The sequence below is a fragment of the Kitasatospora hibisci genome (assembly GCF_043950205.1).
Lineage (GTDB): Bacteria > Actinomycetota > Actinomycetes > Streptomycetales > Streptomycetaceae > Kitasatospora > Kitasatospora hibisci.
In genome coordinates, this window is sequence record NZ_CP171642.1 from 6,206,886 (window position 1) to 6,262,373 (window position 55,488).

The window sequence follows — 55,488 nt, forward strand, 5'->3', positions numbered from 1 at the left end:
CCCTACTGCCTCCCGCCGGGCCGGGATTTGCTTCAACCGTCCGCAGCCAACGCCACTCCGGAGGAGCGCTCCACCATGTCCCGCCCGATCCGCGTGGCGATCGTCGGCGCCGGTCCCGCCGGCATCTACGCCGCAGACGCCCTGCTGAAGTCCGACGCCGCCGAGGCCCCCGGGGTCTCCGTCGACCTCTTCGAGCGGATGCCCGCCCCCTTCGGGCTGATCCGCTACGGAGTGGCTCCCGACCACCCGCGGATCAAGGGCATCGTCACCGCGCTGCACCAGGTTCTGGACAAGCCGCAGATCCGCCTCTTCGGCAACGTCGACTACCCGGGCGACCTCACCCTGGACGACCTGCACCGGTTCTACGACGCCGTCGTCTTCGCCACCGGCGCCACGGCCGACCGGGCGCTGGACCTGCCCGGCACCGGGCTGGCCGGCTCCCACGGCGCCGCGGACTTCGTCGCCTGGTACGACGGGCACCCCGACGTCGCCCGGAGCTGGCCGCTGGACGCGGAGAAGGTGGCGGTGCTGGGCGTGGGCAACGTCGCCCTGGACGTGGCCCGCATCCTGGCCAAGACCGCCGACGAACTGCTGTCCACCGAGATCCCGCCCAACGTCCACGCCGGCCTGGCCCGCAACCGGGCCCGCGAGGTGCACGTCTTCGGCCGCCGCGGCCCCGCCCAGGCCAAGTTCAGCCCGATGGAGCTGCGCGAGCTCGACCACTCCCCGACCATCGAGGTCGTCGTCTCCCCCGAGGACATCGAGTACGACGCGGGCTCGATCGCCGAGCGCCGGGCCGCCAAGCACGTCGACATGGTCGCCGCCACCCTGGAGAACTGGGCGATCCGCGACGTGGGCGACCGTCCCCACCGGATCCACCTGCACTTCTTCGAGTCCCCGGTCGAGGTGCTCGGCGAGGACGGCCGGGTGGTCGGGCTGCGCACCGAGCGCACCGAGCTCGACGGCACCGGGAACGTCCGGGGGACGGGCCGCTTCACCGACTGGGACGTGCAGGCCGTCTACCGGGCCGTGGGCTACTACTCCGACGAGCTGCCCAAGCTGCCCTTCGACCCGGTCTCCGGCACCGTCCCCAACGAGGCCGGCCGCGTCCTCGCCGCCGACGGCTCGCACCAGAGCGCCACCTACGTCACGGGCTGGATCAAGCGCGGCCCGGTCGGCCTGATCGGTCACACCAAGGGCGACGCCAACGAGACCGTGGCCCGCCTGCTCGCCGACCACGCCGACGGCCGTCTGCCGGGCGCCGTCGATCCGGACCCCGGGGCGGTCGTCGCCCACCTGCGCGAGCAGGGCGTCCGCCACACCACCTGGGAGGGCTGGCACCGGCTCGACGAGCACGAGCGGGCGCTCGGCGCGGCGGAGGGCCGTGAACGGGTCAAGGTGGTGGAGCGCGAGGACATGCTCCGGCAGAGCGGGGCCTGAACGGGGCCTGAGCGGTGCCTGAGCCTGCGCAGTGCGGTCCGTTCCGGGCCCCGCCCGTTCCTCGGTCCGCCCGGTCAGCCGCCGAAGTTGAGCGCGTAGAGCGAACGCACCAGGTCCGCGGTGACGAAGTCCATCGGGACGGTGCCCAGCACCGGTCGGGCGGACCGGTCCAGGCGGTCGAGGTAGCCGCGCAGCCTCGGGGTGATCGCGTCGGCGGCCTGGCGCGGCCAGAGCCCCCAGCCGGAGCTGGAGGTGAAGGTGAGGAAGAGCCGCTGCGGATCGGTGGCGGCGCGGGCGGCGTCCAGGTGCGCGGAGACCTCCGGCCACTTGCGGGAGTTGAGCTCGAAGACGGTGCCGATGTCGTAGTCGTCCTCGATGTCGGTGCGGGAGCCGCCCCATCTCAGGCCGGGCAGTCCGGGGTTGTCGGCGAGCAGGACCACCCGCCCGCGGACCCCGCCGAGGCGGGGGACTTCGCCGCCGGTCCAGAACAGGCCCGGCCAGCGCTGCTGGTACCCGGCGAAGAGCGCGCCGAACTCCGCGTCGGAGACGGTGGAGTACTCCTGCCTGACCCGCATCACCAGGGTCTCGCCGGGGTGGTCGGTGAGGAAGGCCAGGCACCGGTTGAGCACGTCGCCGAAGAAAGTCTTCTGGAAGACCGGTCCGTGGTGGATCGCCAGCACCCCGTCGATCGCCCGGCAGCGGATGTCGAGGAAGCGCACTCCCGAGGCCAGTTGGTCGGGGAGGGAGAGGTCCTGGGTCTGTGTCAGAGGGCCGCCGTAGAGCGAGCAGGTGTCGTGGGTGCCGGGGAGGGTGAGCCGGGCGAGGGAGGCCTGCGGGTCGACCGCGGCCAGCCAGTCGCTCCCCGCCGGGACGGCGGCGGCCGCGGCGGGGCGGGCGGTCAGGCCCGTCCCGGCGGCGAGGGCGCCCACCAGCGCGGCGCGGGTGAAGGCGCGGCGGCTCATCGTTGCCGGAGGCGTGGTCAAAGGCACGGCTTGGTACCCCCGTTGGGCTTGGGTGGACGAGAGGGCCGAGTGGCATGCTCATTGTCGGCATGCCGTGCGGGTTTGCCCAGGGGTGCAGCAGGGTGCTTACGACGGTGATTGCCCGGTGCCGGGTCGCCCGGCAGGACCCAGGGCGGTTCAGCGAGGCTTCGGCAAGTAGGCGATCCAGAGCGTGATGGGGGTCTTGAGGCCGACCGACCGCCCCTCCACCGGGTCGGTGCGGGTGGCCAGGCCGGCGGCCGTGCTGGTGCTCGGCTCGGTGGAGACCGTGATGTTGGTGAAGTGGGCATCCCTGAGGGCCTGTTCGGCCTTGTCCTGGGTCTTGCCGGCGACGTCGGGGACCGTTGCCTTGCCGTCCGAGATGTGGAGGAACACCTTGCTGCCGGGAGCCACCTCGGCGCCCGCCCTGGGCTCCGTGCTGATGATCTGGAGCTCCGGGACCCCGTTGCTTGCCGTGTAGTCCCCGTCGACGGCGAGGCCGAGCGCCTGCAGCTTCCGCGCGGCGGCCTCCTGGTCGAGGCCGACCAGGTCGGGAACGGTGACTCTTCTCGCCGGGCTGGTCGTCGGCGACGTGGTCGGGCGCGCGTCGGGGACGGTGCGGGCCGGGTGGAGCCGGTGGAGGGTCGGACCGTGCTGGGCTCCGCGGTGGGAGACGGTGCCGCGGACGTGGTGGGGGCGGGCACACCGTCGTCGCTGTTGCCGTCGCCCCTGCGGCCGACTCCGAGCAGGACGGCGGCCAGAACGGCCAGGGCCAGGAGGACGATCAGCGCGACGGCCAGCGGCCCGCAGCCGCCGGAGGGGCGGGTCGGCTGCTGGGGGTGGGAGTGGTCGGGGTACCGGGGCCGGCCGCCCCCGGTACCCGGGCGGGTGGCCGAACCCGGCCCGCTCGGCCCGCCGGAGCCGTCCGGGCGGTCCTGGCGGTTGCGGTGGTCGCCGTCGGGCGCGTTGTCGAGGTCGAGATCGAGGTCGATGCGGCCCGGGACGTCCACCGCGAAGGCGGCGCAGGCGGCACCCGGGCCGCCCGGGGTGGCGACCACCCGCAGCGCGACCCCGAAGCGCTCGCTCCGGGCCCCCTGCACCCGGCCCGCCAGGTCGGCGCCGGGCACGCCGAAGAGCGAGGCGACGTCGAGCCCCGTGCCGATCCGGTCGAACGGGAGGGTGTAGCGCAGTTCCACCTGCCGGGTCTGCCCGGGCGCCAGCGGGGCCGCGACCGCCGACCGGTCGTAGTCCAGCCGGCCCTCGACGGGCTCGACCGGTTCGACCCGGAAGCCGGTGCTCACGGTGCCGGCGTTGCGGACGATCAGGTGTACCGCGACCGTCCGGCCCGCCTCGCCGAGCCGCCGGGCCGGCTCGCACCACGCCTGCACGGCGGCGCCCAGGCCTGCCCGCAGGTCGGTCCCGCACCGCTCGCCGGGGCAGTAGACACCGAGCCGCTCGACGCCGTCGGTACGGGTGCCGCACAGGCGGCAGAAGAACGGCATGACCTTCCCCCCTCGACCCCGGTCGCCCGCTGGGCCCGGTTCCCTCCCCCGGGTACCCGGGCCGCCGTCCTGCGGAACCGTAGGGGCCGGAACTGCGACCGGCCCGTGACCGATCGACTGCGCTCTTGTCATCAGCGCGGCCAACTGGTCTTGCTGTAGGGCCAGTTGTGCGGCGAGTCGACCGGACTTCCGGCCCGAGGCGCTCGCCCCGGGCTGACCCGTACGACGGCCCCGGCCCGGGCGGTCCGCGGGGACACGGCATCTCTCCAGAAGCCTCACCGCGAGGTGTGGAATCCCCACAGGCGCGCTGCCTAGGCTCCGCATGCGCACGACGGCGTGCGCGGCGCCGGCGGCGAAGGACGACGACCGGCGAGGGCCGGCGAGGGCCCGGCACTCCGGCAGCACGGGAAGATCACATGGACTACTGCGCACCCTGCCGCCGCCACCTCAACGGCGCGCTGGCCTGCCCCGGCTGCGGGGCTCTCGCGACCGGCCCGGAGCAGGCGGTGTCCCCGGCGCCGGAGGGCCCGGCGGCAGGCTCGCGTCCGGCGCCCGCCGAGCCGCGGCCGGTGCCCCCGGCAGCCGAGAGGTCCGGCGGGCGGCCGGCCGCCCGGCGCGGCGGGCGCCGGGCCGGGCGCAGACCGGGGCGGCTGGTGGTCTCCGTGGTGGGCCTGGCCGTGGTGGGGCTCGGGGCGGCGGCCCTGGCCGCGAACGGCTCGGAGGCGGCGCCGTCCGAGCCGGGTGCCGGCCGCCCGGCCGCGGCGGAGCCGCAAAGCGGCCCGGCCCCGGGGCCGACCACGCCCACCGGCGTGGCGAGTCCGGGCGCGACCTCGGCGGCGCCGGCCACCCAGCGCCCCGGCCCCCGCCCGGCCACGGCGTCCCGATCGGCCTCGACCTCGGCCCCGGCGTCCGCCGCCGCCTCGTCCAAGAGCCCAGCACCGGCCGGGCCGGAGACCGCCCGGGCACCGGAGCCGGGCGCCCAGGGCTCGGCACCGCCCTCCCGGCCCGCGCCGAGCACGGCCCCGCCAACCACCCCGCCGCCCTCGACCACCCCGCCCCCCAAGCCCACGCCCACGCCCACCTGCACGCAGTTCCTGTTCTGGTGCTCCTAGCGGCCCCGGCTCGGAAGGGCGGCCGCCACCGGCCGCCTCCCGGCAGTCCTCAAGGGGGCCGAGGCGACCGGCGCGTCGGCCTCGCCGCGGACGATCGGGTCGTAGCCGCGGGCCGCGCCGTCGACGACGTCGGGCGGGGTGCGGAACCCGGCGGCACCGGGCGCGGTCAGCCCGTGTACTGGGCGAAGACCCTGGCGAACTCGTAGGGCTGCTGAGGGATGTTGGTGCACTTGAACAGCGCGCCCGTGCAGGCGTTGGCGTCCCGGGTGGCGTCCCAGAAGGCCAGCTCGCCCAGGTGGTGCTGCTGGGCGAAGGCGACCAGTTGCCGGGCGTCCGCCTGGTCGTAGACCTGGTGGTCGTCGTTCTCGCCGATCATCGGGGTGGCGCCGACCATGGCCCAGAGCTGGGCGTCGGTCTTCGCCGGGTGGAGTGCCCTGAGTTGGCCGTGGAGGGCCTGGGCGGCCTGGACGGCGGCGTCGCCGTAGTCGGCGCCGCTGCGGTAGTAGTCCATCGCCATGGCGTTGACCAGGTCGACGGTCACGCCCGCGTCGCGGGCGGACTTCACGACGGCGACGCCCTCGGCGGTCAGGCCCTCGGGAAGCACCGGAAGTGTGAACGACACCTTCAGGCCCGGGTCGGCCCGCTGCAGCTTGGCGAGGGCGGCCGAGCGGCGTTCGTTGGCGGCGGTGTCGGCGATCGCGGCGCCCTCGATGTCGAAGTCGACGTGGCGCAGGCCGTACGCCTTGACGACGGCGTCGTACTCGGCGAACAGCGCGTCCACGGTGGTGCAGGCGGCGGCGAGTTCGGTGCCACCGGCACCGCCGAAGGAGACCTTGACGTCGCCGCCGCGGGCCCGCAGCGCGTCCACCTGGTCCTTGGCCCAGCCGGTGCGCGGGTCGTAGGCGTTGAACCAACTGGCCTTGCAGCCCACGCCGGTGACGAAGCCCATGGTGAAGGACTTCAGGTTCCCGGCCGCGGCCGCCGCGGGCATGGACGGGGTCGGCCAGGCGCCCATGTCGATGTACGGGGCCACCGGGACGGCGGTGCCCGGGGCCGGGGTGGTGGGGGTGCCGGTGGGGGTCGGGGCCGCGGTCGGCGAGCCGGTCGGGGTCGGCGGCGCGGTGGTCGGGGACGGGCCGCCGCCCGGGCCGGTGAGCACGACGTCGTCCGCGAGGTAGGCGCCCTGCCCGTACCAGCCGTGCAGGTGGACGGTGACGCTGGTGGTGGCCGGGCCGGTGGTGAAGGTGGTGGACAACTGCTGCCAGTCGGCGCCGCCGGGCGTCCAGACGGCCGGGTCGGTGACCCCGCTGCCGGTGGCGCCCAGGTAGACGTACTGGCCCTGGACCCACGCGCTGAGCGAGTACGTGGTGCCGGGCCTCACCGCGACGGTCTGGCCGCACTGCGCGGTGTCGCCGTTCCCGGCGGCCCCCTTGAGGGCGTACGAGCCGCCGTGCGCACCGGAGCCGACGACGGAACCGGTGGCGCCGGAGCAGCTCCACGGCCCGAGGCCGCCGCTCTCGAAGCCGGGGTCGGCGAGCAGGTTCCCGTCGGCGGCGCCGGCGTTCCCGGCGACGGCGGCCAGCCCGCCCGCGGCGAGTGCGGTGGCGGCGGCGAGGCCGAGGAGTTCGACCAGGCCGGCCGGGCGGCGGTGCCGGGCGCGGGGCGCGGGGGTGTCGTGGGGCGCGCGTGGCATGGGGGTGCCTCTCGGGACGGTGCCCCGCCGCCCTGCCGAGGGGAGGCGTGGGCGGGCGGCGGTGGGCTGCGGGGTGGTGTCCGGTGCGGGGAGGTGCGCGGTACTGAGCATCAAACTGGACTAGACCAGGCGTGCACGTCAAGCGTCGACGGGGCATCAGCGGCGGCCGGCGACAGGCTGTGGGCGCCGCTCGGGGTTCCGGCTCCGGGGCGGCCCGCGCGGCGGCTGGGCGGCCGCGCCCGTGGACACCTCGGCGGGGCGGGGGACTCCGACGCTACGGTGACGCGATGATCAGCGATCTGCGTATCTGCTTCGCCGGGGACTCCTTCACCCAGGGAGTGGGCGACCCGGAGTTCCGGGGCTGGGTCGGGCGGGTGCTCCAGGCCACCTGCGCACCGGCGGCGGCCCCGTCCGACCTCACCGGCTTCAACCTGGGGATCCGGCGCAACACCTCGGCCGACGTGCTGGCCCGGATCTGGACCGAGACCTTCTCCCGCTTCCTGCCCGGGGCCGACAACCGGCTGGTGCTCTCGGTCGGCAGCAACGACGCCACGCTGGAGGACGGCCGGCCGCGGGTGGCGTCCGAGCGGAGCCTGGCGAACGTCGCCGCCCTGCTGGACGGCGCCCGCGAACGCGGCGTCGGGGTGCTGCTGGTCGGGCCGCCGCCGGTGGTCGGCTGGGACGCGGGGCACCTCGACCGGCTGCTGGAGCTGGCGAGGGGGCAGGCCGAGCTCTGTGCCGCCCGCGGCGTGCCGTTCGTCGACGTGACCCGGGCGCTGGCCGAGGACGCCGAGTGGTCGGCCGAGGCCATGGCCGACGACGGCGCGCACCCGGGTGCGGGCGGGTACCGGCGGCTGGCCGGGCTGGTGCTGGACGGCGGCTGGCGGGAGTGGCTCGAAAGGGCTCCGTCGGCACGGACTTGACCTTGAGTGCACTCGAAGGTGGAGGGTGGATCCCGTTGATCGACAGCGCGGACCGGCGCACCGGTCGCACCTTTCCCGCGCCTTCCGCGCGTTCCGCGCGTTCCGCCACACGAACGGAGAACCGTCATGCGCACCACCACGTTCGGCAGCCAGGGCCCCGAGGTCGGCGCCGTCGGTCTCGGCTGCATGGGGATGACCTGGGCCTACGACCTCCGCAACCGTGACGACGAGGCCTCGGTGCGGGTGATCCGGCAGGCGCTGGACCTCGGCGTCACCCTGATCGACACCGCCGACATCTACGGCCCGTACGACAACGAGGAGGTCGTCGGCGCGGCGCTGGCCGGCCCGTACCGGGAGCGGGCGTTCCTGGCCACCAAGGTCGGCCTGGTTCCGGGCACCGAGGGCAAGCGGGTGGCCAACGACGGCCGGCCGGAGCACGTCCGGCGTGCGATCGACGAGAGCCTGCGCCGCCTCGGTACCGACCACGTGGACCTCTACCAGCTGCACCGGGTGGACCCGGAGGTGCCGATCGAGGAGACCTGGGGCGCGCTGGCCGAGGCCGTCCGGGCCGGCAAGGCGCGCCGGATCGGGCTCTCCGAGGTGACGGTCGAGCAGATCGAGCGGGCGCAGGAGGTGCACCCGGTGGCCTCGGTCCAGAACGAGCTGTCGCTCTGGACCCGGGACTCGCTGGCCGAGGTGCTGCCGTACACCGAGGCGCGGGGGATCGCCTTCCTGCCGTTCTCGCCGCTCGGCCGGGGCTTCCTGACCGGTGGCATCTCCTCCTTCGACGAGCTGCCCGAGGACGACTTCCGGCGCTCGCTGCCGCGCTTCCAGCAGGACGCGCTGAAGGCCAACCTGGCGCTGGTGGCCAAGGTGAAGGAGGTCGCCGCCCGGGCCGGGGCGACGCCCGCGCAGGTGGCGCTGGCCTGGGTGCTGGCGCAGGGCCGGTACGTCCTGCCGATCCCCGGCACCAGGACGCCGCGCTACCTCGTCGACAACGCGGCCGCGGTGGACGTGGTGCTGTCGGCGGCCGACCTGGCCGAGCTGGACGCGCTGCCGGCTCCGACCGGCGAACGGTACTGAGCCGCGGGCCGGCACCGGCGAACTGCCGGTGCCGGCCCGCGCCGCCCCCTCAGCGCTCCTTGACCCAGATCTGCTGGCGCCCGGTCTCGCCCGGCGCCCGCACGGCCGCGTCGGCGGTCCGGTCGAGCCGGAAGCCGAGCTTGCGCGGCACCGCCGCGCTGGCGCCGTTGGCCTGGTCGCAGTGGATCTCCACCCGTTCGATGCCCGGCAGGGCGAGGGCGGCCGCGGTCAGCGCCTCGGCTGCGGTGGTCGCGATGCCGCGGCCGACGTGTTCGGCGCTCACCCAGTAACCGATCTCCAGCGCGCCAGGGCCGATCCGCCCGTGCAGGCCGAACGAGCCGATCACGCTGCCGGGCCGGGCGTCCAGGCCGACCAGGTAGATGAAGTCGGTGCCGGCGTCCCAGGCGGCCGAGCCGGCTCGCGCCAGCTCCTCGGTCTGGGCCGGGCTGGGCGCCGCGGCGGCCCACTCCAGCCAGGGGCGCAGGTGCTCCAGGTTGGCCCGGACGGCGGCGTTGAGCGCGGCCGCGTGTGCGACCGAGCGCCGTTGCAGGGAGACGCCCCCGGCCAGCTGCAGCAGCTCCGGCGGACGGCCGGGGGAGGCCTCGCCCGGTCTGCGCGTCCGCGCCGGGAAACCGCCGGCGCCGGTCCGGGCGGTGCGGCCGGGGACGTTCTCGCAGGACCGTGGCGTGGGTCGGCTCATGGCGGCGATTATCGTCGTGGTCCGGTCAAGCGACCACCTGCGAACCGCCGGAGCGCGGGCGCCGCCCCGGGGCGCGTCAGAGGTGAACCAGGACGTCGCCGAGCTCCTTGCGCCGTAGATCGGGGACGCGCGCGCCGTCCGCCGGGTAGCCGACCGGGATGACGTAGGCGGCCCGCTCCTCGGCGGGCCGGTCGCACACCTCGTTGAGGAACCTCATCGGGCTCGGCGTGTGGGTGAGTGTCGCCAGCCCGGCCTGGTGCAGCGACGCGAGCAGCAGGCCGACCGCGATGCCGACCGACTCCTTGGTGTAGTACGGGCGCGGCGAGTTCGGGCCCTTGTGCACCTCGAAGACGACGATCACCGCGGGCGCGTCCTCCAGGAAGGGCTTCTGCCAGTCGGTGCCGATCGGCGCCAGCGCCGCCAGCCACTCCTCGGACGCCCGGTGCGCGTAGAACTCGCGTTCCTCCGCCTCGGCGGCTTCGCGCAGCCGTCGCTTGCGCTCCGGGTCGGTGATCACCACGAACCGCCAGGGCTGGACGTGCGCGCCGCTGGGCGCGGTGGCGGCGGTGCGGACCGCCCACTCCAGCACGCCGTCCGGGATCGGCGCGGTCGAGTAGTCGCGGACGGTCCGGCGCCGCGCCATCACGTCGTGGAAGGACCTGCTGCGGGCCTCCGCCTCGTGGGAGGGCACCGTCATCGGGCGGTGCGGGACGCTCGGGTACGAGGTGCCGGCCGCCGCTGTGCTGTCAACCATGGCCGACAGCACAGCACATGACGGGCGGTCCGGGAAGAGGTTGAGACCAATTTCCGGACCGCTCGGCGGTCGGGGCCGGCGGCCGGACGGCGTCCGCCGCGGCGGTTCAGTTCTCGTGGACGCGCCCGTCCCGGACCTCGATCCGCCGGTTCACGGCCACCGTGTCCAGCATCCGCCGGTCGTGCGTGACCAGCAGCAGCGTGCCGGTGTACGAGGAGAGCGCGGACTCCAACTGCTCGATGGCGGGCAGGTCCAGGTGGTTGGTGGGCTCGTCCAGCACCAGCAGGTTCACCCCGCGGGCCTGGAGCAGCGCCAGCGCCGCCCGGGTGCGCTCGCCGGGCGAGAGGGTGTCGGCCGGGCGCAGCACGTGCGCCGCCTTCAGTCCGAACTTGGCCAGCAGGGTGCGCACCTCCTCCGGCGTGAGCTCCGGGACCGCGGCGGCGAAGGCCTCCACCAGCGGCTCGCCACCCAGGAAGAGGCCCCGCGCCTGGTCGACCTCGCCGACCACCACGCCGGAGCCCAGCACGGCGCTGCCGGCGTCGAGTCCGAGCCGCCCGAGCAGCGCGGCCAACAGGGTGGACTTGCCCGCGCCGTTGCCGCCGGTGATCGCGACCCGGTCGGCCCAGTCGATCTGCAGGTCCACCGGGCCGAAGGCGAAGTCCCCGCGCCTGGCGGTGGCCCCGCGCAGGGTCGCGACCACGGCGCCGGAGCGCGGCGCGGTGGCGATCTCCATCCGCAGCTCCCACTCCTTGCGGGGCTCCTCGACCACCTCCAGCCGCTCGATCATCCGCTGGGTCTGCCGGGCCTTGGACGCCTGCTTCTCGGTGGACTCGGCGCGCATCGCGCGCCCGATCTTGTCGTTGTCACCGGACTTGCGGCGGGCGTTGCGCACGCCGTGCTCCATCCAGCCGCGCTGCATCCGGGCCCGGGCCTCCAGCGAGGCCTTGGTGTCGGCGTACTCCTCGTACTCCTCGCGGGCGTGCCGGCGGGACACCGCGCGCTCCTCCAGGTACGCCTCGTAGCCGCCGCCGTACAGGTTGACCTGCTGCTGGGCGAGGTCCAGCTCCAGCACCCGGGTGACGGTGCGGGCCAGGAACTCGCGGTCGTGGCTGATCAGCACCGTGCCGGCGCGCAGGCCCTTGACGAAGGCCTCCAGCCGCTCCAGGCCGTCCAGGTCGAGGTCGTTGGTCGGCTCGTCGAGCAGGAAGACGTCGTAGCGGGAGAGCAGCAGCGAGGCGAGGCCGGCCCGGGCGGCCTGGCCGCCGGAGAGCGCAGTCATCGGAAGGTCCAGCGAGACCTTCAGCCCGAGCGAGTCGGCGACCTCCTCGGCGCGCTCCTCCAGGTCGGCGCCGCCCAGGTCCAGCCAGCGGTCCAGGCTCGCCGCGTAGGCGTCGTCGGCGCCGGGCCGGCCCTCGACCAGGCCCTCGGTGGCCTCGTCCAGCGCCGCCTGTGCGGCGGCCACACCGGTCCGGCGGGCCAGGAACTGCCGGACCGACTCGCCCGCGCGGCGTTCCGGCTCCTGCGGCAGGTGACCGATGTTGGCGCTCGCCGGGCTGAGCCGCAGCGAGCCGCCCTCGGGGGTGTCCAGCCCGGCCAGCAGCCGCAGCAGGGTCGACTTGCCGGCGCCGTTCACCCCGACCAGCCCGATCACGTCGCCGGGCGCGACGACCAGGTCCAGGCCGGAGAAGAGGGTGCGGTCGCCGTGGCCGGCGCTGAGGTCCTTGACTACGAGTGTGGCGCTCATGATGCCCCGATTCTAGGAGAGCGGGGCGCGTCGCCGGGAGCGCGGGGACGGGGGCGGGAGCACGGGGGAACGGCGCGGGGGCCGCAGCCGGTCGGCTGCGGCCCCCGCGTCCTCAGGACGTGCCCGGGATCACTTGGCCTTCTTGGAGATGTACTCCAGCGCGTGCTGGGCGACGTCGTCCAGGTACGGGCCGGCCTCCCAGGTGTTGTCGTCGCCCCCGATGGAGGTGTCCGAGACCAGCACCTGCTTGCCGTCCTTCATCGCGAACCAGCCGCCGCCGCTGTCGCCGCCGGTGCCGTTGCAGCCGATGGTGAGCATCGCCGGACGGCTCGGGTCGATGGTGTGGCGGACCGGCTTGCCGGCCTCGCAGCGGTCCAGCTCCATGCCGTCGAAGGGCTTGCCGGCCGGGTAGCCGTAGCTGCTCACGGCGGTGATCTGGTCGCGCGGGGCGTTGAACCAGACCGGCACCGAGCCGCCGACGACCTCCTCCAGCGACTTGTTGCTGCCGTCCGGGTTGGCCACCTTGATGATGCCGAAGTCGTACTGGCTCCAGGCGCCGCCGTACTCCGCGTCGGCCTCGCCCGCCCAGGTCGGGGAGATGATGCCGGCCACCGCGCCCCACTCGCCGTACGGCTCGGCCTGCGCCAGCGAGGCCTGCTTGCCGCCGCTCAGCGCACCGCTGCTGTTGAACGCCGGGGCGAAGACGATGTTGGTGTGGGACTTGCCGCCCTTGCCGCCGTGCAGGCAGTGGCTGGCGGTCCAGACCAGGTTGCTCCTGCCGGGGTTGGCCGGGTCGGAGACCACGGTGCCGGAGCAGACGTACTCCTGGTTGCCGTCCTGGAAGAACAGCTTGCCGTTCACGTGGAGGTTCCTGGCGAACGGGTGCGGCAGCGGCTTCATCTCGACCAGCTTCGGCAGCGGGTCGTTGCCGTTGTCCGCCGGCGGCTGGGCGGTGGGCTGCGCGGGCGCCGAACCGGTCGGCTGGGCGGTGGGCTGGGCCGGGGGCCGGTTGCCGGGGCCGGGCTTGGACGGCTTGGCCTTCAGGATCTTCTGGAGGTCCCAGTAGCCCTTCACGGCCGGAGTGATCACGTTCTGCTGGGCGAACTTCTCCCAGTCCTCGAACTTCCACTTCTTCAGCTCGTCGAGGCTGGGCAGCTTGATCGGGGCGGCGCCCGGCTTGTCGGTGCTGGTGACGGCGGCGGTGGGAGCCGCGGTCTGGGCCCCGGCCGGGTCGTTGTCCGGCCCGCACGCCGTCGCGACCACCATCGTCAGTGCGACGACCGAGGCGCCCAGCGCGGCACGCGTCGTCCGGGATATCGGTGACATGAGTTCAATTCCCCCTGTGGATGAACGCCGTACGGGCCGGGACCGCCCGGGCCCGCAGGTACGGCAGGAGGAGTCTGCCATGCGGATAAAGGCGTCCTTACCCCCGGACCGGACCGGAACGCGGCCGTCACCGGATCGGCACGTGATCGGCACGCGAAGCGCGCCGGAATAACCCGTTGCGGAGACCGGCCGGCCTTCGTAGCGTGATCCCTGCCACCCGCCGGAACAGGAGAAGGCCGTTGCTCTACTGAGGTCCCGAGACACCGCCCCCGCCGCGATGCAGCCCTGCTGACGCAGGCCTGCCGAGGCCGCGGTGCTGCGACAGCGCTGCCCGTGCAGCCCTGCTGTCCCGATGCAGCCCGTCGTCCTGACGCAGCCCCGCTGCGCGCGGTGTGCGTGTGTGCGAGTGCGCGACCTCAGTGGTGAGCCCGCCCGGCACCCGTCCCCGTGGCGGCCCCGGCCGTCCCCCCCCAGGCTCCCCGCACTCCCGCGGTGTCTCCCGTGTTGCTCCCCAGACCGCAGGCAACCACCCGGGAGGCCACTCATGGCACAACCCAGCACCTCCGTCCTCTGCACCGACCTCGCCTTCGACTGGCCCGACGGAAGGACCGTCCTGGACGGCTTCCACCTCGCCGTCGGCCCCGGCCGCACCGGCCTGATCGGGCTCAACGGCGCCGGCAAGTCCACCCTGCTGCGGCTGATCGCGGGCGAGCTCACCCCCACCGCCGGCACCGTCAAGGTCGGCGGCGAGCTCGGCCATCTGCCGCAGGGCCTCACCCTCGACACCCGGCTGCGGGTCGACGAGGCACTCGGCATCCGGGCCGCCCGCGAGGCCCTGCACGCCATCGAGTCCGGCGACACCCGCCAGGAGCACCTCGACGCCGTCGGCGACGACTGGGACGTCGAGGAGCGCGCCCGTGCCACCCTCGACCGGCTCGGGCTCCAGCGGCTCGGCCTCGACCGGACCACCGCCGAGCTCTCCGGAGGCGAGGCCGTCCTGCTGCGCCTGGCCGCCCTGCTGATGCGCCGCCCCGACGTGCTGCTGCTCGACGAGCCCACCAACAACCTCGACCGGGCCGCCCGCGAGCGGCTCTACGAGACGGTGGCGGGCTGGCACGGCGTGATGCTGATCGTCAGCCACGACCGCGAGCTGCTCCAGTACGTCGACCAGATCGCCGACCTGAGGGACGGCCAGGTCACCTGGTACGGGGGGAACTTCGCCGAGTACGAGCGCACCCTCGCCGCCCAGCAGGAGACGGCCGAGCGGCTGCTGCGCAACGCCGAGGCCGACGTCCAGCGCCAGAAGCGGGACCTGGCCGAGGCCCGGATCCGGCTGGAGCGCAGCGCCAGCTACGGCAGGAAGCGCTCGGTCACCCGCAACGACCCGCACATCTTCGCCGGCAAGCTCAAACGCCAGGGCCAGGAGACGGCCGGCCGTCTCCAGGGCATGCACACCGAGCGGCTGGACGAGGCCAGGCAGCGGCTCACCGAGGCCGAGGAGGCCGTCCGCGACGACGCCGAGATCCGGATCGACCTGCCCCGTACGGCCGTTCCGGCCGGCCGCACGGTGCTCACCCTGCAGAAGGTCCGGCTGCCCTACGGCACCACCGCCGACCTCGACCTGTGCGGCCCCGAGCGGATCGCCCTGGTCGGCCGCAACGGGGCCGGCAAGACCACCCTGCTGCGCACCATCGCCGGCGAACTCGCCCCGTTGGAGGGCGAGGTGACCACCCCGGTGCCGCTGCGCCACCTGCCGCAGCGGCTCGACCTGCTGGACGACCGGCTGACCGTGGCGGGGAACGTCAAGCTGTTCGCGCCGAACGCCGGGGACAACGCGATCCGGGCCCGGCTGGCCCGCTTCCTGTTCCGAGGCGGCCGGGCGGACCAGAGCGCCGCCACGCTCTCCGGCGGCGAGCGGTTCCGTGCCACCCTGGCCGCGCTGCTGCTGGCCGACCCGCCGCCGCAGCTGCTGCTGCTCGACGAGCCGACCAACAACCTCGACCTGGCCAGCGTCCGTCAGCTCACCCAGGCACTGGCGGCCTACCGGGGCACGCTGATCGTCGCCAGCCACGACCTGCCGTTCCTGCGCGGCCTGGGGATCACCCGCTGGCTGGAGCTGGACGGCGAACTGCGGGCGGTGGATCCGATGTAGGACGTGCGGTCGCCGGGGGGAGCCGGCGGGCCGGTCCGGTCCGGTTCGGTCCGGGGCCCGGGGCCGCAGGCGCGCGTCTGCGGCCCCGGAGGGATCGCCGCTCCCGCCCGGGGCGCACAACCCGCCCGGGGCGCCGGTCGGTTGGCGTCGTTCCGGTTCCCCGGGCGGTACCGTTCCAGTACCATCGGCGCCATGCCTGCACTCAACATCGAGTACACGGAGCACGAACTCGCCGCGATCCGTGCGGCGGCCGCCGCCGACGGGAAGAGTGTCAAGGCGTACGTCCACGACCTGAGCGTGCGGGAGCAGCAGCGGCGGGACTTCGTCGCGCACGCCGTGGCGTTCTGGACGGCGCACCGGGCGGAGTTCGACGCGGCGTTCCCGGAGGACGCGCCGGCGGCGTGAGCCGGGCGGGCGCAAGGATGTGCGGCGGCGGAGGGGTGCCGGAGTGACGCTGCTCCACGTCGACCTGCGCTGGCTGCTCGACGTGCAGGAGCAGGCCTCGCCGGAGGACCTGAGCGTCCGGGACTACTCGGCGCTGCAGGCGGCGGTGGCGCGGCACCGGGTCAACACCGCGCAGCTCGGCCACGACGCCGATCCGGCCTGGTGCGCGGCCACGCTGATGCACACGATCGTGCTGCTGCGGCCGCTGCCGGTGCGCAACAACCTCTACGCCTGCATGACCACCGCGGCGTACATGCACGCCGCGAAGGAGGGCATCGACCCGCCGTACGGAGCCCTGGTGGAGCTGGCCCGGGACATCGCGGAGGGGCGGGCGGACGTGTACGGGGCGGCCGACCGCATCCGCTGCTGGCGGATCTGAGGCGGCCGCCGCGCGGCGGACCCTCGGACGGCACGGGAGCGACGGAGGGTCAGGCCGTCGGCTCCGTGCCGGGCTTCGCGGCGGCCGGGCGGAGCCGGCCGGAGACCAGGGTGCCCAGCCGGTCCAGACCCACCACGGCGGCGGCGAGCACGATGAACTCCACGGTCAGCAGCGCGATCTGGCCCCAGACGTAGCCGTAGCCCCTGGCGGTCGGGTCGAAGAAGAAGTACGGGTAGGGCAGCGGGTAGTTCGAGAACAGTGCGTTGCGGGTCAGCACGATCGCCGCGTACCCGAGCGGGAAGGCCAGCCAGAGCGGGACGTCCCGCCAGGCCGAGGCGTTGCGCGGCTTCAGCGCCAGCCAGTCGGCGATCACCAGCACTGGTGTGACGTAGTGCAGGAAGAACGACGACCAGTGCTGCAGCTTGTCCGGCCCGTCGAACAGCCCCGGCAGCGGGTTGGCGCCGTGCTCCAGCAGGATGTGCGAGACCAGGCCGGTTATCAGGATGTACAGCGTGGCGGCCCCGCGCAGCCGGGGCGCGGGCGCGTCGACCGTGCCGCGCTCGATCATCCAGTACACCGCGCCGATGAAGTAACCGAGCACGATCACGTTGCTCTGGACGGTGAAGTAGACCAGGCTCGACGTGCCGAGGGTCAGGCCGAGGCCCGCCGAGAGAACGATGCCCATGCGCCACCAGAGCGCGGGACTGGTCCGGACTGACATGCGGCCACCGGTTCGTTTCGGGCCGATACGGGAGCTATCGGGCGGTAGACGGGGGAAGGCCCGCACTCTACTCGCTGGTAGGTCCGGGAAGGAAGAAACGTTCCGGCAGACCGGGGCCCGCGACCGCCCCCTGCGACCGCGGGCCCCGGTCTGCCGGAACCCCCGCCACCCGCTACCCCGGCAGCACGAAGCCCGACTCGTACGCGGCGATCACCGCCTGGGTGCGGTCCCGGGCGCCCAGCTTGGCCAGCACACTGGCGACATGGGTCTTCACCGTCTCCTGGCTGACCACCAGTCGCCCGGCGATCTCGCCGTTGTTCAGCCCGGAGGCCATCAGCCGCAGCACCTGGCCCTCCCGCTCGGTGAGCCGGCCGATCGGGCCCTTCTCCGGGGCGGCGGCGCGCCGCCCGGCCGGGACCTGCCGCAGTGCGAGCTCGCGCACCGCGGCCGGGAAGAGCAGCGAGTCCCCGTGCGCGACCAGCCGCACCGCCTGGACCATCTCCTCCACGCTGGACCGCTTGAGCAGGAACCCCGTGGCACCCGCGCGCAGCGCGTCGTACACGTGGTCGTCGTGCTCGAAGGTGGTCACCACCAGGATCTTCGGCGGGGACTCCATTGCGCCGACCAACTGCTCGGTGGCGCGGATGCCGTCGATGCCGGGCATCCTGACGTCCATCAGCACCACGTCCGGCTGCAGCGAGCGCACCAGCGGCACGACCTCGGCGCCGTCCGCGGCCTCGCCGACCACGGTCAGATCGGGCTCGGCGTCGATCACCACCCGCAGACCCATCCGCACGAGCCGCTCGTCGTCCGCGATCACCACCCGCACGGACCCGGCCGCCTCCCCCGCGCCACCCAGTGCGGCCGCTTCCGCCTCCACCACTCCTGCCTCCACCACTCTCGGCTCCATCGCTTCCGCCTCCACCGGTCCGGCCCCCACTGCTCCCGCCTGTACTGCTCCCGCCCGCACTGCTTCCGCTCCGCCCGTGCCGCCTGCAGCGGCCCCGTCGTGCGCCGCCGCCTCCCCGCTCAACCCGCTCCTCCCACCGGCAGCCGGACGGCCAGCCGCCAGCCCGCCCCGTCCTCGGTCGGCCCGGCCGCGCACGCGCCGCGCAGCACGGCCGCGCGCTCGCCGATCCCGCGCAGCCCGCGTCCGCCGCCGGGCCGGCTGGGCCGTGCGGTGCCGAGCGGGTTGGTCAGCTCGATCTCCAGCAGGCCCGCGGTCAGCCCCACCCGGAGCCCGGCGGGCGCCGTCGGCCCGGCGTGCCGCAGCACGTTGGTCAGGCCCTCCTGCACGATCCGGTACGCCTCGCGGGAGAAGGCGGCGGGCAGCCGGTCGAGGCCGGGCGCGAGGTCGGCGTCGATTCGCAGGCCGGTCCCGGAGAGCTGGCGCAGCAGGTCGTCGAGCCCGGCCAGCGTGGGCCCGGCGGTCTCGGTGTCGGCCCGGTCCTCCTCGCGCAGCAGGCCGAGTACGGCGTCGAGCTCGGCGACGGCGGCCCGCGCCGTCTCGCCGATCGCCCGTAGCGCCTCCTCGGCGAAGTCGGGGTCGGCGCGCAGCACCCGCGCGGCCGCCGAGGCCTGGATGCCGACGGCGCTGAGCGCGTGGCCGACCGAGTCGTGCAGCTCGCGCGCCAGCCGGTTGCGCTGGGCGAGCACCGCGGCCCGCCGCTCGGCGGCGGCCAGCCGCTCCTCCGGGGTCGGACCGAGCAGCACCGGCGCCCAGCGCGCCAGCAGTGCCCCGAGCCCCGCGCTAATGGCGGTGATCAGCAGCAGCAGGGCCAGACCGAACGCGGGGCCGGGCAGGACGAACGGGACGCCGCGGTCCTGCCAGTACCGCAGCGCCTCGTCGACCGGTGTGCCGCCCAGCGGCGAGTAGGTCAGCACCACGGCGAACGGCACGCCGGCCAGCGTCATCCCGCTGACCACTCCGCCGAACAGCAGGTGGAGCACGTACCAGGCGGAGGTGCGGCGCCGGGCCGCCCAGGACCGGGCCGGGCCGGTGGAGACCTCCTCGGCCCGCTCCGGGGCGCCGAGCGCCCGGGCGGCCGCGCCCTCCAGCGCCCGGACGATGGGCACCAGCGCGGTGAGGGCGGCCATCGGCAGGGAGAGGGCGAGCGAGGCGAGTTGGAGGAGGACCTGGTGCAGCGGGCCGTTCTCCGGATCGAGCGCCCCGAGCAGGACGACGGAGAGCATCCAGTACGGCATCAGCAGCGCGCCGCCGAGCACCAGGTGCACCCAGCGCAGCCGGGCCCGCCGACCGAGCAGCGCACTCGCCGGCCGCCGCAGCCGCCGGAGGAGCCCGTGCCACCGCAGGCCCGGTCCGGGCCCCGGGCCGGTTCCGGCGCCCGTCGCCGCCGCTCCCGTTCCCGCTGCGTCCGCCCCCGTGCTCACCCGGCCGACTCTACGTCAGCGACGGCCGCGGGGGCGGCCGGTGCCACCGCCGAGCCCGCCCCGGGCGGCGCCACCGCCGCCCGCGCGGCGGCCCGCTCGACCAGGGCGATCGCGCCCGCCGCCAACACCAGCAGCCCGGTGATCACCTGCGCCGCCTCCACCAGGGGGAGCAGCCCGGGCACCGCCTTCTGCGGATCGGACACGTCGGTGACGGTCCCGAACACCACCAACTGCCAGGCGCCCCAGCCGAACAGTGACCCGGCCGCGGTCCACGTCACGGCGAGCGGCACCCGCAGCCGCCGCTCCGGCCGGATCCGGAACACCAGCACCAGCAGCGCCGCGGTGCCGGCCACCGCCATGAGGGCGGTCACCAGGTCCATCACCGCCAGGCTCCGGCTGTGCTCCGCCACCCAGGCCGCGGGCAGCCCGGCGGTCCCGCCGGCGGACCAGTAGAGCCGGGCCGCGGCGACCCCGAAGGCGAGCAGCCCGGCCACGCCGGCGAAGGTCCGCTGCACGGTGAGCGTGGGCGAGTCGGGCAGGTCGCCGATCCGCTCGCGCAGCAGGCCGCCCCAGCGCTCCCGGGTGTGGAGCAGGAAGCCGACGATCAGCGCGACGCCCTGGACGGCGAACCCGCCGTACACCACCGTGAAGACCCAGTCGCCGAGGCCGTCCGGGCCGTCGTCGGCGGCGGACGCGTCGGGGCCGAGCACCAGCGTGCTCAGCAGGATCAGGGGCAGCGCCACCAGGATGGTCCCGAGCAGGCCGGTCGCGACCCACATCGGGAAGGCCAGCAGTCCGGCCGGGGCCCGCCGGCCCCAGGGCCGGACGAAGGCGAGGGCGAGCAGCACGGCGACGGCGTCCATGCCGAAGGTCAGCAGGTTGATCAGCCAGAGGTCGTCCATCGCGGCGCCGTCGCCGACCCCCACCGGGTGGCCGGTCAGCCAGAGCAGCTTGAGCGTCAGATACGGCACCGTCGCGGCGACGCCCGTACCGGCCGCCACCGCGCGTACCCGGGCGAGGGGACTGTGCGTGGTCATGGGCCCACCCTCCCGTGCGGGGCCCGGCCCGGCCTCCCCCTGACTCCCGATCCGCGTCCCCCTGCCGGGGGATCCGCCGGCCCGGGCCTCCTCCCCGAGGCCCGGGCCGGCGCCGCCGCCTGCTCGACGACCGGCCTGGTACCGGGTGTGCTCGACCGGACGCGGCTCGCCGCCCCGGCTACGGGACGATCGGCTCGCAGCCGACGGCCTTGCCGCCGGCGGTGAGGAACTGGCGCCAGAGCTCGGTCCCGTCCGTGAAGACCCCGCTGTCGCCGACGCCGGCGCCGCCCCGCCATTCCAGGTGGAAGTACGTCGGCTTGCCCTGGCAGTCGGCGACCACGTTCTGGCCGGACGCCCCGATCCACTGCGCGCGCCCGTAGGCCGCGGTGCGCGCGTCCTTCGGGTCGAGGCCGGTGGCCCGCGGGTCGGTGGCGATCGCGAAGGAGACGAGCGGGCTGCCCGCGGTCGCGTAGCCGATCTCGCAGGACCACACCGGCGCGAACGCGGTGGTGGCCTGCTGCCGGTACCCGCCGCCGTCGGCGCCGGCGCCGCGGGTCGGGGCCAGCCCCGGCAGGCCGCAGACCTTGCCGAAGTCGACCGGTTGCGGTGCGGCCGCCGCGGAGAGCCCGGTCGGCGCCGGCAGCGTCCCGGCGCCGCACCCCTTCGCCCCGGCGGCGGTGCCGGCGTAGGCCACCGCCAGCTCGGCCAGGCCCTGGCCGCGGTCGTCGTCCGCGGTGTCCCCGCCGAGGCCGATCTCGGCGCGCATCCCCCGGGGGCAGCCCTCCGGGAGCAGGGCCCACGCCCGGGACGGCAGGACGGCCCCGGCCGAGCCCCCGGCGAACAGCCGGGCCTCCGGTGCGGTCGGCGGTGCGATCCCGTCCGGGTTGACCTCCAGGGCGAACGACGCGGTCCGCTCCGACGTCCCGAACAGCCCGGACGAGACCTTCGCCACGCAGCTGGCCCCCCGGTCGTAGGCGCCCGGGGACCAGCCGTCGCTCTTCTCCTCGCTGATCCGTCCCGGCCCCAGCGCCGCGTGCAGCCGGTCCGCGGTCGCGGCGCCGCCGCAGACCGTGTCCGGCCCGAACGCGTTGGTCAGGTTGTACAGCAGCACCCCCGAGACGCCGGCCGCGATCGCCACGATCACGCCCGCCGCCCGCAGCCGCAGCCGCCGGGTGGTGAACCCGCGTCGGGTCAGGGCGTCGTCGGCCCGCTGAAGGGGTCCGCCGTCCGTGTCGGCCTCCCCGTTCGGCTCGTCCACGCGGTTCCGTTCTGCAGTCACGCTGTCGTCATCCCCTGCCGAGTGCGCCGTTGTAGGTGCGGTCGATCGAAGTCGAGTAGTTCTGGGTGACATCCTCCATGAGCTGCTGCGTCACGCCGCCGGTCGCGTCTATGTCCTTCTGGGAGACGCCCGACAGCGCGGCCTTGTACTCGATCATGGCCTTGAGCTGCTCCTCGCCCGCGGAGTAGTTCTTGCTGAGGTCGCCCTGGGCCTTGGTGTCGAGCTCGGCGTTGGCCTTGTTGGCGTAGTCGGCGGTGCCGACGTCGACCAGGCGCTGGGCGATGTCGCCGAGCGGGGCGGGGAGGAAGTAGTTCACCGGCGTGCCGTAGATGTGGTAGTCGATCTTCGACTGCCAGTTGTTCTTGAACTTCTGGTCCTCGCGGTGGTCGATCAGGACGTCGCCGCGCACCCCGTCGAGGGCGCCGAGCGCCTGGCCGGCCTCCTGGGTGAAACCGGCGAACTTCGGGTTCACCCGGCCGGTCGCGTCGGGCTTGAAGTCCTCCGCTCCGTAGGTGTCCATCCGGCGGGCGATCTCCTGGCTCTCCGCGGTGTGGATGACCCGGAAGGCCTCCGGGTCCTCGGCGGCACCGCGGATGGTGCGCAGCAGCTGCTCGCGGCTGAAGGTGAGACCGTCGGGCTCGGAACTGCCGCGCATCTCCTTGCCGAGGATCTCGTGCACGTCCGGGGCGTAGTCGGCGATCATGTTGCCGAGCGGACGGCGCAGGCCGGCGGGCAGGCTGTTCTCGGCGCCGGCCTTGTCGCCGCCCAGGGTGGCGACGGTCTCGTTCATGATCCGGGACATCGCCGCGTCGTGCTGGCGGGGCGGCTGGTTGCCGTGCGGGTCGCGGCCGGTGGCGGCGGCCTCCAGGGCGTCGCCGAAGGCGCCGCGCGAGGTGTTGCGTGCGATGCTGTCGAACTGCTTGTCCTCGTAGCCCTGGTTGGGCCACTTCCGGTCCTTGAGCAGGTAGTCGAGGTTCTTGTTGGCGGCGGGGTCGAGGAATTCCTTGGAGGCCTCCGGGTTGCGGCTCATCGCCCGCATCAGGCCGCCCATCGGGTCGCCCTGCTTGTCCATGACGCCGCTGTAGAGCGGGCCCCAGAGATCCTCGCCCTTGCGATTGCTGTTGCGCTCGTAGTCGACCAGGTCGTTGCCGACCTTCTCCAGGAACCCCTTGTCGTAGGTGCCCTTGGCGCCCATCAGCTCGGTCAGCACCGGGTAGCTGTCGTTGAAGCCGGCGGCCGAACCGCCGGGCTTGCGGGCGGCCTTGAGGAGGTTGTCCTCCCACTCCTTGCCCATCCCGCCGTCCTTGGTGGCGGTGGCGAGGACCTGGGAGAGGTTGCCGTAGATGTCCTGGTAGTCCTTGGCGTTGCGGTCCCCGTGGGACAGGTCGCCGTAGACCTTCGCGTACACCAGCAGCGCGTCCGGGCCGGTCTTGTCGCCCGCCTTGAGGCCGTTGAGCAGCGTGGTGGAGAAGTCCTTGGAGCCGGAGTTGGCGGCCATCAGGTCCTGCAGCCGCTTGCGTTCCTCGTCGGAGAGGCTGCCGCCCTTGGCCAGCAGGTCGGTGGCGCGCTTGGCGTCGGCGACGTCGCCGCCTCCGTACGTGTGGGAGTTGAAGGAGGTGGTGCTGGTGCCGACATCGGTCTGCAGGGCGGAGGAGGCGCGCTGGTCGGCCGCGGCGGCCTTCTCGACGGCCTTGGTCAGCCGGTTGGAGATCGCCTCCGCCTTGCCCTTCATGTCCTGCTGGTACTTGCGCTGGACCTCCTGGTAGTCGGGGTCGTTGTGCCCCTCGGAGGACATCGGCGGCCAGCTGACCGTTCCGTCGGCGGCGACGGTGAGCTTCTGTTCGGCCGCGTCGTGGAGCGCCGTGTCGAGGTCCCGACGGGCTGCGGTGAAGTCCTCGGCTGCGTCCTTGATGATCGCCGCGAGGGCCCGGGCGACCCCGGCGGCCTGGGTGAAGTCGGTGTCGATGGTCTGGAGGGCCCGGCCCGCGTCGTCCGCTGCCCCGCCCTGCCAACCGGCCCGTTGCGGTGTGTTGGTGAGGTCCCGGCCCACCCGGCCGTCGAGCCCGTCGAGGGCCTTGGCCATGTTGGCCCAGGCCTCGGCGGTCTCGGTGACGCCGGAGAAGTCGGCCTCGTGCAGTTCCTGGAAGGACACCATGTCCCTGGATTCCTCTCGCGCTTCGCTAGTCCTCGGTGCTGCTGCGTCCGGCGCTCCCGGCGCCCGCGCGCTCAGTGGCCGAACTGGCCCGCCGTGGAGTGCTCGTTGGCCTGGTAGTTGCGCTGGGTGGCGTCCAGCTTGTCGGCCGTGCCGGTGAGCTTGTCGTGCAGCGACTTGCACTGCTGCAGCCAGCGCTCGGTGCATCCGGTGAGGGCGCCGCCGAACGCGAAGCCGCGGATCTTCGCGGCCGCGCCGCTCGCGTGCTCGGCGAGGTTGTTGCCGCCCTTGCCGTTGGCGCTGTCCAGGTCGGTGGCGATCTGACGGGCGATGCCGGCCGAGGCGCCGAGCTCGTAGGGGCGGTCCAGCCGGGTGGTGGGCGCCGTCGGTGCCGGTCCGGGTGAGGGGTTCGGCGTCGCGCCGGCCGCGAACGGGGAGGTGCCTGGGGCGGAGATCGGAACGACGGTGTCCGGCGCCGGGTTGCGGGGGGCGCCAGGCGGTGACGCCGGTGAGACCGGCCCGGTGGTGAAACCTGGGAAGACCATGTACGTCCGCTCTCCTCATCCTCGACGAGGGGTCAGCACCCCTCGGGCCACGGGACGGCCGGAAGGTCCGCCCGTCGGTGTACTGACGTGCCGCCAGGGCCGGTGGTTCCGGCATTCGCGTCACGTACTTGTCAAGATTCCGGCCGGCGGTCCGGCGGCCGCCCGTCCCTGCCGGGCCGGCCGTGGCGCCCGGCCCCGGGGCCCGGTCGACGCCCCGGCCGGCACCGTTCCGGTACCCGGCCGGAGCCCGGTCCCGGCGGCCGGCGCGGAGGTCTTGTTACCCGCGGGTCGCTTCCCTATCATCGCGAGTGTTACAGCTTTACTGTCAAACCCGAGGGGCGGCGGCCAGTGCGCGACACGAGCAGTCCCGGCCCGCTGGCCGGCGTCCGGGTGGTCGAGCTCGCGGGGATCGGGCCCGGCCCGTTCGCCGCGATGCTGCTGGCAGACCTCGGCGCCGACGTGGTCCGGGTGGACCGGCCCACCCCCTCGCCGCTCGGCATCGATCCCGCCCACGACGTGGCCAACCGCAACAAGCGCTCCGTCCTGGTGGACCTCAAGGCCCCCGACGGGCCCGGCCTGGTCCTGGACCTCGCCGAGCGGGCCCACCTGATGATCGAGGGCTACCGCCCCGGTGTCGCCGAGCGCCTCGGCGTCGGCCCGGAGGACTGTCTGGCCCGCAACCCGGCCCTGGTCTACGGTCGGATGACCGGCTGGGGCCAGCACGGGCCGCGCGCCGACCGGGCCGGCCACGACATCGGGTACGCCGCCGCGGCCGGCGTGCTCGGCATGATCGGCGACCCGGAACGCCCGCCCGCGATCCCGGCCAACCTGCTCGGCGACTACGCCGGCGGCTCGCTCTACCTGGTCGTCGGCCTGCTCGCGGCCCTCCACCACGCCCGCGCGACCGGCACCGGCCAGGTGGTCGACGCCGCGATCGTGGACGGCGCCGCCCACCTCACCGCGGTGCTCTGGGGCCTGCTGGCGGCCGGGCAGTGGCAGGACCGGCGGGGCGCCAACCTGCTCGACGGCGGCGCACCCTGCTACGCCGTCTACCCGGCCAAGGACGGCGGTCACCTCGCCGTCGGCGCGCTGGAGCCGCAGTTCTACGCCGAGTTCGCCCGGCTGCTGGGGCTCGGCGCGGACGCGCCCGGCCAGTGGGACACCGCCCGCTGGCCCGAGCTGCGCGCGCTGATCGCCGCCCGCTTCGCCACCCGCACCCGGGCCGAGTGGGAGGAGGTGTTCGCCGGCTCCGACGCCTGCGTCGAGCCGGTGCTGACCATGCGCGAGGCCGCCGCGTCCGAACACCTGGCGGCCCGCGGCACGTACGTCGAGGCGGACGGCTACACCCAGCCCGCCCCGGCCCCCCGGTTCTCCGCCACCCCCGGGACGCTGCGCCGCCCGCCGTCCCGGCCGGGCGCCGACACCGCCGAGGTCGCCCGGGACTGGGGCCTGCCGGCCCTGGCCCGCCCGCCGGGCCCGCCCGCTGCCGCACCGGCTGCCGCGCCGTCCGCCGCCGAGCCGGTCCGGAACACCCCGCCCGCCCGGCCGTCCCCGGACGCCGCGGCCCGATAAGGAGAGCGCCGTGCAACGCGACATCTACACCGAGGAGCACGAGGACTTCCGGGCGACCGTCCGGGCCTTCCTCGCCAAGGAGGTGCTGCCGCACTACGACCGCTGGGAGCGGGCCGGCATCGCGGACCGCTCGGCCTGGCTCGCGGCCGGCCGCCAGGGACTTCTCGGGATCGCCGTCCCGCAGGAGTACGGCGGCGGTGGCAGCGCCGACTTCCGCTACGCGGCCGTACTGGCCGAGGAGTTCGCCCGGGCCGGTGCCTCCGGTCTGGCGCTCGGCCTGCACAACGACATCATCGGCCCGTACCTCACCTCGCTCGCCACCGAGGAGCAGAAGCGCCGCTGGCTGCCCGGCTTCTGCAGTGGGGAGCTGGTCACCGCCATCGCGATGACCGAGCCCGGCACCGGCTCCGACCTCCAGGGCATCCGCACCCACGCCGTCGACCGGGGCGACCACTACCTGCTGAACGGGGCCAAGACCTTCATCTCCAACGGCATCCTCTCCGACCTGGTGGTCGTCGTCGCCCGCACCACCCCCGAGGGCGGCGCGCGCGGGCTCAGCCTGCTGGTGGTCGAGCGTGGCATGACCGGCTTCGAGCGCGGCCGAAACCTCGACAAGATCGGCCAGAAGGCCCAGGACACCGCCGAGCTCTTCTTCGAGGACGTCCGCGTCCCCAAGGAGAACCTGCTCGGCGAGGAGCACCAGGGCTTCGTGTACCTGATGCAGAACCTCGCCCAGGAGCGGCTCACCATCGCGGCCTCCGCGATCGCCGGCGCCGAGTACCTGGTGGAGATCACCACCGAGTACGTCAAGCAGCGGGAGGCGTTCGGGCGGCCGCTCGCCAAGCTCCAGCACGTCCGCTTCGAGATCGCCGAGCTCGCCACCGAGTGCGCCGTCACCCGTGCCTTCGTGGACCGCTGCATCACCGAGCACAACCGCTACGCACTCACCCCGGCGGACGCCTCGATGGCCAAGTGGTGGGCCACCGAACTGCAGAAGCGCACCGCCGACCGCTGCCTCCAGCTCCACGGCGGCTACGGGTACATGGCCGAGTACCCGGTCGCCCGGGCGTTCACCGACGGCCGCATCCAGACCATCTACGGCGGGACCACCGAGATCATGAAGGAGATCGTCGGCCGTTCCCTCCTCGACTGACCGCTCCCCGACCGGCCCCGCCGGCGCCCCCCACCAGGCCAGGCCCCCGAACCACCGGGCCGGACCCCGAAAGGCTCTCCACCGTGACCACCGAAGCGTACGTCTACGACGCGATCCGCACCCCGCGCGGCCGGGGCAAGGCCACCGGCTCGCTGCACGGCACCAAGCCGATCGACCTGGTCGTCGGCCTGATCCACGAACTGCGCCGCCGCTTCCCGGGCCTCGACCCGGCCGCGGTGGACGACATCGTGCTCGGCGTGGTCAGCCCGATCGGCGACCAGGGTTCCGACATCGCCCGGGTCGCCGCCATCGCGGCCGGCCTGCCCGACACGGTGGCCGGCGTCCAGGAGAACCGGTTCTGCGCCTCCGGCCTGGAGGCCGTCAACCTGGCCGCCGCCAAGGTCCGTTCGGGCTGGGAGGACCTCATCCTGGCCGGCGGCGTCGAGTCGATGTCCCGGGTGAAGATGGGCTCCGACGGCGGCGCCTGGTTCGCCGACCCGATGACCGCCTACGAGACCCACTTCATCCCGCAGGGCGTCGGCGCCGACCTGATCGCCACCGTCGAGGGCTTCAGCCGCACCGACGTGGACGCCTTCGCCGCCGAGTCCCAGGCCCGCGCCGCGAAGGCCCAGGCCGACGGCCTCTTCGACCGCTCGGTCGTGCCGGTCCTCGACCGCAACGGCCTGGTCGTGCTGGACCGCGACGAGTTCATCCGGCCCGGCACGACCGTGGAGAGCCTGGCCGGCCTCAAGCCCTCCTTCGCCGCGATCGGCGACGCCGGCGGCTTCGACGCCGTCGCCCTGCAGAAGTACCACTGGGTCGAGGAGATCGACCACGTCCACCACGCCGGCAACTCCTCCGGGATCGTGGACGGCGCCGCGCTGGTCGCCATCGGCAACCGCGAGACCGGCGAGCGCTACGGCCTGCGCCCGCGCGCCCGGATCGTCTCCGCGGCGGTGTCCGGCTCCGAGCCCACCATCATGCTGACCGGCCCGGCCCCCGCCACCCGCAAGGCGCTCGCCAAGGCCGGGCTGACCGCCGCCGACATCGACCTGGTCGAGATCAACGAGGCCTTCGCCGCCGTCGTCCTCCGCTTCGTCCGCGAGATGGGATTCCGGCCCGACCAGGTCAACGTCAACGGTGGTGCGATCGCCCTCGGCCACCCGCTCGGCGCGACCGGCGCGATGATCCTCGGCACCCTGATCGACGAGCTGGAGCGGCGCGACCTGCGGTACGGCCTGGCCACCCTCTGCGTCGGCGGCGGCATGGGCATCGCCACCATCGTCGAACGCATCTGATCCCGCCCCGGCACCTCCCTCCCCGGCCCCTTCTGGAGACCCGAACCTCATGAGCGACACCACCACCATCCGCTGGGAGCAGGACCAGGACGGCGTGGTCACCCTCGTCCTCGACGACCCCACCCAGTCGGTCAACACCATGAACGAGGCCTTCACGGCCGACTTCGAGGCCGCCGTGGAGCGGCTGGCCGGCCTCGGTGACGAGCTGCGCGGCGTGGTCGTCACCTCGGCGAAGAAGACCTTCTTCGCCGGCGGCGACCTGCGGATGCTCTCGGCCGCCCGGCCCGAGGACGCCGCCGCCGTCTTCGAGAAGTCGATGCGGATCAAGCGCGCCCTGCGCACGCTGGAGACGCTCGGCAAGCCCGTGGTCGCCGCCCTCAACGGCAGCGCGCTCGGCGGAGGCCTGGAGATCGCGCTCGCCTGCCACCACCGGATCGCCCTGGACACCCCGGCCAGCCGGATCGGCCTGCCCGAGGTCACCCTCGGCCTGCTGCCGGGCGGCGGCGGCGTGGTCCGTACCGTCCGGCTCTTCGGCATCACCGACGCCCTGCTGAAGGTGCTCCTCCAGGGCCGCCAGTACCGGCCGGCCCAGGCGTTCGAACACGGCCTGGTGCACGAGCTGGTGGACACCCCCGAGGAGCTGACCGCCCGGGCCCGGGCCTGGATCGGGGCCAACCCGACCGCCGTCCAGCCCTGGGACGTCAAGGGCTACCGGATCCCGGGCGGCACCCCGTCCACCCCGGCGTTCGCGGCCAACCTGCCCGCCTTCCCTGCCAACCTGCGCAAGCAGCTGGCCGGCGCCCCCTACCCGGCACCGCGCAACGTGCTCGCGGCCGCGGTGGAGAGCGCCCAGGTCGACGTCGACACCGCGATGGTGATCGAGGCCCGCTACTTCACCGAGCTGGCCTGCGGGCAGACCAGCAAGAACATGATCCAGGCGCTCTTCTTCGACATGCAGGCCGTCAACTCCGGTGCCGGGCGACCGAAGGGCGTCGAGAGGCGGACGGTCCGCCGGGTCGCCGTGCTCGGCGCCGGCATGATGGGCGCGGGCATCGCCTACACCTGCGCCAGGGCGGGCATCGAGGTGATGCTCAAGGACGTCACCGTCGAGGCCGCCGAGCGCGGCAAGGCCTACTCCGCCGGGCTGCTGGACAAGGCGGTGGCGCGCGGCCGCTGCACCGAGGCGCAGCGCGACGAGCTGCTGGCCCGGATCACCCCCACCGCCGAGGCCGCCGACCTGGCCGGCTGCGACGCGGTGATCGAGGCCGTCTTCGAGAACCCCGAGCTCAAGCAGAAGGTGTTCCAGGAGGTCCAGGGCGTGGTGGCGCCGGACGCGCTGCTCTGCTCCAACACCTCCACCCTGCCGATCGGGCTGCTCGCCGAGGGCGTCGAGCGCACCGGCGACTTCATCGGCCTGCACTTCTTCTCGCCGGTGGACAAGATGCGGCTGGTGGAGATCATCCGCGGCCCGCAGACCGGTGACGAGGCGCTGGCCCGCGCCTTCGACCTGGTCCGCCAGATCGACCGCACCCCGATCGTGGTGAACGACTCCCGGGGCTTCTTCACCTCCCGGGTGATCGGCCAGTTCATCAACGAGGGCGTGGCGATGGTCGGCGAGGGCGTCGATCCGGCCAGCGTCGAGCAGGCCGCCGCCCAGGCCGGCTACCCGGCCAAGGTGCTCTCGCTGCTCGACGAGCTGACGCTCACCCTGCCGCGCAAGATCCGCAACGAGTACCGGCGCGCGGCCGAGTCGGCCGGCGAGACCTGGACCGCCCACCCGGCCGACGCGGTGGTGGACCGGATGGTCACCGAGTTCGGCCGCCCTGGCCGCAGCGGCGGCGCCGGCTTCTACGAGTACGGCGAGGACGGCCGGCGCGGCCGGCTCTGGCCGGGCCTGCGCGAGCACTTCACGCGGTCCGACGCGGCGGTCCCGTTCGAGGACCTCAAGGATCGGATGCTGTTCAGCGAGGCGCTGGACTCGGTCCGCTGCCTGGAGGAGGGTGTGCTGACCTCGGTCGCCGACGGCAACGTCGGCTCCGTCCTCGGCATCGGCTTCCCGGCCTGGACCGGCGGCGTCTTCCAGTACATCGACGGCTACCCGGGCGGCCCGGCCGGCTTCGCGGCCCGCGCCCGCGAGCTCGCCGCCGCCTACGGCGAGCGGTTCGCGCCGCCCGCGATGCTGGAGCGGATCGCCGCCGAGGGGCGGACTTTCAAGGACTGACGGTACGTCAGCCCTCCTGGGGGCTGGGTGGGTCCGTGCCGCGCGCGGCCTCGCCCAGCTCCTCCCGGAGCGAGCGCTGGAACGCCGTCACCAGCGCCTGCGCCACCATCGGCTGGATGTGGCCGGCCAGGTCCTTCATCCGGGCCAGCTCGGCCGGCTCCGGCTCGCTCTCCCGGTAGGGCTTCCACACCGTCTCGCGGAACAGCCGGTGCAGCTCGTGCGCCGTCGCCCGGCTGTGCTCCAGCAGTACGGCCCGCGCCGCCAGCAGTGTCTCCAGCGGGATCGGCACGTCCAGGATCCGCGCCCCGAGCGGCAGCAGGCCCGGGTCCACCCGGAACGCCTCCGGGTCCGCGGTGCGTTCCAGTGCCCCCATCGCGGCCAGCCGGTCCAGTTGCTCCTCGGACAGCGCCCGGCCGACCCGCCGCTCCAGCTGGGCGCGGCCCACCGCCTCCGGTGCCTCCGGCGTCCACGACGCGACCAGTGCCCGGTGGATCGCCAGGTCCATCGGGGTGCTGTCCTGCGGGAGGCGGGCCAGGTAGCGCTCGATGGCCGCCAGGGTGAGCCCCTGGCGCTGCAGCTCCTCGATCAGTCCGAGCCGGTCCAGGTGGGCGGCCCCGTAGAGGCCGACCCGGCGCGGACCCAGCTCCGGCGGCGGCAGCAGCCCCTTCGTTCCGTAGAAGCGCACCGTCCGGACGGTCACCCCGGCCCGGGCGGCCAGCTCGTCCACGGTGAGCCGGACCTCCGCCGCCACTTCCGACATCCGTGCCGCCCTCCGCCTCCGTCGCACTCGTGCTGTGACAGCAGAAGTGTGACAGTGCCCGGGGGTGCCGGTCCACTGGCACGGGCGGCCTGTCCGGGGCCGCGGCGGAGGGTGGGGCGTCGACGGCCCACTCGTATGACCTGCTCACGACAATTCACCCCGCGCCGGGGGTCCGCGCCGGTCCGACCGTCATCTAGGCTGGTGACGTGCTCATCCTTGTTCGCCGCCGCCACGTGGACCTGCTCCGCGTGACGAGCATGTCCTGTCGACGCTCTGGCTGAACCTCGCGCCCTCACCCTCATGCGCGGCCCCACCAGGCCGCGTTCCCCCTCCCGACCCCGGGCACCCGCCGCACCAGGCGCGGCCGCCCCGGAGCCACCGGTCGACCACCGGAAGCGGTCGGGACGAGACCCAGCGGATGTCACCCATGACGCAGCAGCAGTCCACCTCCAGCACCCCCTCCGCCGCGCCGACCGCCTCCCCGGGCACCCTGCCGGTGATCGACCTCTCGCTCGCCGACGGCAGCCCCGGAGACCGGCGCCGCCTGCACGACGACCTGCGGGCCGCGGCCACCGGCGTCGGCTTCTTCCAGCTCGTCGGCCACGGCGTCACCCCGGCCGAGACGGCCGCGCTCATTGGCGCGATGCGGGCCTTCTTCGCCCTCCCGGAGGCCGACCGGCTCGCCGTGAGCAACCTCAACTCCCCGCACTACCGCGGCTACACCCGCACCGGCGACGAGCGCACCGGCGGCAGCCAGGACTGGCGCGACCAGCTCGACATCGGTGCCGAGCTGCCCCCGCACGTCCCGGCCGGGGGCGAGCCGCCGTACTGGTGGCTGGAGGGCCCGAACCAGTGGCCCGCGGCGCTCCCGGAGCTGCGGACCGCCGCGCTCCGCTGGATCGACCGCCTCGGCGGCGTCGCCGCGCGGCTGCTGCACGAGCTCCTGACCGCGATCGGCGCCCGTCCCGACTTCTACGACTACGCCTTCGCCGGCCACCCGCACCTGCGGCTGAAGCTGGTCCGTTACCCGGGCACCGCCCCGGACGGCGCCGGCCAGGGCGTCGGCGCGCACAAGGACTACGGGTTCATCACCCTCCTGCTCCAGGACACCGTCGGCGGCCTCCAGGTGGAGCGCCCGGACGGCGGCTTCCTGGAGGTGCCGCCGATGGAGGGGGCCTTCGTGGTCAACCTCGGCGAACTGCTGGAGGTCGCCACCGACGGCTACCTCAAGGCCACCAGCCACCGCGTGGTCAGCCCGCCCGGTGCCCGCGAGCGCTTCTCCGTCCCGTTCTTCTACAACCCGCGGCTCGACGCCCACATCGAGCCGCTGGACTTCCCCTCCGCCCACCACGCCCCCGGCGCCACCGAGGACCCGGCCAACCCGCTCTTCGCGGAATTCGGTTTGAACGAGTGGAAGGGCTACACCCGGGCCCACCCCGAGGTCACCCGCCGCCACCACCCCGAGCTGGTCGACTCCGGCTCCCGCTGACGCCCGGCCCCCGGCGTCCCGCCGTCCACCGACACCGGCCCGGTGGACGGCGGGGCACCGCTCGGGCGCGCGGCCGCCCGACCGGCAGGGGTGTCCCGGCAGGGGTGTCAGTCCTCCGCGGGCGTCTCGGAGCGGGCCTCCGGCCGGGCCGCGGCGTGCGGGAAGGGGCAGCCGGACGGCTTCGGCGCACCGCCCTCCTCGAAGGTGCCCAGCTCGCCGATCCGGTAGCCGTACGGGTAACCGGGGTAGCTGCGCACCTGCCGGCCGTCCCGCGCCAGGTGCGGCCTGCGGCGCGGCGGCAGCAGGCGGACGAGGCGCCCGCGCAGCCGCATGCCGGCGCGGACGGCCCGCCGGAGCGCGGCCGGTGGCGCCGGGTAGCCGAAGGCCTCGCGCAGCGGGTCGTCGAGCAGGCAGAGGGAGGAGGTGCGCATCGCGGGGCGCGCCGGGGCGGGGTACCAGGAGGACATCAGGCCGAGGGTGGCGTCCGAGACGTCGCGGCCGCCCTCGTCGAAGCCGAAGTGGGCGCGCTCGTAGTCGTCGAGCAGCCGCTCGAACTCCTCGAAGGTCTCCGGGATGCCGCTCAGGCCCATGTGGCGGCCGAGCTCCCGGTAGTAGTTGGTGGCCGCCCGGACCTCGTGCGGCGAGTAGGGGCGCCAGCCGTAGTCGTCCAGCCAGCGCTTGGGGATCACGACGAAGGTGGCCAGCACGTACAGGAAGTCGTCGTTGGAGATGTCGTACCGGCGGTGCATCTGGTTCATCCGCCGGATCGCCTCCCGACCCTGCTCGGAGGCGAAGCCGTGCTCGACCACGGCCTCCAGGATCAGCACCGTGTCGTCGTACCGCTTCTGCGCGCGCAGCGTGAACTCGCCGGTCCGCGCGAGCAGCCGACCGATGCTGGGCACCGCGTAGGTGCGGTAGAGCGCGAAGCCGAGCGACTGGGTGGTGTCCCAGGGGAACTCGTACCAGCTGCTGATCCGGTAGATCTCGGTGAACTCGGTCTCCGGATCCAGGCGCTGAATCCGCTTCAGCCAGTCGTATCGCTGCACAGGCCGACCTTAGGGGCAGGTCAGGGGCCGGTCAACGTGGTCCGGAGGGCACGGCCGGGGGCGGCCGGAGCCGCGTGAGGGCGGTCGGGCCGGGGCGTCGGTGCGCGGGCGCCGCCGGGATCCCGCTAACTTTCTCGAAGATTCCCCGCCGAGGACGTCGAAATCGCGGGGCGTGCTTCTACCTACAGGTGAGAGGCGCCCCACCGGGTGCCCCGACGAGACGAGAAGAGGCGCAGGACCATGAAGTACATGCTGCTGATGCAGTTCAGCGAGGCCGGTACCGACTTCCCCCGGATCGACGAGTGGAAGCCCGAGGAGATCGAGGCGCACATCCGCTTCATGAAGGACACCAACACCGAGCTCGCCGCCGCCGGGGAGCTGGTGGACGCCCAGGGGCTGGCGATGCCGGAGACCGCCCGGATCGTCCGGTCGCACAGCGGCGGCGCGCCGGTGGTCACCGAGGGGCCGTTCCCGGAGACCAAGGAGTGGGTGGCCGGCTGGTGGATCGTGGACTGCGACCGGGACGAGCGCGCGGTCGAGATCGCCGCGGCCGTCTCCGCCGCCCCCGGCCCGGGCGGGGCGCCGCTGAACATGCCGATCGAGGTGCGCCAGGTGATGTCGGCGCCGCCCACCGAGCAGTGACCGCACCCGCCGAGCGGATCGACGACCTGCTGCGCGCCCTCGCGCCGCAGGTCGTCGGCGTGCTCACCCGCCGCTACGGGGACTTCGACACCGCCGAGGACGCCGTCCAGGAGGCGCTGCTGGACGCCGCCCGGCAGTGGCCGGAGGAGGGGCTTCCGCTCAACCCGCGCGGGTGGCTGATCCAGGTCGCGGTGCGCCGGATGACCGAGCAGGTCCGCAGCGAGCAGGCCCGCCGCCGGCGCGAGGACCTCGTGGCCGGGCAGCTGCCGGCCGACCGGCGCACCGCGGCGCCCGCCGACGAGGGCGATCCCGCGGGGCGTGACGACACCCTCGCCCTGCTCTTCCTCTGCTGCCACCCCGCCCTCTCGCCCGCCTCGGCGATCGCGCTCACCCTCCGCTCGGTGGGCGGGCTGACCACCGGGGAGATCGCCAGGGCGTTCATGGTTCCGGAGGCGACCATGGGCCAGCGGATCAGCCGGGCCAAGCAGCGGATCAAGTCCTCCGGCGTGCCGTTCCGCATGCCCGACGCCGCCGAGTGGCCGGCCCGGCTGGACGCGGTGCTGCACGTCCTCTACCTGATCTTCAACGAGGGCTACGCCGGCAGCGCGGGACCGGAGCTGCGGCGCGTCGAGCTCTCCCGGGAGGCGATCCGGCTCACCCGCGCCGTCCGCGCCCAGCTCCCGGACGACAGCGAAGTGGCCGGGCTGCTCGCGCTGATGCTGCTCAACGAGGCCCGCGGACCGGCCCGGACCGGCCCGGACGGCGAGCTCGTCCCGCTCGCCGAGCAGGACCGCAGCCGCTGGGACGCCGCCGCGATCGCCGAGGGCGTCGCGCTGATCACGGCCGCCCTGCCGCGCGGACCGGTCGGGCCGTACCAGGTGCAGGCGGCCATCGCGGCCGTCCACGACGAGGCCCCGGCCGCGGAGGCGACCGACTGGCCGCAGATCCTCGCCCTGTACGGGGTGCTGGCCCGGATCTCCGACAATCCGCTGATCACCCTGAACCGGGCAGTGGCGACCGCCATGGTGGACGGTCCGGCCGCCGGGCTGGCGCTGCTCGCAGACGTCCCGCCGGGCCTGGCCGACCACCACCGGCTGTACGCGGTCCGCGCCCACCTGCACGAGCTGGCGGGGGAGCGGGAGGCCGCCGTCGCCGACTACCGGGCCGCCGCCCGCCGCACCGCCAGCCTGCCCGAGCGCCACCACCTCAGCCTGCGCGCCGCCCGGCTGACGGCCTCCGCCGACAGCGGCCCGCCGCCCGCCTGACGGCGGCGGGGCCACGGCCCCGCCGCCGGAGGCTACCGGCCCCGGTGCCGCTCGCGGGCCTGACGCCGGGACAGTTCCCGCTGCTCGCGAGCGTTTTCGGCGGTACGCCGCTTGGCGGCCGCGCGGTTCAGGTGCCCGGCCTCCTCGTGCGCCCGTGCCAGCGCCTCCTCCGCCGCGCTGCTCAGCGGCCGGGCCGCCTGCTCCTTCGCGGCCTGCCGGGCGAGCCGCTTGGGGTTCACCGCCCGCTGCCGGGCCCGCCGCTCGACGGCCACCTCGGGTGCGGCGAACGCGGCGTCCAGCAGCCTGCCGAAGTCCCGTCGGACGAACTCCAGCAACTCCGCGTTGCCGGGTTCGGCGCCGAAGACATGGCGTGCCGCGCGTACTCCGCCGGGTGCTGAGACCTCCAGCACCCCGACCCAGAACGGGTCGTCGAAGAACACGCTGAACGTGCTCGGCATGGTGCGTCCTCCCATGGTCGTGCCACGCCCCGCGCGCGGTCGCGCGCCGGGAGGAGCACGCCGGACACCCTGGGAGGGAGGTTACTGACCGCCGGCTCGGGGCCGATGGCGCCCGGACTACCGACCGGACCGTGTTTTCGCGCGCTCGCGGCCGATCGTACGGCCCCCCGCCGGCCGGCTCCATGCATTTCCCGCCCGGCTCCCGCCCGGCTCCGCGCCCCGTCGAGGCGCCTCGTCTCGTGACGACCGCCCGGCACGGCACACGGAGCGTGACGGATGGGGTGGACGTGTCGGACTTGAATCTTTGCGAACGGATGTTCGATCCTGGGGGTGTGCCCGTTTTCGAATCTGTTTTCGAATCCACCGCCGAGCGGCAGCCGCTCCGCCCGGTGGTGTCGGCGGCTGCGCTCGGCGGCGGGGAGGGGGCCGGCGGCCGCGGGCTGCTGCCGGTGCTGCCGGCGCTGGGGGAGGTGCTGCCGGAGGGCGGGCTGCGGCGCGGGACGGCGGTGTCCGTCGGGGGAGGGGACCTCGGGCTGCTGCTGGCGCTGGCCGCCGGGGTGCGGGAGTCGGACGGCGGGTGGGCGGCGGCCGTCGGGTTGCCGGAGCTGGGGCTGGCCGCGGCCGCCGGGTACGGGCTGGACCTGCGGCGGCTGCTGGTGGCGGACGACCCCGGGTCGCACTGGGCCGAGGTGGTGTCGGTGCTGGCCGGAGCGGTCGAGCTGATCATGCTGCGCCCGGACGGGCCGGTGGCGCCGAAGCTGGCGGGCCGGCTGGCGGCCGTGCTGCGGCGCAGCGGCTGCGTGCTGCTGGTGGCCGGGCCGTGGCCGGGGGCGGGGCTGCGGCTGGGCGTGCGGTCCGCGCGGTGGTTCGGGTTGGGGGACGGGCACGGGCGGCTCACCGGGCGGCAGGTGGAGGTGGTTGCCGAGGGACGCGGGTCCGCGGTGCGCGGGCACACCGCCCGGCTCTGGCTGCCGGACGAGCACGGCGCGGTACGGGCGGTGGCCGAGCCTGCCGCCGCGGCCGGGACGGCCGGCGTGGTCGGCACGGGGGAGACGGAGGAGGACGTGGCGTCGGAGGCCGCCGGGACGGGCCTCGAACGTATGGCGGTGGTGTGAGATGACCGAGGGCGGAACGGCGCCCGGGGCCGGCGGCGCGGCCGTGACCCCGCGGGTGCTGGTGGTCTGGTGCCCGGACTGGCCGGTGACGGCGGTCGGCGGGGACGCCGGCACCCCGGTGGCGGTGGTCGCCGGGGGCCGGATCCTGGCCTGCTCGGACGCGGCCCGGGCAGCCGGGGTGCGGCAGGGCCAGCGGCTGAAGCTGGCCCAGCGGCTCTGCCCGGCGCTGGAGCTGCGCGACCGGGACCCGGAGGCGGAGACCCGCCGGTTCGAGCCGGTGGTCGCCGCGGTGGAGGCGTTCACCCCCCGGGTGGAGGTGCTGCGCCCGGGGCTGTGCGCGATCCCGGTGAAGGGGCCGGGCCGGTACTTCGGCGGCGAGGCGGCGTTGGCGGCCGGGGTGCAGGCGGCGGTGGCGGCCGCGCTGGCCCGCCCGCCGGCCGAGCGGTCCGGGAGCGGCCCGGCCGGGGGAACCGGGCCGGACGCGGGTCCGCAGACCCACCCCGCCGACGCCGAGGCGGGCGCCGGACACCCGGCCGGGCCGACCCCCACGACGCCCGGCGCCGACCGTGGCACCGACCCGGCCGCCACCACCGGCGCCGCCCGGCGCGTGCGCGGCCCGGCGGCGGTCACCCCGCTGCACCCGGCGGACGCCGACCGGGCCGGGGTCCGCCGCCGGGCGGCGGCCGTGGACGAGCTGTTCGCCGCCGCGCCGGCGGCCCGGGACGGCGCGCGCGGCGGGTTCGCCCGCCCCGCCGGGTACCCGCCGCAGGAGCGTCCCGCCGAGTACCCGCCCCCGGCCGCCGGTCCGGCGGCACCCCCGACCACCCCGACCTCCGCCTCGCACGGCCGGGTCGGCGTCGCGGACGGTCTGTTCGCCGCCGTGCTGGCCGCCCGCGCCGGGGTGCTGGTGCCGGCCGGGCGGACGGCGGAGTTCCTCGCGCCCTACCCGGTGGCCGCGCTCGGTGACGAGGAGCTGGCGGAGCTGCTGGACCGGCTCGGCCTGTCCACCGTCGGGGCGTTCGCCGCGCTGCCCGCCGAGGCGGTCGCGGACCGCTTCGGCCCGACCGGCACGGTCGCCCACCGGCTGGCCCGCGGGCTCCAGCCGCGCCCGCTGGTCCCGCGCGCCGAGGGGCCGGACCTCTCCGTCGAACAGCGCTTCGACCCGCCCGAGCCGCTCGCCGAGCCGCTGGTGTTCGTCGCCCGCGCCCTGGCCGAGCAGCTGCACCGGCGGCTCGCCGGCGCGGGCCTGACCTGCCAGCGGGTCGCCGTCGAGGTGTCCTGCGCCGACGGGCGGACCGTCTCACGGCTCTGGCGCCACGAGGGCCGGCTGTCGGCGACGGCGCTCGCCGAACGCGTCCGCTGGCAGCTCCAGGCCTGGCAGGGCGCGGGCACGTTCGACACCCCGGCCGGGGCGGGGGACGAGCACGGCGCGCGCCCCGCCCCCCACGGCGCGGGCTTCACCGCGCTGCGTCTCGTCCCCGACGACCTCTCCCCGGACCAGGGGCGGCAGCTGGCGCTCTGGGGGCAGGCGGTCGCGGACGACCGGGTGGAGCGCGCGGTGGCCCGGGTCCAGGCGGTGCTCGGTCACGCCGGGCTGCGGCGGATCGAGCCGGCCGGCGGGCGGGGCCCGGCCGAGCAGGCGGTCCGGGTGCCGTGGGGTGAGCCGTACGACCCGGCGGCACCGGCCGACGCGCCCTGGCCGGGCCGCCTGCCGGACGTCTGGCCGGCCGTGGTGCACCGCACCCCGGTGCCGGCCGCCGTACTGGACGCGGAGGGGCGGCCGGTGGTGGTGGACGGCCGGGCGGGGGTGTCGGCCCGGCCCGACCGGGTCGCGCTGTGCGGGCGGGAGCTGGCGGTGGAGGGCTGGACCGGGCCCTGGCCTGCGGTCGAGTACTGGTGGGACCAGGCGCTCGCCCGCCGCCGGGCGCGCTTCCAGGTCACGGTGGCGGACGGCCGGGCGCTGCTGCTCACGGTGGAGGGCGGTGCGTGGTTCGTGGAGGCGGGCTACGACTGATCCGGCCGGATGCGACAGCGGTGGGGGACCATCGGCCCGGGGGGCAACACCGGCCGGAGGCAACGGCGGGGGGAGTCAACAGCAGAGCACGACCGAAGGCACGACCCCCGATGGGCTTCACCAGCCACCCCGCACTCCCCTGGAGCGAACTGCACCGGCGTCTGGCCGGCGTCCGGCCGGACCCGGCCGGCGGCGAGGTCGTCCCGCTCCGCCGCCGCACGGAGGAGCGCGCCCCCCGCCCCGCCGAGCCGAGCGGTGCCCCGGCCTGGGCAGAGCTGCACGTCCACTCCGCCTTCAGCTTCCTCGACGGAGCCAGCGACCCCGAGGAACTCGTCGCGGAGGCCGCCCGGCTGGGCGTCGAGGCGCTCGCCCTCACCGACCACGACGGCCTCTACGGCGCGGTGCGCTTCGCCGAGGCGGCCCGCGAGGCCGGCATCGGCACGGTGTTCGGCGCCGAACTGACCCTCCGCCCAGAGCCGGACCCCGCCCGGTCCCCCGGCCGGGAGACCGAGCACCTGCTCGTCCTGGCCCGCGACCCGGCCGGCTACCGCAGCCTCTCCGCGGCGATCAGCGCCGCCCAGCTGGCCGGCGGGGCCAAGGGCCGCCCGGCATACGACTTCGCGGCACTGGCGGCTGCGCACGGCGGCCACTGGGCGGTGCTCACCGGTTGCCGCCTCGGCCGGGTGCCGGCCGCCCTCGCCGAGGGCGGCCCCGCCGGCCGGCGGACGGCCGAGGACCGGCTGCAGAGCCTCGTCGAGGCGTTCGGCCGGGACAACGTGTACGTCGAGCTGATCGACCGGTGGCTGCCCGGCGACGACCTGCGCAACGACGCCCTCGCCGCCTCCGCCGCCCGGCTCGGCCTGCCCGTCGTCGCTTCCACCAACGCCCATCACGCCGGTCCCGCCCAGGGCCGGCTCGCGCAGAGCCTCGCCGCGCTGCACGAGCGCCGTACGCTCCGGGAGGCGGCGGGCTGGACGCACGCGGCCGGCACCGCGCACCTGCGCTCGGGGCGCGAGATGGCCGGCCGGCTGGCGCGCTTCCCCGGCGTGCGGGAGGCGACCGTCGACCTGGCCCGCGCCTGTGCCTTCGACTTCACCCGGCTGGACCCGGAGCTGCCGGGCTACCCCGTCCCGCCCGGGCACACCGAGATCAGCCACCTGCGCGCCCTGGTCGCCGAGCGCGGCCCGGCCCGCTTCGGGTCCGGCAACGTCCCCGCCCGCCGGCAGCTCGCCCGGGAGCTGGACGTCATCGAGCAGCTCGATCTGGCCGGCTACTTCCTGATCGTCCACGACATCGTCGACTTCTGCCGGCAGGAGGACATCTGGTGCCAGGGCCGCGGCTCGGCGGCCAACTCGGCGGTCTGCTACGCGCTAGGGATCACCGCCGTCGACCCGATCCACTACAAGCTGCTGTTCGAGCGCTTCCTCTCCACCGCCCGCGACGGACCGCCCGACATCGACCTGGACATCGAGAACCGCCGCCGTGAGGAGGTCATCCAGTACGTCTACCGCCGCTACGGGCGCGAGCACGCCGCCCAGGTCGCCAACGTGATCACCTACCGGCCCCGGCTGGCGCTGCGCGACGCGGCCCGGGTGCTCGGCTACCCGCAGGGGCAGGTGGACGCGTTCAGCCGGCAGGCCGACTTCCGCTCCACGCCCGGTGCGGACGCCGTCATCCCCGCCGACGTCCTCGCCCTGGCCGGCCAACTCCACGGCCTGCCGCGTCACTTGGGAATCCACTCGGGCGGCATGGTGCTCACCCGGGAGCCGATCGGCGAGATGTGCCCGACCGAGTGGGCTCGGATGCCGGGCCGGTCCGTGCTGCAGTGGGACAAGGACTCGGTGGCCGGCGCCGGGCTGGTCAAGATCGACCTGCTCGGCCTCGGCATGCTCGCCGCACTGCACGACACCTGCGACCTGATCGCCGAACACCACGGCGTGCGGCACACCCTGGCCACCGTCCCGGACGACGACCCGGGCGTCTACGCGATGCTGCGGCGGGCCGACACGGTCGGCGTGTTCCAGGTCGAGTCGCGCGCCCAGATGGCCACCCTGCCGCGGCTCAAGCCGGACCACTTCTACGACCTGGTGGTGGAGGTCGCGCTGATCCGCCCGGGCCCGATCCAGGGCGGCTCGGTCCACCCGTACCTGCGGCGCCGGGCCGGGGTGGAGCCGGCCGGCTGCCCGCACCCGCTGATGGAGAACGCCCTCGGCAAGACCCTCGGGGTGCCGCTGTTCCAGGAGCAGATGATGCAACTGGCCATCGACTGCGCCGGGTTCACACCCGCCGAGGCCGACCGGCTGCGCCAGGCGATGGGTTCCAAGCGCTCGCACGAGCGGGTCGCCCGGCTGCGCGACCGGCTGCTGGAGGGCATGGCCGAACGCGGCATCCCGGAGGAGGTGGCCGAGGACGTCTACACCAAGATCGAGGCCTTCTCCAGCTACGGCTTCCCGGAGAGCCATGCGATCAGCTTCGCCTACCTGGTGTACGCCAGCGCCTGGCTCAAGTACCACTATCCGGCGGCCTTCACCTGCGCCCTGCTGGCCAACCAGCCGATGGGCTTCTACTCGCCGCTGAGCCTGATCGCGGACGCCCGCCGGCACGGCGTCCGGGTGCGCGGGGTGGACGTCAACGCGAGCGGGCCGCGGCCGACCCTGGAGCCGTACCGGGGGCCGACCCCGAAGCCGCCGCTCACCGCGGGGAAGCCGCAGCCGGCCATCCGGCTCGGTCTGGACACGGTCCGGGGGATCGGCGCCCCGCAGGCCGAGGCGATCGCGGCCGGGCAGCCGTACGCGGACCTGGAGGACTTCGCCCGCCGGACCGGTCTGCCCGCACCGGTGCTGGAAGCCCTCGCCACGGCGGGTGCGTTTGGCTGCTTCGGGCTGGGCCGGCGGCAGGCGCTCTGGGCGGCGGGGGCGTACGCGGGCGTCTCGGCGGCGCTGCTGCCCGGCACCACGCCGGGTACCGAGGCCCCGGAGCTGCCAGAGATGACCCCGGTGGAGGAGACCATCGCCGACCTCTGGGCCACCGGCAGCTCCGCCAGCGGGCACCCCGTCCAGTACCTGCGTCCGCACCTGGAGCGCGGCGGCGCGCTGACCGCCGCCCAGCTGCCGGACGTGGCGCCCGGCACCGCCGTGGTGATCGGCGGACTGGTGACGCACCGCCAGCGGCCGCCGACGGCGGGCGGGGTGCTCTTCCTCAGCCTGGAGGACGAGACCGGCCTGATCAACGTGATCTGCAGCCGCCCGGTCTGGGAGTCCCAGCGACGCACCGCGCTCGACCGGGCCGGCCTGCTGGTCCACGGCCATATCGAGCGCGACCGCGGTGCCACCAACCTGGTCGCCACCCGGCTCAGCCCGCTGCGGCTGGGGATCTGAGGGCGGCGCCGTGGCGGCGCCCGGCGATCCGGCGGCACCGACGGGCGGCCGAGGTGGCCGAGGGGGGCCGGCGCGGTGCAGTCGTGGGGGTGCCTGCGCCGCGCCGGGCCTCTCGGATATTGCATCATGCGCGCCCGCACCCGTACATCGCCGAAAGGGGTGGTTTGACCGGCCGGCGTGCAGATATGACGGATGATCGGTCGATCGGACGAGTGGGTCCGGCCCTGACGGGCGGGGGCCGGTGGGCCCCACTCCGGTCACTGCCCGCCGCCCGCCTTCCTCCCCTGGCCGGGCGCACCCGCGAAGGCCTGCGCGATCGGCAGCCAGGCCGTCGCCGTCGTGCCGGTGGCGGTCAGGGCGAGGTCGTCCCGGTGCCGGCGCTGCGTCACGAGCAGACAGAAGTCCAGCGCCGGGCCGCTCACCCGGTCCGCGGCGTCGGCCGGCCCCCAGGTCCACAGTTCACCGTCCGGAGCGGTCAGTTCCACCCGGATCGGGTCCGTCGGGGCCGGGAGGCCGTGCAGCGAGAAGGCGAACCCCGCCGTCCGCACCCCCAGGTGCGCGACGTGCCGGAGCCGCGCCGTCGGCTCGCGGACCACGCCCAGCGCGTCCGCGACGTCCTGCCCGTGCGCCCACGTCTCCATCAGCCGCGCGGTGGCCATCGACGGGGCCTTCATCGGTGGCCCGAACCAGGGCAGCCGGGCGTCGCCCGGGGCCGCGGCCAGCGCGGCCGCCAGCCGTTCCCGTCCGGCCCGCCACCGGTCCAGCAGCTTCGCCGGCTCCTCGGCCGCGCCGCGCGCCGCCCCGTCCTCCACCGGGTCGGCGCCCGCGGCCACCAGCTCCCCGAAGACGCGGCCGGACTCCGCCGTGAAGGCCTCGGGGTCGCGGGCGGAGAGCTCCGCCCAGTCGTCGGTCCAGGCCAGGTGGGCGATCTGGTGCGCGACCGTCCACCCGCGGGCGGGGGTGTCCGCGGCCCATCCGGCCGGCTCCAACCCCGCCACCAGGCCGTCCAGCACCGCGCTCTCGGCCCGCAGGTCGTCGAGCAGGCCGGTCAGCACGTCCCGGGGTCCCGGGTCCTTCGGATCCGTCGTCAACGACATCCCCTTCACGTCCGTGTCCGTCGTGGTTCGTGCCCGTGGTGGTCCGCGCCGGCGGTGGCCGGTCGGCCGGAACCCGCCGCGGGGTGAGGTGACTCGCGGGTAACCCAAGCCCGCACCCTACGCCCCATCCGGTGCACCCGCCCGGAACTCGGCATAAGACGCCTGTCGCGACCCTCGCCACCGGCCGCACCGCGTGTGAGAATCGCGCGATGACCAGGGCTGCGGACACCCCCACCCGTGCGGCCGGCGGCCGCGACACCGGTGGCCGTGCCGCCGACGGCCCCGACGCCGACGACCTCGCGCGCCGGGCCGCCGATCTGGTCCGGGACGCGGTGCTCGGTGACCTCGCCCGCCGGGTGGTCGCCGACTGCGGCGCCGACGTCGGCCTGGTCGGCGTGCCCGAGCCTGGCCGCCGCACCCGGGGCCCGGAGGGCATGGTGCTGCGGCACTGGGCCGGCACCCGGGCCGACCTGTTGCACGACCTCGCCGTCCCCGCCGGGACCGGGCTGGGCGGCCGCGCGCTGGCCGAGCGCGCCCCCACCTGGGTGCCCGACTACCGGGCCGCCACCACGATCTCGCACCACTACGACGCCGCCGTCACCGCCGAGGACCTGTACGCGATGCTCACCGTTCCGCTGCTGCACGGCGGCACGGTGCACGGCGTGGTGTACGCCTCGCTGCGCGCGGTCGTCCCGTTCGGGGACGTGCGGATCGCCGCCGTCACCCGGCTCGCCGCGGCCGCCACCCGAGCACTGGCCGGGGCGGCGGCCTGGAGCGGCGCGCCGGACGGCGGGCGGTCGCCGAGAGCCGCGGCCCCGGCCCCGCCGGCCCGGCCGGCCGTACTGACCAGGCGCGAGCACGAGGTGCTGCGCTGGGCGGCGACCGGCCGGACCAACCCGGAGATCGCCGCCCAACTGGGCCTCACCTGCAACACGGTGACCGGCTACCTGAAGAACGCCATGCACAAGCTCGGCGTCCGCAACCGCACCGAGCTCGCCCTGGCGGCCCGCGAGTCCGGTCTGCTGGCGCCGGGCGCCGGCGTCAGTTGACCTTCCGCTCCCGCCCCGCCCAGTAGGGCTCGCGGAGCCGGAACTTCTGCAGCTTGCCGGTGGTGGTCCGCGGCAGTGCGTCCCGGAGCTCCACCGAGGTGGGCGACTTGTAGCCCGCCAGTCGCTGCTTGCAGTGCGCGATGAGGTCCGCCGCGGAGACACCGGCGGCCTCCGGGCCCGGCTTGAGCACCACCAGGGCCTTGACCGTCTCGCCCCACTTCTCGTCCGGGACGCCGATCACCGCGGCCTCGGCGACCGCGGGGTGGTCGTACAGGCAGTCCTCCACCTCGATCGAGGAGACGTTCTCCCCGCCGCTGATGATCACGTCCTTCTTCCGGTCCGAGATGGTCAGGTAGCCGTCGACCAGGGTGCCGCCGTCACCGGTGTGGAACCAGCCGTCCCGGATCGCCTCCGCGGTCTCCTGCGGCTGGTTCCAGTAGCCGGACAGCACGACGTTGGAGCGGACCAGCACCTCGCCCTGGCCGTCCACCGCCACCTTGTTGCCGATCGCCGGGGAGCCGGCCTGCACCAGCTTCTCGGCCCGCTCGCCGGGCTCCAGGAGGTCCCACTCGGAGCGGCCGCGGTTGACCGTCACCACCGGCGAGGTCTCGGTCAGGCCGTAGATCTGCATGAACTCCCAGCCGAGTTCGGCCTCGACGCGCTGCACCACCGAGGTCGGCGGCGGGGCGCCGGCCACGATCATCCGCACCCGGTCCCGGCCGGGGACGGGCCCCTCCCAGTCGGCGGCCGCGTCCAGCACCATCTGGACCACTGCGGGGGCGCCGCACAGAAAGGTCACCCCGTGCCGCTCGACCCGGCGCAGGATCTCGGCGCCGTCCACCTTGCGCAGCACGATGTGCTGCGCGCCCAGCCCGGTGAGGACGAACGGCAGTCCCCAGCCGTTGGCGTGGAACATCGGCAGGGTGTGCAGGTAGACGTCCCGGTCGGTGGTGCCGAAGTGCAGGCCCATCAGCACGGCGTTCAGCCAGATGTTCCGGTGGGTGAGCTGAACACCCTTGGGGCGCGCGGTGGTTCCGCTGGTGTAGTTGATCGTCGCGGTGTCGTCCTCACCGCACTCGTACCGGCGCGGCGCGTGGTCGAAGTCGTACAGCAGCGCGTCGCTCTCGGCACCGAGCACGAACTTGTGCTCGGCCGTCACGCCGTCCAGCGCGTCGGCGACCTCGGGGTCGACCAGCAGCACGGACGCGCCGCTCTGCTCGACGATGTACGACACCTCCTCGGCCTTGAGCCGGAAGTTCACCGGGACCAGCACCCGGCCGTGCCCGCTCACGCCGTACAGCGAGGTCATCAGCCGGGCCGAGTTGTGCGAGACGATCGCGACCCGTTCACCCGGCCCGACGCCCAGCCGGTCCAGCCCGGCGGCCTGGGCCCGGGCCAGCTCGGCGACCCGGCGGTAGGTCAGTTCGCCCCAGGTCGGGGCAGGCTGGACCGGTTCGTCGACGATGCCGACCCGGTCGCCGTAGACGAGCTCGGCCCGGTCGAGGAAGTCCATCACGGAGAGGGGAATCTGCATGCGCCCACTGTCCTCCGCCCGTGCCGCGCTGCACACCCCCGATCGGGGGTGTCACCCGTTCGGTCCGTCCGCGTCAACTCCCGGCGCCGGCCGGGCCTGTCGCGGCGCCGGCCCGGGCCGTCTCCGCCGTCGCCAGGGCGGCGAGGAGCCGGTCCCGGGCCGCGGTCTGCGCCTCGATCCGGCGCTCCAGGACGGCCAGCCGCTCCCGCGCGATCCGCAGCGCGGCGGCGGACGGCGGGGCGGACAGGACGTCGTGGTCCAGGCAGCCCAGGAACGGCCGGACGTCCTCCAGGGTGAACCCGGCGGCCAGCAGCGCGCGGATGTTGCGCACCCGCACCGCCGCCGACTCGCCGTACTCCCGGTAGCCGTTGGCCGCGCGCGAGGAGCTGATCAGCCCGGCCTGCTCGTAGTGGCGCAGCGCCCGGGCCGTACTCCCCGTCGCCCGCGCCAGCTCGCCGATCAGCACCCCGCCCCGTCCTTCCACCCCGTCACCCCACGACGGCGCCGCCGTCGACGGGCAACACTACTCCGGTGACGAACGAGGCCGCCGGGGCGGCGAGCCGGGTGACGGCCCAGGCGACCTCGGCGGGCCGGCCGATCCGGCCGAGCGGGGTGTGGGCGATCTGCCACCGCCGGACGGCCGCCTGCTGCTCCGCGCCGAGGCCGGAGTGCCCGCCGATCGGCGTGTCGATCGCCCCGGGCGCCACCGCCACCACCCGGACGCCGCGTGGCGCGAGCTCCACCGCCCAGCTGCGGGTGACCGACTCCAGCGCCGCCTTGCTCGCGGCGTAGACCGAGTTGCCCGGCCAACCGCGCTGCCCGACCGAGGTGGTGACGTTGACGATGACGCCCCGGCTCGCCTCCAACGGTGTCAGCGCGGCCTGTCCGAGCAGCAGGGCGGCGGTCAGGTTGGTGGCGAGCTGGGCGTCGATCCCCGTCCGGTCCAGGCCGCCGACGGCGCCGCTGCGGACGATCCCGGCGTTGTTGACCAGGACGTCCAGCCGTCCGTACCGCTCCACCGCCGCCCGCACCACCGCCTCGGGGGCGCCGGGCGCGGTGATGTCCGCGGCCAGCGGGTGGATCCGGTCGGGGTGGGCGTCCGCCGTCTGCGCCAGCGGCTCGGCGCGCCGGCCGACCGCCACCACCCGCACCTCCGGTCCCTGCGCGGCGAAGGCGTGCGCGGTGGCCCGGCCGATCCCGGTGCCGGCCCCCGTGACCACGACCACCCGGGAGACTGCTTCGTGTTCCGTGCTCTCGTCCATGCCCGGAAGCCTCCAACCCTGCCTCCAGCGTCAAGGTCAAGCGGCAGACGGGGGCCACCGGCCCGGCCCGTCCCGGCGGCGCGGCCGGCCCGGAGCGGGAACGCGCGCCTCCACTTGCTGAGCCCGCGGCGAACAGGGGCCCGCAGGGGGACTCGGTACCCCCGCCGGGCTGTTAGGAAGGTGTCGGACAGAAGGTGCCGACGCACCCACCACGGGGAGAGAACACGCATGAGCGACGAACGGTCCGGAAACCTGTACGACGCGATCGGCGGCATCGACGCGTTGCGCCGCCTGAGCAACACCTTCTACGAGGGCGTGCTGGCCGACCCGGTGCTGGCGCCCGTCTTCGCGAACTTCACCACCACCCACATCGAGCACGTCGCCGTCTGGCTCGGCGAGATCTTCGGCGGCCCGGCCCGCTTCACCGGGGAGCTCGGCGGCCACCAGTCGCTGCTCCGCTCGCACCTGGGCCTCGCGATCACCGAGGAGCAGCGCGGCCGCTGGATGGAGCTGATGGGCGAGGCGGTCCGGAAGGAGCTGCCCGACGACGAGCTGCTGCGCCGGCGGGTGCTGGAGTACTTCGACTGGGGTACGAAGATCGCCAAGGACGTCTCGGCGGCGCCGGCCGGTGCGGACCTCGGCGACCCGGGCCCGACCCCGCGCTGGGGCTGGGAGGGGCTGAAGTGACGTCCACCGCGGATCTGCCCACCGCGGACCTGCCCCCGGCCGGGGACCACCCGGCCCGGGCGTCCGCCGCGGGGGCGGCTGTCGCCGCCGACCTGTCCCTGTCCGGTGGCGGCCTGGTGCTGCGGCCCTTCCGGGAGGAGGACGCGCCCGCCTTGATCGCCGTCTACCGCGACGAGACCCTGCGCCGCTTCACCCGGACCCCGGTCAACGACCCGGCCGAGGCCGCCCGCTGGCTCGAACTGCAGCGCCGCGGCTGGGCGGAGGGCCACCGGTACAGCTTCGCCGTCCTGGAGCCCCGCGACGGCCGGACCGACGCCCCGGCCGAGCTGGTCGCCAATGTGGTGCTCAAGCGCGCCGAGCCCGGCGGCCCGGCGGCCGAGGTCGGGTACTGGACGGCCGCCGCCGCCCGCGGCCGGGGCGTGGCCCCGCGCGCGCTGGAGGTGCTGACCGGCTGGGCGTTCGCCGCCTTCGCCGCCGACGGCCTGGTCCGGCTCGACCTGCTGCACCAGGTGGACAACGCGGCGTCCTGCCGGGTCGCGGAGAAGACCGGGTACGGCCTCCGGTCCGTGCTCCCGGCCCTGCCACCGGAGTTCCCGCTGGACGGGCACCTCCACAGCCGCTCCGCATAACCACTGGACCGGGAGGAGGCACCGGGCCAGAGTGGCCGGCATGGCTTCTCTTGTGCGACACATGACGATCGACTGCGCCGACGCCTACCGCCTGGCGCAGTTCTGGGCCGAGGTGCTGGACGCGAAGGTCAGTGACGACGACAACCCGGGTGACCCGGAGGCGCTGGTGCAGACGGCCGGCGCCGGGCTGCTCTTCATCCAGGTGCCCGAGGGCAAGGCGGTGAAGAACCGGGCCCACCTGGACCTCCAGCCGCAGGACCGCACCCGTGACGAGGAGGTCGAACGCCTGCTGGCGCTCGGTGCCACGCTCCAGGGAGACCACCGCACCCCGGACGGCAAGGGGTGGGTGACCCTGCTCGACATCGAGGGCAACGAGTTCTGCGTCGAGCGGAGCGAGGCCGAGCGGGCCGCCACCGCCTGAGGCACAGCCGTCAGCTCTCGGCCACGGCCGTCCGCCAGGTCCACGAGGACTTGCGCGGGCGGCCGTCCAGCTCTCCGCGACCGGTGTGCCAGAGCAGGACGTCACCCGGATCGCCGGGCGGGGCGTCCGTGGTGAGCCGGTCCAGCACCGCCGCGCTGAGACCGGCCGGCGGCCGCCAGGGCAGGCCGAGGCTGAGGGCGATGTCGTGGGTGTGGAGCAGCAGCTCGGACACCCCCATGGCGGCGAAGCCGGGCGGGTCGAACGGCCCGAAGTGCCAGGCCCGCAGGTCGGACGGCGCGGCGTCCAGGGCGATGGCCAGCAGCCGGGCGCAGGCGGCCACGACGGTGAGCACCTCCGCGGGTCCGGCCTCGGGCGGGACGGTGAGGTCGAGCGGCAGGTAGCGGTCGGCCGGGCGGGCCGCGAGCTGGCCGGCGTAGGCGAGCAGGTCGTGCGCGATGTGGACGGCCGTCTCCCGGCAGCTCCACTCCAGCGGTCCGGCCGGTACCGACCAGTCGCGGTCGGCGGCGTGCGGTCCGAGGGCGCGCAGCACCTCGTCGAGCGCGGCCCGGACGTGGTCACCGCCCGTCGGACCACCGCCCGCAGCGGCCGTGACCGCCGTGGCGCGGGTGACGGTCGTGGCGGCCGGTTCCGGCTTCGGGGCGGCTCCCCGGGTGTCGGCATTCATGGTGCCAGCCTTCCACCCGGCGCCAAGGGGTGCACCCGACAGCGTGTCAGGTCCGGCCGCCCGCAGGCCGAATGCCGGACGTGGGACGCTGTGACGCGCCCCAGCAGCGCACCGGAAGGCAGGTACCCCATGGCCGGCATCGCCGTGATCGGAGCCAACGGCAGGATCGGCGCCGCCGTCGTCGCGGAGGCCGTGGCGCGGGGGCACCGGGTGACCGCCGTGGTCCGCGACCCCGCCCGCCACCGGGGCGCAGCGGCCGCGGTCCTTCCCGGCGACGTCCTGCGGCCCGGGGACGTGGCGCGCGTCGCGGCCGGCCAGGACGTGTTGGTGAGCGCCGTCGGCGGCGGCGACGGTGCGGGCCACCGCGCGCTCATCGAGCCGGCCGCCCGCTCGCTGGTCGAGGGCCTGCGGTCGCTCGGCGACGAGGCGCCCCGGCTGATCGTGGTCGGCGGTGCGGGCAGCCTGGAGACGGCACCGGGTGTCCGGGTCTGGGATACGCCCGGCCTGCCCGAGCGGGTGCTGGAGACGATGCGCGCGCACGGTGCAGCCCTCGCCCACCTGCACACCGTCGTGGACGTCCGCTGGACGGTGCTCTCCCCGCCGGCCGAACTGGTGCCGGGGGAGCGGACCGGTCGCTACCGAACCGGCCTGGACCAGTTGCTCGGCGACGCCGCCGGCCGCAGCTGGATCTCGGTGCCGGACTACGCGGCGGCACTGGTCGACGAGGTCGAGCAGCCCGAGCACATCGGCGAGCGCTTCACCTGCTGCGCCGTCTGAGCGATGGCCGTGCCCGAGCCGCCGGCCACGTTCGTCCGGCGCTCAGCCGAGTTGGATCGAGCGCTTGGCCAGTCCCATCCAGAAGCCGTCGATCACGCTCCGCTGGCTGCCCAGGTCGGCCTCGCCGGCGCCGAGGGCGACGAACAGCGGGGCGAAGTGCTCGGTGCGCGGGTGCGCGAGCCGCCCGGCCGGGGCCTTGCGTTCGAAGTCGAGCAGTGCGTCGAGGTCCGCGGCCTCCAGGGCGCGCCGGCCCCAGTCGTCGAACTCGGCCATCACCGAGCCGACCCGGCCGTCGGAGCTGAGCGCCCGCAGGTTGTGGGTGAAGAAGCCGCTGCCGACGATCAGCACGCCCTCGTCGCGCAGCGGCGCGAGCCGGCGGCCGATCTCCAGCAGCCGCTGCGGGTCGAGCGTGGGCATGGAGACCTGGAGGACCGGGACGTCCGCCTCCGGGAACATCTCCACCAGCGGGACGTACGCGCCGTGGTCCAGGCCGCGGTCCGGGACGTCCTGCACCGGGGTGCCGGGGGCGCGCAGCAGCTTCCGCACCCGATCGGCGAGTCGGGGCGCTCCGGGGGCGGCGTACTGCACCCGGTAGTAGTGCTCGGGAAAGCCCCAGAAGTCGTAGACCAGCGGCACGGGAGCGACCGCGCCGAGGGCGAGCGGAGCCTCCTCCCAGTGCGCGGAGACCACCAGGATCGCCTCGGGCCGTGGCAGGTCGGCGGACCAGGCGGCCAGCTGGCCCGGCCAGACCGGGTCGTCGGCGAGCGGCGGCGCGCCGTGCGAGAGGTAGAGGGCGGGCATGCGCTCGGTGGCGGCGGTGCTCATGGCGGCTTCCTCGGCTTCCTTCCGCGGGCGTCCCGACCCCGGCCGGACCGGCCGCTCCGGGGCAGGTAGTTCAACTTTGAACCTTGACGCGTCGACCGTACACCTTCGTTCGAATTTGAACAACAGGAGTAGGCTCTCTCCATGCCCTCCACGCCCCCCGGAAGCGAACCGCGCTGGCTCGACCACGACGAGATGGCCGCCTGGCGGGGCTTCGTCACCGCGAGCAACCTGCTGAACCGCCGGCTGGAGCGCCAGCTCAAGGAGGACTCCGGCCTCTCGCACACCCAGTACGAGATCCTGGTCCACCTCTCCGCCGCGCCGGCCGGCTCGCTCCGGATGACCGAACTGGCGGAGAAGCTGGTCACCTCCAAGAGCGGTCTCACCTACCAGGTCACCCAGCTGGAGCGGACGGGCCTGGTCGGCCGCCGTTCGTGCCCGAGTGACGTGCGCGGTGTCTTCGCCGAGCTCACCGACGAGGGGCGCGAGGCCCTGCGGCAGGCCGCCCCGGGCCACGTCGCCCTGGTGCGCGAGCTCCTGATCGACGTGCTCAGCCGGGAGCAGCTGGCCGTCCTGGCGGAAGGACTCGGCGAGGTCAGCGCCCGTCTGCGGCTGGACGACGGGGCGTAGCCGGGCCCGGGGGGCCCGTCACGCCGCGCCGTCCGCGTGGGCGGCGCCGTCCGGGTCGTCCGCGCCGTCCGGGTCGGCTGGGCCGTTCGAGGCGTCGGACGGTCTCCGGGGTACGGGGGCGCCCGCCTCCGCGGCCCGGACGAGCAGCAGCTCCCGCTCCCGGACGTTGCGGGTCAGTGCCGCCGCCCGCTCGAACTCCGCCCGCGCCTCGTCGGTCCGTCCGAGCCGGGCCAGCAGGTCGCCGCGGACGCTCGGCAGCAGGTGGTACTCCTTCAGGGCTGGCGCCGAGGCCAGGGCGTCCACCAGCTCCAGTGCGGCCGCCGGGCCCTGGGCCATCGAGACGGCCACCGCCCGGTTCAGCTCCACCACCGGGGACGGCGTCAGCGTCACCAGCCGCGCGTACAGCGCGGCGATGGCGGCCCAGTCGGTGTCCTCGTAGCGCGCCGCCCGGGCGTGGCAGGCGGCGATCGCGGCCTGCACCGAGTACGGCCCGGTGCCCGCGCGCTGCAGCGCGGCGAATCCGCGCCGGATCAGCAGCCGGTCCCAGCGGGCGCGGTTCTGGTCGGCCAGCAGCACCGGCTGCCCGTCCGGACCGGTCCGGGCGGCGGTCCGGGAGGCCTGGAACTCCAGCAGGGCCGCCAGCCCGTGCGCCTCGGGCTCTTGCGGCACCAGTCCGGCGAGCACCCGGGCCAGCCGCAGCGCGTCCTCGCTGAGCGCGGGCCGGAGCAGATCGTCGCCGGCGGTGGCCGAGTAGCCCTCGTTGAAGATCAGGTAGACGACCTCCAGCACGGAGGAGAGCCGGGCCTCCCGGTCCTCCCCGTACGGGACCTCGAACGGGACGTTCGCCCTGGCGAGCGCGCGCTTCGCCCGGACGATCCGCTGGGCGACGGTCGGCTCGGCGGCGAGGAAGGCGCGTGCGATCTCCTGGGTGGTCAGACCGCCCAGCAGTCGCAGGGTCAGGGCGATCCGGGCGTCGGCCGCCAGCACCGGGTGGCAGGCGGTGAAGATCAGCCGCAGCAGGTCGTCGTCGATGTCGTCCGGCTCGGCCGGCTCCGGCGGCGGCACGTCCTCCAGCGACCGCCCGACCTCGGCGAGCTTGCGCGCGTACGTCTCGCGCCGGCGGACGAGGTCGATCGCGCGGTGCTTGGCCGTCGTCATCAGCCAGGCGCCCGGCCGGTCCGGGACGCCCTGCTCCGGCCACTGCTCCAGGGCGGCGACCAGGGCGTCCTGGGCCAGCTCCTCGGCGATGCCCACGTCCCGCACGATGCGGGTGACACCGGCGATGATCCGGGCGGACTCGATCCTGAACACCGCCTCGACCGCCGCGGCCGTATCGCTCTCGCTCACGGCCACTCATCAGAGCAGCTGCCCGGAGGCGAGGCAAACGCGGACGCGGCGGTCGGGGTGGGGGCGGCGGCGGTCAACGGGGTCCGACGGCTTCAGGCGGTTTCGGGCGGTTCGGGAACGGCCGGGACGGTTCGGCCCGTGCGGCGGCGTTCCGCGGGCCGGGCCGCTCAGGCCTCCGGCGGGGTGGCGGCCCCGTCGATCTGGCGCAGCTCGGCGCCGACCTTCCAGCTCTCCGGGTGGGTCTGCAGGAACCGCTTGGTCCACTCCACCGCCTCGGCCATGTCCTTGCACTGCATGATGGCGTAGCCGCCGACGACCTCCTTGGTCTCGGTGAACGGGCCGTCGGTGAAGCTCAGCTTCCCGCCCTCCCAGGTGATCCGGGTGCCCTCGGAGGTGGGCAGCAGGCCGGCGGTGTCCAGCATGACCCCCGCCTTGGTGATCTCCTCGAACAGTGCGCCCATCCGCTGCTCGAACCCCGGGTCCGCCGCCCGGATGTCGGGGGCGTTCTGCTCGTCGATGCGGATCAGCGACATGAAGCGCGGCATGGTGACTCCTCGGTCCGGAGGCGGGGCCTCTCCCCGCCTCTCACCCCTGCGTCGAACGGGTGGCGGCCGGATCGACAGCCGCGCCGAAATTCTTCCGGCGGACTTCCCGGCAGGCCACCGGAGCGGGCCGGCCCGCCCGACTGCGCCCGACCCGTGGGGCCGGGCTCGCGACTTCCCCGGTCGCCTGTTCACTCCATGCTGAATTCAGCTTCAGCTGTACTATTGACCCATGGAACCGACCGCCGAGACCACCCGGAACCCGCACCTCCCCGCCGAGGCGCGGGAGGCGGCCATGGAACGGGTCGGCAGGGCCCTCGCCGACACCAGCCGGCGCCGCATCCTGCTCGCCCTGCTCGACGCCCCGCACTACCCGGCCGACCTGGCCGAGGAGCTCGGCCTGACCAGGGCGAACGTCTCCAACCACCTCGCCTGTCTGCGCGACTGCGGCCTGGTCCGCACCGTGCCCGAGGGGCGCCGGACGCGCTACCACCTGATGGACGACCGCCTCGCCCACGCCCTGCGGACCCTGCTCGCCGCGGTGCTGCCGCCCGATCCGGTGGCCGCCCCCGCCCCCGAAGACCCCGCCCGGGAGGAGTACTGACATGGGCGCCGACCGTGCCGCCCCGGCCGCCGCCACGGTCAGCGGCGCCTACCGTCGCCGGATGCTGCTGACCGTCGCCGTCACCGGCGGCGTCCTCGTCCTCCAGGTGATCGGCGGCCTGCTCTCCGGCAGCCTCGCCCTGCTCGCCGACTCCGGGCACATGCTGACCGACCTCTCCGGCGTCACCCTCGCCCTGCTCGCGGTGCAGGTCGCGCAGCGCCCGCCCACTCTGCGCCGCACCTTCGGCCATTACCGGCTGGAGATCCTGGCCGCGCTGGTCAACGCGGTCCTGCTGGTCGGCGTCTTCGCCTGGGTGGCCTCCCGGGCGGTCCAGCGTTTCGGCCGGCCGGTCGAGGTGCAGGGCGGGTTGATGCTGGCCGTCGCCCTGATCGGCCTCGCCGCCAACCTCGTCGGCGTCGCCCTGCTGCGCGGCGGCAAGGACCACAGCCTCAACCTGCGCGGTGCCTACCTGGAGGTGCTCGGCGACGCCCTCGGCTCGGTCGCGGCGATCGCGGCCGCGATCGTCATCCAGCTCACCGGCTGGCAGTACGCGGACCCGATCGCCTCGCTCCTGATCGGCGTGATGATCCTGCCCCGTGCCTACCTGCTCGGCCGGGACGCCCTGCGCGTCCTGC

The 55,488-nt window shown here is 74.9% G+C and carries 51 protein-coding genes (1 of these 51 cut by a window edge); 25 read left to right on the plus strand and 26 right to left on the minus strand.

The annotated features are described in order from the left end of the window. Positions 1-75: 75 nt before the first annotated feature. On the plus strand, positions 76-1,440 hold the full coding sequence (locus ACF9IK_RS27190; RefSeq protein WP_395296722.1) for an FAD-dependent oxidoreductase: 1,365 nt from the start codon (positions 76-78) through the stop codon (positions 1,438-1,440). Positions 1,441-1,514: 74 nt separating this feature from the next. Here ACF9IK_RS27190 and ACF9IK_RS27195 read toward each other — a convergent pair whose 3' ends face one another. Further along, on the minus strand, positions 1,515-2,402 hold the full coding sequence (locus tag ACF9IK_RS27195; RefSeq protein ID WP_395296723.1) for a phosphatidylinositol-specific phospholipase C: 888 nt from the start codon (positions 2,400-2,402) through the stop codon (positions 1,515-1,517). Between the two features lie 177 nt (positions 2,403-2,579). Next, the gene (locus ACF9IK_RS27200; protein ID WP_395298696.1) at positions 2,580-3,446 is read right to left on the minus strand and encodes a PASTA domain-containing protein; all 867 of its coding nucleotides are present in this window, start codon (positions 3,444-3,446) and stop codon (positions 2,580-2,582) included. Here ACF9IK_RS27200 and ACF9IK_RS27205 point away from each other — a divergent pair. Next, entirely contained in the window at positions 3,368-4,081 is a 714-nt protein-coding gene (locus ACF9IK_RS27205) for a hypothetical protein (protein ID WP_395298799.1), read from the plus strand. The genes ACF9IK_RS27200 and ACF9IK_RS27205 overlap by 79 nt on opposite strands. 262 nt (positions 4,082-4,343) lie before the next feature. Here ACF9IK_RS27205 and ACF9IK_RS27210 read toward each other — a convergent pair whose 3' ends face one another. After that, positions 4,344-4,991: a hypothetical protein gene (locus ACF9IK_RS27210; RefSeq protein WP_395296724.1), complete on the minus strand. Its 648-nt coding sequence runs from the start codon at positions 4,989-4,991 to the stop codon at positions 4,344-4,346. Positions 4,992-5,200: 209 nt separating this feature from the next. Further along, positions 5,201-6,727 (minus strand): carbohydrate binding domain-containing protein, encoded by a 1,527-nt coding sequence (locus tag ACF9IK_RS27215; protein ID WP_395296725.1) that lies wholly within the window; start codon positions 6,725-6,727, stop codon positions 5,201-5,203. Between the two features lie 287 nt (positions 6,728-7,014). Here ACF9IK_RS27215 and ACF9IK_RS27220 point away from each other — a divergent pair, with 287 nt between their 5' ends. Further along, the gene (locus tag ACF9IK_RS27220) at positions 7,015-7,650 is read left to right on the plus strand and encodes a GDSL-type esterase/lipase family protein (RefSeq protein ID WP_395296726.1); all 636 of its coding nucleotides are present in this window, start codon (positions 7,015-7,017) and stop codon (positions 7,648-7,650) included. 126 nt (positions 7,651-7,776) lie between these two features. After that, positions 7,777-8,733 (plus strand): aldo/keto reductase, encoded by a 957-nt coding sequence (locus tag ACF9IK_RS27225; protein ID WP_395296727.1) that lies wholly within the window; start codon positions 7,777-7,779, stop codon positions 8,731-8,733. 49 nt (positions 8,734-8,782) lie between these two features. Here ACF9IK_RS27225 and ACF9IK_RS27230 read toward each other — a convergent pair whose 3' ends face one another. From ACF9IK_RS27230 to ACF9IK_RS27245, 4 genes are all read right to left on the minus strand, one after another. Further along, the gene (locus ACF9IK_RS27230) at positions 8,783-9,433 is read right to left on the minus strand and encodes a GNAT family N-acetyltransferase (protein ID WP_395296728.1); all 651 of its coding nucleotides are present in this window, start codon (positions 9,431-9,433) and stop codon (positions 8,783-8,785) included. 76 nt (positions 9,434-9,509) lie between these two features. Then, complete coding sequence (locus ACF9IK_RS27235; protein WP_395296729.1) at positions 9,510-10,187, minus strand: nitroreductase family protein; 678 nt, start codon at positions 10,185-10,187, stop codon at positions 9,510-9,512. Between the two features lie 106 nt (positions 10,188-10,293). After that, entirely contained in the window at positions 10,294-11,931 is a 1,638-nt protein-coding gene (locus tag ACF9IK_RS27240) for an ABC-F family ATP-binding cassette domain-containing protein (RefSeq protein ID WP_395296730.1), read from the minus strand. A 129-nt stretch (positions 11,932-12,060) separates the two neighbouring features. Then, entirely contained in the window at positions 12,061-13,257 is a 1,197-nt protein-coding gene (locus ACF9IK_RS27245) for a hypothetical protein (protein WP_395296731.1), read from the minus strand. Between the two features lie 544 nt (positions 13,258-13,801). Between ACF9IK_RS27245 and ACF9IK_RS27250 the strand changes: the two genes are divergently transcribed. From ACF9IK_RS27250 to ACF9IK_RS27260, 3 genes are all read left to right on the plus strand, one after another. Continuing rightward, positions 13,802-15,409, plus strand: coding sequence for an ABC-F family ATP-binding cassette domain-containing protein (locus ACF9IK_RS27250; protein ID WP_395296732.1), 1,608 nt, complete (start codon positions 13,802-13,804; stop codon positions 15,407-15,409). Positions 15,410-15,601: 192 nt separating this feature from the next. Beyond that, positions 15,602-15,814 (plus strand): hypothetical protein, encoded by a 213-nt coding sequence (locus ACF9IK_RS27255; RefSeq protein WP_395296733.1) that lies wholly within the window; start codon positions 15,602-15,604, stop codon positions 15,812-15,814. 43 nt (positions 15,815-15,857) lie between these two features. Next, positions 15,858-16,232 (plus strand): toxin Doc, encoded by a 375-nt coding sequence (locus ACF9IK_RS27260; protein WP_395296734.1) that lies wholly within the window; start codon positions 15,858-15,860, stop codon positions 16,230-16,232. Between the two features lie 49 nt (positions 16,233-16,281). On the opposite strand, the gene ACF9IK_RS27265 is transcribed toward ACF9IK_RS27260, so the two are convergent. The 7 genes from ACF9IK_RS27265 to ACF9IK_RS27295 all read right to left on the minus strand — a co-directional run bounded on the left by ACF9IK_RS27265 (position 16,282) and on the right by ACF9IK_RS27295 (position 24,357). Beyond that, entirely contained in the window at positions 16,282-16,953 is a 672-nt protein-coding gene (locus ACF9IK_RS27265) for a Pr6Pr family membrane protein (RefSeq protein ID WP_395296735.1), read from the minus strand. Positions 16,954-17,125: 172 nt separating this feature from the next. Continuing rightward, complete coding sequence (locus tag ACF9IK_RS27270) at positions 17,126-17,782, minus strand: response regulator (RefSeq protein ID WP_395298697.1); 657 nt, start codon at positions 17,780-17,782, stop codon at positions 17,126-17,128. Positions 17,783-17,982: 200 nt separating this feature from the next. Further along, complete coding sequence (locus ACF9IK_RS27275) at positions 17,983-19,344, minus strand: sensor histidine kinase (RefSeq protein WP_395296736.1); 1,362 nt, start codon at positions 19,342-19,344, stop codon at positions 17,983-17,985. Continuing rightward, entirely contained in the window at positions 19,341-20,381 is a 1,041-nt protein-coding gene (locus ACF9IK_RS27280) for a hypothetical protein (protein WP_395296737.1), read from the minus strand. The genes ACF9IK_RS27275 and ACF9IK_RS27280 overlap by 4 nt, the downstream gene beginning before the upstream one ends. Before the next feature lie 178 nt (positions 20,382-20,559). After that, positions 20,560-21,660 (minus strand): hypothetical protein, encoded by a 1,101-nt coding sequence (locus ACF9IK_RS27285; RefSeq protein ID WP_395296738.1) that lies wholly within the window; start codon positions 21,658-21,660, stop codon positions 20,560-20,562. A 7-nt stretch (positions 21,661-21,667) separates the two neighbouring features. Next, positions 21,668-23,815 (minus strand): hypothetical protein, encoded by a 2,148-nt coding sequence (locus tag ACF9IK_RS27290; RefSeq protein ID WP_395296739.1) that lies wholly within the window; start codon positions 23,813-23,815, stop codon positions 21,668-21,670. Between the two features lie 71 nt (positions 23,816-23,886). Next, positions 23,887-24,357: a WXG100 family type VII secretion target gene (locus tag ACF9IK_RS27295; RefSeq protein WP_395296740.1), complete on the minus strand. Its 471-nt coding sequence runs from the start codon at positions 24,355-24,357 to the stop codon at positions 23,887-23,889. 348 nt (positions 24,358-24,705) lie between these two features. On the opposite strand from ACF9IK_RS27295, the gene ACF9IK_RS27300 reads away from it, so the two are divergent. The 4 genes from ACF9IK_RS27300 (at position 24,706) to ACF9IK_RS27315 (ending at position 30,601) form a co-directional block, all read left to right on the plus strand. Beyond that, on the plus strand, positions 24,706-25,929 hold the full coding sequence (locus tag ACF9IK_RS27300) for a CaiB/BaiF CoA transferase family protein (RefSeq protein WP_395296741.1): 1,224 nt from the start codon (positions 24,706-24,708) through the stop codon (positions 25,927-25,929). Between the two features lie 10 nt (positions 25,930-25,939). Then, a complete protein-coding gene (locus ACF9IK_RS27305) occupies positions 25,940-27,082 on the plus strand; it encodes an acyl-CoA dehydrogenase family protein (RefSeq protein ID WP_395296742.1) in 1,143 nt (380 codons plus the stop codon). A gap of 83 nt (positions 27,083-27,165) precedes the next feature. Beyond that, a complete protein-coding gene (locus ACF9IK_RS27310; protein ID WP_395296743.1) occupies positions 27,166-28,380 on the plus strand; it encodes an acetyl-CoA C-acetyltransferase in 1,215 nt (404 codons plus the stop codon). A 49-nt stretch (positions 28,381-28,429) separates the two neighbouring features. Continuing rightward, complete coding sequence (locus ACF9IK_RS27315) at positions 28,430-30,601, plus strand: 3-hydroxyacyl-CoA dehydrogenase NAD-binding domain-containing protein (protein WP_395296744.1); 2,172 nt, start codon at positions 28,430-28,432, stop codon at positions 30,599-30,601. A 7-nt stretch (positions 30,602-30,608) separates the two neighbouring features. Here the strand turns inward: ACF9IK_RS27315 and ACF9IK_RS27320 are convergent, their stop codons facing one another. Beyond that, complete coding sequence (locus tag ACF9IK_RS27320; RefSeq protein WP_395296745.1) at positions 30,609-31,361, minus strand: MerR family transcriptional regulator; 753 nt, start codon at positions 31,359-31,361, stop codon at positions 30,609-30,611. A gap of 427 nt (positions 31,362-31,788) precedes the next feature. On the opposite strand from ACF9IK_RS27320, the gene ACF9IK_RS27325 reads away from it, so the two are divergent. Further along, positions 31,789-32,850 carry an isopenicillin N synthase family dioxygenase gene (locus tag ACF9IK_RS27325; protein ID WP_395296746.1) on the plus strand — a complete coding sequence of 354 codons (1,062 nt, stop codon included), beginning with the start codon at positions 31,789-31,791 and terminating at the stop codon, positions 32,848-32,850. A 107-nt stretch (positions 32,851-32,957) separates the two neighbouring features. On the opposite strand, the gene ACF9IK_RS27330 is transcribed toward ACF9IK_RS27325, so the two are convergent. Continuing rightward, positions 32,958-33,896 (minus strand): oxygenase MpaB family protein, encoded by a 939-nt coding sequence (locus ACF9IK_RS27330; RefSeq protein ID WP_395296747.1) that lies wholly within the window; start codon positions 33,894-33,896, stop codon positions 32,958-32,960. 240 nt (positions 33,897-34,136) lie between these two features. Here ACF9IK_RS27330 and ACF9IK_RS27335 point away from each other — a divergent pair, with 240 nt between their 5' ends. Both ACF9IK_RS27335 and ACF9IK_RS27340 read left to right on the plus strand, forming a co-directional pair. Further along, positions 34,137-34,538 carry a YciI family protein gene (locus ACF9IK_RS27335; protein WP_395296748.1) on the plus strand — a complete coding sequence of 134 codons (402 nt, stop codon included), beginning with the start codon at positions 34,137-34,139 and terminating at the stop codon, positions 34,536-34,538. Next, a complete protein-coding gene (locus ACF9IK_RS27340) occupies positions 34,535-35,803 on the plus strand; it encodes an RNA polymerase sigma factor (RefSeq protein ID WP_395296749.1) in 1,269 nt (422 codons plus the stop codon). The genes ACF9IK_RS27335 and ACF9IK_RS27340 overlap by 4 nt, the downstream gene beginning before the upstream one ends. 32 nt (positions 35,804-35,835) lie before the next feature. On the opposite strand, the gene ACF9IK_RS27345 is transcribed toward ACF9IK_RS27340, so the two are convergent. Beyond that, a complete protein-coding gene (locus ACF9IK_RS27345; RefSeq protein ID WP_395296750.1) occupies positions 35,836-36,261 on the minus strand; it encodes a YjdF family protein in 426 nt (141 codons plus the stop codon). 332 nt (positions 36,262-36,593) lie between these two features. On the opposite strand from ACF9IK_RS27345, the gene ACF9IK_RS27350 reads away from it, so the two are divergent. From ACF9IK_RS27350 to ACF9IK_RS27360, 3 genes are all read left to right on the plus strand, one after another. Beyond that, on the plus strand, positions 36,594-37,376 hold the full coding sequence (locus ACF9IK_RS27350; RefSeq protein WP_395296751.1) for a hypothetical protein: 783 nt from the start codon (positions 36,594-36,596) through the stop codon (positions 37,374-37,376). 1 nt (position 37,377) lies between these two features. Continuing rightward, positions 37,378-39,390, plus strand: a complete 2,013-nt coding sequence (locus tag ACF9IK_RS27355; RefSeq protein ID WP_395296752.1) for a hypothetical protein — start codon at positions 37,378-37,380, stop codon at positions 39,388-39,390. Positions 39,391-39,500: 110 nt separating this feature from the next. Next, complete coding sequence (locus tag ACF9IK_RS27360) at positions 39,501-42,767, plus strand: error-prone DNA polymerase (protein ID WP_395296753.1); 3,267 nt, start codon at positions 39,501-39,503, stop codon at positions 42,765-42,767. A gap of 257 nt (positions 42,768-43,024) precedes the next feature. Here the strand turns inward: ACF9IK_RS27360 and ACF9IK_RS27365 are convergent, their stop codons facing one another. Next, a complete protein-coding gene (locus tag ACF9IK_RS27365) occupies positions 43,025-43,858 on the minus strand; it encodes a TIGR03084 family metal-binding protein (RefSeq protein ID WP_395296754.1) in 834 nt (277 codons plus the stop codon). A 215-nt stretch (positions 43,859-44,073) separates the two neighbouring features. Between ACF9IK_RS27365 and ACF9IK_RS27370 the strand changes: the two genes are divergently transcribed. Then, positions 44,074-44,913 (plus strand): LuxR C-terminal-related transcriptional regulator, encoded by an 840-nt coding sequence (locus ACF9IK_RS27370; protein WP_395296755.1) that lies wholly within the window; start codon positions 44,074-44,076, stop codon positions 44,911-44,913. Here the strand turns inward: ACF9IK_RS27370 and ACF9IK_RS27375 are convergent. The 3 genes from ACF9IK_RS27375 to ACF9IK_RS27385 form a co-directional block, all read right to left on the minus strand. Then, positions 44,906-46,447 (minus strand): AMP-binding protein, encoded by a 1,542-nt coding sequence (locus ACF9IK_RS27375; RefSeq protein ID WP_395296756.1) that lies wholly within the window; start codon positions 46,445-46,447, stop codon positions 44,906-44,908. The genes ACF9IK_RS27370 and ACF9IK_RS27375 overlap by 8 nt on opposite strands. A 73-nt stretch (positions 46,448-46,520) precedes the next feature. Further along, positions 46,521-46,931 carry a MerR family transcriptional regulator gene (locus ACF9IK_RS27380; protein WP_395296757.1) on the minus strand — a complete coding sequence of 137 codons (411 nt, stop codon included), beginning with the start codon at positions 46,929-46,931 and terminating at the stop codon, positions 46,521-46,523. Between the two features lie 4 nt (positions 46,932-46,935). Further along, positions 46,936-47,709 (minus strand): SDR family NAD(P)-dependent oxidoreductase, encoded by a 774-nt coding sequence (locus tag ACF9IK_RS27385; RefSeq protein WP_395296758.1) that lies wholly within the window; start codon positions 47,707-47,709, stop codon positions 46,936-46,938. Positions 47,710-47,937: 228 nt separating this feature from the next. On the opposite strand from ACF9IK_RS27385, the gene ACF9IK_RS27390 reads away from it, so the two are divergent. From ACF9IK_RS27390 to ACF9IK_RS27400, 3 genes are all read left to right on the plus strand, one after another. Beyond that, positions 47,938-48,396 (plus strand): group II truncated hemoglobin, encoded by a 459-nt coding sequence (locus ACF9IK_RS27390; protein WP_395296759.1) that lies wholly within the window; start codon positions 47,938-47,940, stop codon positions 48,394-48,396. 92 nt (positions 48,397-48,488) lie between these two features. Further along, a complete protein-coding gene (locus tag ACF9IK_RS27395; RefSeq protein ID WP_395298698.1) occupies positions 48,489-49,025 on the plus strand; it encodes a GNAT family N-acetyltransferase in 537 nt (178 codons plus the stop codon). Between the two features lie 40 nt (positions 49,026-49,065). Beyond that, complete coding sequence (locus ACF9IK_RS27400) at positions 49,066-49,446, plus strand: VOC family protein (protein ID WP_395296760.1); 381 nt, start codon at positions 49,066-49,068, stop codon at positions 49,444-49,446. Between the two features lie 10 nt (positions 49,447-49,456). On the opposite strand, the gene ACF9IK_RS27405 is transcribed toward ACF9IK_RS27400, so the two are convergent. Continuing rightward, the gene (locus ACF9IK_RS27405) at positions 49,457-50,131 is read right to left on the minus strand and encodes a maleylpyruvate isomerase N-terminal domain-containing protein (RefSeq protein ID WP_395296761.1); all 675 of its coding nucleotides are present in this window, start codon (positions 50,129-50,131) and stop codon (positions 49,457-49,459) included. Between the two features lie 129 nt (positions 50,132-50,260). Between ACF9IK_RS27405 and ACF9IK_RS27410 the strand changes: the two genes are divergently transcribed. Next, positions 50,261-50,908, plus strand: a complete 648-nt coding sequence (locus ACF9IK_RS27410; RefSeq protein ID WP_395296762.1) for an NAD(P)-dependent oxidoreductase — start codon at positions 50,261-50,263, stop codon at positions 50,906-50,908. 42 nt (positions 50,909-50,950) lie between these two features. On the opposite strand, the gene ACF9IK_RS27415 is transcribed toward ACF9IK_RS27410, so the two are convergent. Further along, positions 50,951-51,733, minus strand: a complete 783-nt coding sequence (locus ACF9IK_RS27415) for a dioxygenase family protein (RefSeq protein WP_395296763.1) — start codon at positions 51,731-51,733, stop codon at positions 50,951-50,953. Positions 51,734-51,874: 141 nt separating this feature from the next. Between ACF9IK_RS27415 and ACF9IK_RS27420 the strand changes: the two genes are divergently transcribed. Continuing rightward, positions 51,875-52,360: a MarR family winged helix-turn-helix transcriptional regulator gene (locus ACF9IK_RS27420; RefSeq protein WP_395296764.1), complete on the plus strand. Its 486-nt coding sequence runs from the start codon at positions 51,875-51,877 to the stop codon at positions 52,358-52,360. A gap of 18 nt (positions 52,361-52,378) precedes the next feature. Here ACF9IK_RS27420 and ACF9IK_RS27425 read toward each other — a convergent pair whose 3' ends face one another. Further along, complete coding sequence (locus tag ACF9IK_RS27425; RefSeq protein ID WP_395296765.1) at positions 52,379-53,707, minus strand: RNA polymerase sigma factor; 1,329 nt, start codon at positions 53,705-53,707, stop codon at positions 52,379-52,381. Positions 53,708-53,874: 167 nt separating this feature from the next. After that, complete coding sequence (locus ACF9IK_RS27430) at positions 53,875-54,252, minus strand: YciI family protein (RefSeq protein ID WP_395296766.1); 378 nt, start codon at positions 54,250-54,252, stop codon at positions 53,875-53,877. Between the two features lie 292 nt (positions 54,253-54,544). On the opposite strand from ACF9IK_RS27430, the gene ACF9IK_RS27435 reads away from it, so the two are divergent. Then, positions 54,545-54,853 (plus strand): ArsR/SmtB family transcription factor, encoded by a 309-nt coding sequence (locus ACF9IK_RS27435; RefSeq protein WP_395298699.1) that lies wholly within the window; start codon positions 54,545-54,547, stop codon positions 54,851-54,853. A 1-nt stretch (position 54,854) separates the two neighbouring features. Then, positions 54,855-55,488, plus strand: partial view of a cation diffusion facilitator family transporter gene (locus ACF9IK_RS27440; protein ID WP_395296767.1) — the 5' portion only. The gene runs 305 nt beyond the window's last position; 634 of the gene's 939 nt are visible here — the first part of the coding sequence; the start codon lies at positions 54,855-54,857; the stop codon falls past the right edge of the window.

Bases quoted from the DNA above. Each gene is read 5' to 3' on its own strand.
- ACF9IK_RS27190 (WP_395296722.1), top strand. From the start codon at position 76: ATGTCCCGCCCGATCCGCGTGGCGATCGTCGGCGCCGGTCCCGCCGGC.
- ACF9IK_RS27195 (WP_395296723.1), bottom strand. From the start codon at position 2,402: ATGAGCCGCCGCGCCTTCACCCGCGCCGCGCTGGTGGGCGCCCTCGCC.
- ACF9IK_RS27215 (WP_395296725.1), bottom strand. From the start codon at position 6,727: ATGCCACGCGCGCCCCACGACACCCCCGCGCCCCGCGCCCGGCACCGC.
- ACF9IK_RS27220 (WP_395296726.1), top strand. From the start codon at position 7,015: ATGATCAGCGATCTGCGTATCTGCTTCGCCGGGGACTCCTTCACCCAG.
- ACF9IK_RS27225 (WP_395296727.1), top strand. From the start codon at position 7,777: ATGCGCACCACCACGTTCGGCAGCCAGGGCCCCGAGGTCGGCGCCGTC.
- ACF9IK_RS27230 (WP_395296728.1), bottom strand. From the start codon at position 9,433: ATGAGCCGACCCACGCCACGGTCCTGCGAGAACGTCCCCGGCCGCACC.
- ACF9IK_RS27235 (WP_395296729.1), bottom strand. From the start codon at position 10,187: ATGGTTGACAGCACAGCGGCGGCCGGCACCTCGTACCCGAGCGTCCCG.
- ACF9IK_RS27240 (WP_395296730.1), bottom strand. From the start codon at position 11,931: ATGAGCGCCACACTCGTAGTCAAGGACCTCAGCGCCGGCCACGGCGAC.
- ACF9IK_RS27245 (WP_395296731.1), bottom strand. From the start codon at position 13,257: ATGTCACCGATATCCCGGACGACGCGTGCCGCGCTGGGCGCCTCGGTC.
- ACF9IK_RS27250 (WP_395296732.1), top strand. From the start codon at position 13,802: ATGGCACAACCCAGCACCTCCGTCCTCTGCACCGACCTCGCCTTCGAC.
- ACF9IK_RS27255 (WP_395296733.1), top strand. From the start codon at position 15,602: ATGCCTGCACTCAACATCGAGTACACGGAGCACGAACTCGCCGCGATC.
- ACF9IK_RS27265 (WP_395296735.1), bottom strand. From the start codon at position 16,953: ATGTCAGTCCGGACCAGTCCCGCGCTCTGGTGGCGCATGGGCATCGTT.
- ACF9IK_RS27280 (WP_395296737.1), bottom strand. From the start codon at position 20,381: ATGACCACGCACAGTCCCCTCGCCCGGGTACGCGCGGTGGCGGCCGGT.
- ACF9IK_RS27290 (WP_395296739.1), bottom strand. From the start codon at position 23,815: ATGGTGTCCTTCCAGGAACTGCACGAGGCCGACTTCTCCGGCGTCACC.
- ACF9IK_RS27295 (WP_395296740.1), bottom strand. From the start codon at position 24,357: ATGGTCTTCCCAGGTTTCACCACCGGGCCGGTCTCACCGGCGTCACCG.
- ACF9IK_RS27315 (WP_395296744.1), top strand. From the start codon at position 28,430: ATGAGCGACACCACCACCATCCGCTGGGAGCAGGACCAGGACGGCGTG.
- ACF9IK_RS27320 (WP_395296745.1), bottom strand. From the start codon at position 31,361: ATGTCGGAAGTGGCGGCGGAGGTCCGGCTCACCGTGGACGAGCTGGCC.
- ACF9IK_RS27325 (WP_395296746.1), top strand. From the start codon at position 31,789: ATGACGCAGCAGCAGTCCACCTCCAGCACCCCCTCCGCCGCGCCGACC.
- ACF9IK_RS27335 (WP_395296748.1), top strand. From the start codon at position 34,137: ATGAAGTACATGCTGCTGATGCAGTTCAGCGAGGCCGGTACCGACTTC.
- ACF9IK_RS27345 (WP_395296750.1), bottom strand. From the start codon at position 36,261: ATGCCGAGCACGTTCAGCGTGTTCTTCGACGACCCGTTCTGGGTCGGG.
- ACF9IK_RS27355 (WP_395296752.1), top strand. From the start codon at position 37,378: ATGACCGAGGGCGGAACGGCGCCCGGGGCCGGCGGCGCGGCCGTGACC.
- ACF9IK_RS27360 (WP_395296753.1), top strand. From the start codon at position 39,501: ATGGGCTTCACCAGCCACCCCGCACTCCCCTGGAGCGAACTGCACCGG.
- ACF9IK_RS27370 (WP_395296755.1), top strand. From the start codon at position 44,074: ATGACCAGGGCTGCGGACACCCCCACCCGTGCGGCCGGCGGCCGCGAC.
- ACF9IK_RS27375 (WP_395296756.1), bottom strand. From the start codon at position 46,447: ATGCAGATTCCCCTCTCCGTGATGGACTTCCTCGACCGGGCCGAGCTC.
- ACF9IK_RS27385 (WP_395296758.1), bottom strand. From the start codon at position 47,709: ATGGACGAGAGCACGGAACACGAAGCAGTCTCCCGGGTGGTCGTGGTC.
- ACF9IK_RS27390 (WP_395296759.1), top strand. From the start codon at position 47,938: ATGAGCGACGAACGGTCCGGAAACCTGTACGACGCGATCGGCGGCATC.
- ACF9IK_RS27400 (WP_395296760.1), top strand. From the start codon at position 49,066: ATGGCTTCTCTTGTGCGACACATGACGATCGACTGCGCCGACGCCTAC.
- ACF9IK_RS27405 (WP_395296761.1), bottom strand. From the start codon at position 50,131: ATGAATGCCGACACCCGGGGAGCCGCCCCGAAGCCGGAACCGGCCGCC.
- ACF9IK_RS27410 (WP_395296762.1), top strand. From the start codon at position 50,261: ATGGCCGGCATCGCCGTGATCGGAGCCAACGGCAGGATCGGCGCCGCC.
- ACF9IK_RS27415 (WP_395296763.1), bottom strand. From the start codon at position 51,733: ATGAGCACCGCCGCCACCGAGCGCATGCCCGCCCTCTACCTCTCGCAC.
- ACF9IK_RS27420 (WP_395296764.1), top strand. From the start codon at position 51,875: ATGCCCTCCACGCCCCCCGGAAGCGAACCGCGCTGGCTCGACCACGAC.
- ACF9IK_RS27430 (WP_395296766.1), bottom strand. From the start codon at position 54,252: ATGCCGCGCTTCATGTCGCTGATCCGCATCGACGAGCAGAACGCCCCC.
- ACF9IK_RS27435 (WP_395298699.1), top strand. From the start codon at position 54,545: ATGGAACGGGTCGGCAGGGCCCTCGCCGACACCAGCCGGCGCCGCATC.